We start from the raw sequence: 55,106 nt of genomic DNA on the forward strand, positions 1-55,106 counted from the left end.
CGAGCACGCGCGGCTGCTTCCACACCTCGATCGGGAAACTCACCATGACGATCGACTGGCCAAGGTGCACCAGTGCTTTGGCGTCGTCCGGCATGCCCTCGAGCGGGAACCGGGCGTCGACGTAGACCATGATGTCTTCGAGGCGGGCGATGCCCGCGTCGTACAGTTCCTGCATCTCGGCCATCGTCGAGTTCAGCCGCTTCGCGTACCGCTCCTCCTCGGTGGGCAGGCACCAGTCGGCGAACCGCTCGAGATCGGCGAACTCCTCGGGCAACTTAGACATTCACTGAATCCTTCGCTGAGTCTTCCGACGTGGTGGCGGCGTGTTTCCCGTTGGGGGAACCGTTCCCCTTCGCCAGCGACTCCTTGTACCTGTCAACGTACTGGTGAGCCGTCATGTGCAGGTGGCGAAGCAGGATCTCCTGGTCGCACAGGGGGAAGTCCGTCACCACCCGGGTGCCGATCTGCGTCTGGGTGGCCTCGAGGGTGTTGGCGTCCTGGAATGCGTACTCCTTGAACGTCACCGCCGCCAGTTCCTGGGAGAGCCGTTCGCGGAGGTTCTTCGGCGGCACGAAGTAGAGGTCGGCCTCGAAGATGTGCTTGTCCACCGCGGTGGGCCAGTAGTTGTAGGTGAGGTACCACCCCGGGGCCCAGAACAGCAGGGTGAAGTTCGGGAAGAACTCGAACGAGTCGGTGCCCCAGGACTTGTGCCGCCCGGGGTTGATCGCCGGCGGCAGTTCCTCGGGCAGGATGCCCTTGATGTCGGGACGGTCCCACGGCCCGAACAGGCCGCTGTGCAGGATCCGCTCGATCGGCTTGACCATGCTGAGGTCCTTCGGCGGCGACATGCCGCCCCACGACGACACCATCGAGTGGTCACCCTTGATGTCGTATGCCAGCGCCTCGAAGCCGAACTTGGCCAGCTTCTCGGCCTCCTCCTTCTCCGCCTGCTTCATGTGCAGGATCGGCGCGTGGTAGAACTCGGTGAACGCGTCGATGAAGAGCTTCCAGTTCGCGTTGATCTCCGAGCGGTAGCTGTAGTGCTCGGTCATCTCGTGGAACGGATATCCCTCGAGCCCTTCGGCGAATTCACCGAGGTACTCCCGCAGCGGCGCGGCGTCGTCGTCGTAGTTGACGAAGATGAAGCCCTCCCACACCTCGCAGCGGACCGGCACCAGGCCGTAGTCGGACTTGTCGAGGTCGAAGAACTCACCCTCCTGCTGCACGAAGGTGAGGTCGCCGTTGAGCGCGTAGCGCCAGGCGTGGTACTTGCAGGTGAACTGCCTGCAGACGCCGGACACCTCTTCGCCGGGGAAGTCGCTCCACACCAGCTTGTTTCCGCGGTGCCTGCACAGGTTGTGGAAGGCGCGGACGACCTCCTCTTTGTCCTTGACGATGATCACCGAGGTACCGGGACCCACCGACGGCAGCTCACGGGTGAAGTAGCTGCCCTTCTTGGGCAACTGCTCGACGCGGCCGATCTTGAGCCAGGTCTTCTTGAAGATGGCCTGCTGTTCGAGCAGCCAGTGCTCCGGATCGATCGAGTCCTCGTAATTGACCGGCGCGGTGCCGAGTTCGGGCCAGTTCTCGGTCCAGCTGCCTGCTGCCGGTTTCTGGAAGAACGCCATCAGTGTGTTACCTCTCCTGCTTGGTCGAGCTGGACGCCGAACGTGTTGAAGGCCATGGCCAGCATGTTGTAGGTGCCGACGGTGAAGATGAGATCCATCCGCTGACGCTCGTCGAGACGCTCGCCGAGCGCGGTCCAGGTCTCGTCGGTCAGTCCGTTGTTGTCGTCGAGTTCGTCGACCGCGGCGAGCACGAGCCGGTCGAAGTCGTCGGCGGCCTCGCCGCGACGCACCGACTCGATCTCGTCGTCGGTGACGCCGAGCATCTTGGCCATCGACGTGTGGTGCGCCCACTCATAGGGGGATTCGCGTCGGTGTGCCACTCGCAGGATGGCGAGTTCGCGCAGCCGCGGGTCCAGCGTGGAGCTGAACAGCAGGTGCAGGTTCAGCGGCATGAACGCCTTGGTCAGCGCGGGGTGGTGGACCATGGTCGACATCGCGTTGCCTGCCCCATCGGGGTTCTGGCGGGCGCGCGGGAGGAAGCCGCGCAGCGATCCGACGACCTCGTCGTCCCATTCTTCTGCCGGCAACGGGGCCAGGCGCACGGTCTCTCCCTTCGTATGCGACCAGCGAGCGACTCTCACTTAGGAGAATCCGGTTCTCATTTCTGACTAAGAGGTTTCCATCTTTCGCCCCGATGGTCAATAGCAGACGTGTGACCAGCGGCGCAGCGGCCGGTGAAACCTGTGGTCGATCATGGTCTACGTTGATTCTCGCCGGGCGAGAAGCTAGTTTTCTCAGTAGGAGAACACAGTCGGGCAACACGTCACCGGCCCGCGCGGCCGGTATCGGAAGGAACCGCGATGAACTACGACGACATGATCCTGATCAGCGTGGACGATCACATCATCGAGCCGCCGGACATGTTCAAGAACCATCTGCCCGCGAAGTACCGGGACGAGGCGCCCCGACTGGTGCACAACCCGGACGGCTCGGACACCTGGCAGTTCCGCGACACGGTGATCCCGAACGTCGCGCTCAACGCGGTCGCGGGCCGGCCCAAAGAGGAGTACGGCCTGGAACCCCAGGGCCTCGACGAGATCCGCAAGGGCTGCTGGGATCCGAACGAGCGCGTCAAGGACATGAACGCCGGCGGCGTGCTGGCCACCATGAACTTCCCGTCGTTCCCGGGCTTCGCGGCACGGCTGTTCGCCACCGAGGATGCGGAGTTCTCGCTGGCGCTGGTGCAGGCCTACAACGACTGGCACATCGACGAGTGGTGCGGGTCCAACCCCGGGCGGTTCATCCCGATGGCGATCCCGGCGATCTGGGATCCGCAGCTGTGCGCCGACGAGGTGCGCCGGGTGTCGAAGAAGGGCGTGCACTCGCTGACGTTCACCGAGAACCCCTCGACCCTGGGCTACCCCTCGTTCCACGATCTCGAGCACTGGAAGCCGTTGTGGGAGGCGCTGGTCGAGACCGAGACCATCATGAACGTCCACATCGGCTCGTCGGGGAAGCTGGCGATCACCGCACCGGATGCGCCGATGGACGTGATGATCACACTGCAGCCGATGAACATCGTGCAGGCCGCGGCGGATCTGTTGTGGTCCAAGCCGATCAAGGAGTATCCCGACCTGAGGATCGCGCTGAGCGAGGGCGGCACCGGGTGGATCCCGTACTTCCTCGACCGGGTGGACCGCACTTACGACATGCACTCGACGTGGACCCATCAGGACTTCGGCGGCAAGCTGCCCTCGGAGGTGTTCCGCGAGCACTTCCTGACGTGCTTCATCTCCGACCCGGTCGGGGTGAAGAACCGCCACGAGATCGGCATCGACAACATCTGCTGGGAGATGGACTACCCGCACAGCGACTCGATGTGGCCCGGCGCGCCCGAAGAACTCGGCAAGGTGTTCGACACCTACGACGTGCCCGACGACGAGATCAACAAGATCACCCACGAGAACGCGATGCGCTGGTACCACTTCGAACCCTTCAAGCACATCCCGAAGGAGCAGGCGACCGTCGGGGCGCTGCGCAAGGCGGCCGAGGGCCACGACGTGTCGATCCAGGCGCTGTCGAAGAAGGAGAAGACGGGCGCCAACTTCGCCGACTTCCAAGCCAATGCGAAAGCCGTCAGCGGCGCCAGGGACTGAGGCCGGCGGCGCACCACCGGCGCGGCGACACGATCCGGTCGCGCCGGTGCACAGAGTTCGATGACGAGGACGGAGATTGCAGTGTCGGGCGGAATGAGCTTCGAGCTCACCGAGGACCAGGAACTGATCCGCAAGTCGGTACGGGAACTGGCCTCGAAGTTCGATGACAACTACTGGATGGAGAAGGACCTCGCGCACGAGTTCCCGCGCGAGTTCTACGACGCCATCGCCAGTGGCGGCTGGCTGGGGATGACCATCCCCGAGGAGTACGGCGGGCACGGCCTCGGCATCACCGAGGCGACCATCCTGGCCGAGGAGGTGGCCCGCTCCGGTGGTGCGATGAACGCCGCCAGCGCCATTCACCTGTCGATCTTCGGCATGCAGCCGGTGGTGGTGTTCGGCTCCGACGAGATGAAGGCGGCCACGCTGCCCCGGATCGTCGACGGGTCGCTACACGTGTGCTTCGGCGTCACCGAACCCGGTGCGGGACTCGACACCTCGCGCATCACCACCTTCGCCAAGCGGGACGGCGGCGATTACGTCATCAACGGCCGCAAGGTGTGGATCTCCAAGGCGCTCGAGTCGGAGAAGATCCTGCTGCTGGCCCGCACCACGCCCTACGACGACGTCACGAAGAAGACCGACGGCCTGTCGCTGTTCCTCACCGACCTCGACCGCGACCACGTCGACATCCGGCCGATCAAGAAGATGGGCCGCAACGCCGTCAGCTCCAACGAGTTGTTCATCGACGATCTGCGCGTGCCGGTCGAGGACCGGATCGGCGACGAGGGCAAGGGTTTCCAGTACATCCTGCACGGGCTCAACCCCGAGCGGATGCTGATCGCCGCCGAGGCGCTCGGCATCGGACGCGTGGCGCTGGACCGTGCGGTGAAATACGCCAACGAGCGGGTGGTGTTCGGCCGGCAGATCGGCATGAACCAGGGCATCCAGTTCCCGCTGGCCGATTCGCTGGCCCGCCTCGACGCCGCGGAACTGATCCTGCGCAAGTCGACCTGGCTCTACGACAACGGCAAGCCCTGCGGCCGCGAGGCCAACATGGCCAAGTACCTCTGCGCCGACGCGGGATTCGGCGCCGCCGACCGTGCCCTGCAGACGCACGGCGGCATGGGGTACTCGGAGGAGTACAACATCTCCCGCTACTTCCGCGAGTCGCGGCTGATGAAGATCGCCCCGGTGAGCCAGGAGATGATCCTGAACTTCCTGGCGGCGAATGTGCTCGGCCTGCCCAAGAGTTACTGATGAGCGGCTATTTCGATCTGACCGGCCGCGCGGCGCTGGTCACCGGAGCCGCGGGCGGCATCGGCTCGGCGGTCGCCACCGCGCTGGCCGAGGCCGGCGCGGCGGTGCTGGTCACCGACCTCGACAAGGACGCGGCGGCCGCGGTCGCCGAGCGCATCGCGAACGCGGGCGGCACGGCGCAGGCCGCGGCGCTCGACGTGTCGGATCCCGACTCGGCTGCGGCCGCCACCCAGCAGGCGGCCGGCCTGGCCGACGGCGCGCTGCACATCGTGGTCAACAACGCCGGGGTGACCCGGCCGTCGATGTTCGGCAAGACGACCCAGGACTCGATGCGGCTGCTGTTCGACGTGCACGTGCTCGGGGCGTTCACCGTCACCCAGGCGGCGCTGCCGTACGTGCCGACCGACGGCACCGGGCGGATCATCAACGTGACGTCCGCGGCAGGCCTGACCGGCACGCTGGGCCAGGTGAACTACTCGGCCGCCAAGGCGGCGATCATCGGTTTCACCAAGTCACTGGCCCGCGAACTGGCCATCAAGAACATCATGGTCAACGCGCTGGCTCCGCTGGCGGCCACGCCGATGACCGAGACCATCCGCACCAACGAGAAGTTCGCGGCCAACATGATGAACCGCATCCCGCTGAAGCGGTGGGCCGAACCCTCCGAGGTGGCAGGCGCGTTCGTCTTCATGGCCTCCGACGCCGCGTCGTACGTCACCGGCCAGGTGCTGCCGGTCGACGGCGGCATGGTCATGTGATGATCGGACACGATGACTGATCAGGCGCCGCTCGCCGGCATCACCGTGGTGACGCTGGAGCAGGCGGTGTCGGCGCCGATGTGCACCCGGGTCCTCGCCGACTTCGGCGCCCGGGTGATCAAGGTGGAGAACCCCAACGGTGGCGACTTCGCCCGCCACTACGACGACGTCGTCAAGGGCCAGGCCGCCCACTTCGTGTGGTGCAACCGCGGCAAGGAGTCGGTCACGCTCGACCTCAAGGCCGCAGGCGGCATGGAGGTGCTTCACCGGCTGCTCGACGGCGCCGACGTGCTGGTGTCCAATCTGGCGCCGGGTGCGATGGCGCGGATGGGCCTGGCCGCCGCGGACCTGGAAGTTCGTCACCCGCAAGTGATCCCGGTGGAGATCGATGGTTACGGACCCGGGGGACCGATCTCGGAGAAGCGGGCGTACGACCTGCTCATCCAGGCCGAATCAGGCGCGTGCGCGGTCACCGGGTATCCCGGCATGCCGGCCAAACCCGGTCCGCCGGTGGCCGACATCTCGACCGGGCTCTACGCGGCGCTGTCGATCGTGACGCTGCTCTACGCCCGCGGGCACCGCAGCGGCGGCACGGCCCCGTCGGTGGCCGTCAGTCTCTTCGACACCATGACCGACATCATGGGCTATCAGCTCACCTACACCCAGCACTCCGGCATCGACCAGGAGCCGCTCGGCATGAGTTCGCCCGCGGTGGCGCCCTACGGTTCGTTTCCCACCGGTGACGGCCAGACCGTCGTGCTCGGCACCACGAACGACCGTGAGTGGCAACGGCTCGCCCGCGAGATCATCGACCGGCCCGATCTGGCCGACGACGCGGCGTACGCCACCAACTCCGACCGCGTCCGACGCCGCGACGCGCTCAACGACGCGATCGGAACGTGGTGTGCCCAGCACGATCTGGCGCACATCCAGAAGAAGGCCGACGCCGCCGGGATCGGCAACTCCCGCTACAACCTGCCCAGCGAGGTCGTCGCACACCCGCACCTGGCCGCCCGCGACCGGTGGCGGCCGGTGGACACCCCGGGGGGCGAGATCATGGCGCTGCGCCCGCCGCCGGTCATCTCGGACTTCGAGCAGCCGATGGGCGCCGTGCCGGGGCTGGGGCAGCACACCGACGACGTGCTCAGCGGGATCGGCCTGACCGCCGAGGAGATCGCCGCGCTGCGCGAGCAGCGGGCGATCGGCCCTGCCTACCAGTAGTTCTCGAGTGGATCGGAGCAGTCTCATGCGCGAAACGGTGATCGTCGAGGCGGTGCGCACGCCGGTCGGCAAGCGCAACGGCGGCCTGTCGGGGATGCACGCGGCGGACCTGTCCGCGATCGTGCTCAACGAACTCGTCGAACGCGCCGGTGTCGACCCCGACGTGATCGACGACGTGGTGTGGGGCTGCGTCTCGCAGGTCGGCGACCAGTCGAGCAACATCGGCCGGTATTCGGTGCTGGCCGCGGGCTGGCCCGAACACATCCCCGGCACGACGGTGAACCGCGCGTGCGGGTCCAGCCAGCAGGCGCTGGACTTCGCCGTGCAGGCGGTGATGTCGGGTCAGCAGGACATCGTGGTGGCCGGCGGTGTCGAGGTGATGAGCCGGGTGCCGCTCGGCGCCGCGCGGTCGACCGGGATGCCCTACGGCCCGAAAGTGCTTGCGCGCTACCCGGACTTCGGATTCAACCAGGGCATCTCGGCGGAGCTGATCGCCGAGAAGTGGGGCTTCTCCCGCACCCGGCTCGACGAGTACTCGGTGCGCTCGCACGAACTGGCCGCCGCCGCGCAGGACGACAAGGCGTTCGACGCGCAGATCGTGCCGGTGTTCCCGGACGGCGCCGAGCCGGTGGTCGCCGACGAAGGCGTCCGGCGGGGCAGCACGGTCGAGAAACTCGCCGGGCTCAAGCCGGCGTTCGCCGAGGACGGCGTCATCCACGCCGGCAACTCGTCACAGATCTCCGACGGCGCCGCGGCGCTGCTGGTGATGTCCGAGGACAACGCGATCGCACTCGGCCTGACCCCGCTCGTGCGCTACCGCGCAGGCGCGGTCACCGGTGCCGATCCGGTGCTGATGCTCACCGGGCCGATCCCGGCCACCGAGAAGGTGCTGCACAAGGCGGGCGTCGGGATCGACGAGATCGGCGTGTACGAGGTCAACGAGGCGTTCGCACCGGTTCCGCTGGCGTGGCTCGCCGACACCGGCGCCGACGAGGCCAGGCTCAACCCGCTCGGCGGGGCGATCGCGCTGGGCCACCCGCTCGGCGCATCCGGCGCGGTGCTGATGACCCGGATGATCCATCACATGCAGCACAACGGAATTCGCTACGGGTTGCAGACCATGTGCGAGGGCGGCGGCACCGCCAACGCCACGCTGGTCGAACTCGTCGCCTGACGCTAGGAGACCCATGCAGCGGAACCTGTTCACCGAGGACCACGAGGCGTTCCGGCAGCTCGCCCGCGACTTCGTCGAGAAGGAGGTGGTGCCGAGCTACCCGGAGTGGGAGAAGGCCGGCCGGATGCCGCGCGACGTCTTCAAACAGATGGGCGCGCTCGGCATGCTCGGCATGGCGATCCCGGAGGAGTACGGCGGTTCGGGCATCCCCGACTACCGCTACAACGTGGTGTTGCAGGAGGAGGCGGCGCGGGCACTGGTGACGCTGTCGACGGTGCGCACCCAACTCGAGGTGATCCTGCCGTACTTCCTGCACTACGCGAACGACGAACAGCGCAGCCGCTGGTTCCCCGGTCTGGCCGACGGCACCCTGCTGTCCGCCGTCGCGATGACAGAGCCCGGAACGGGTTCGGACCTCGCCGGGGTGCGGACCACCGCGGTGCGCGACGGTGGCGACTGGATCGTCAACGGCGCCAAGACGTTCATCACCGGTGGGATCCAGGCCGATCTGGTGGTGGTCGTCGCGCGCACGTCCACCGACCCGGACAACCGTCGTAAGGGGTTGTCCCTGCTGGTGGTCGAGGACGGTATGGCCGGCTTCACCCGCGGTCGCGAGCTCGAGAAGATGGGCTGCAAGGTGCAGGACACCGCCGAGCTGTCCTTCGCCGACGTCCGGGTACCCGCGGCGAACCTGCTGGGGGAGGAGGGCGAGGCGTTCTCCTACCTCGGCCACAACCTGCCGCAGGAGCGGCTGACGGTGGCGGTCGGTTCGGTCGCCCAGGCCCGTTCGGCCATCACCGCGGCCATCGGGTACACCCGCGACCGCAAGGCGTTCGGCACCCCGGTGGCGTCTTTCCAGAACACGAAGTTCGAGTTGGCCTCCTGCTCGACGGAGGTGGAGGCGGCCCAGGCGATGCTCGACCGCGCGGTGGCGCTGCACGTCGACGGCGAACTGTCGCCCGCCGACGCGGCACGGGTCAAGCTGTTCTGCACCGAGATGCAGGCCCGCGTGGTGGACCGCTGCCTGCAGTTGTTCGGCGGCTACGGGTACATGATGGAGTACCCGATCGCCCGGCTGTACACGGACGCGCGGGTGGCCCGCATCTACGCGGGCACCAGCGAGGTGATGAAGGTGATCATCGCCAAGTCGCTCGGCCTGTAGAGCCGCGTCCGTCAGGCCTTGACCGCGGTCAGCAGCAGGTACTCCCAGTCCATGCTCTTCGACGCGCCCAGCACGCTGTCACCCACCTCGGCGATCTCCGCGTCGAGCGCCGCCACCCGGTCCGGGTCGCCTTCGATGTTGCGGTAGACGGCGATAGTCGGCCCGTAGGTGGCTTTGAAGTAGTCGCGGAACTCCGCGCCGTCGGCGAAGTGGTCGACCGTCAGCATCCTGCGCTCGGTGACGACGTCGGTGACGCGGTCGCCCAACAGAGCGCGGACGTGATCCTCCCGGCCCCACAGCGGCGGGGGCTGCGCACCCTCGGGGGGTGGCGGAGCGTACGGCTTCATCGCCGCCCACAGCTTGCCGATGTGACCCTCGGGTGTCCAGGAGATCAGCCCGATCCTGCCGCCCGGCTTGCAGACCCGCACCATCTCGTCGGCAGCCTGCTGGTGGAACGGGGCGAACATCACGCCGATGGACGACATCACCACGTCGAATTCGTCGTCGCCGAACGGCAGTTCGTGCGCGTTCGCCTCGCGCCACTCGAGTTCGACGCCGCGCTCGGCGGCCGACCGGGCGCCGGCCTCCAACAGATCAGGGCACAGATCGCTGGCGACGACGCTCGCCCCGGTCTGCGCGGCGGGGATCGATGCGTTGCCGGTGCCGGCCGCCACGTCCAGCACGCGGTCGCCCTCGGCGATCCCGGTCGCGGCCACCAGCACGGGGCCGAGCGGTGACACCAGCTCCGCCGCGAGCCTCGGATAGTCACCCGTGGCCCACATGGCGCGGTGCTTGGTCGCCACCGCCTGATGGTCGACGGTCGATGACGGGTTGGTCATTGTGGCCTCCTCGGTGTGTGTGCGCCCCTTCACATCGTGCGCTCACCCGCGTGGGGCCGGGGCGGTTCTGCCACCTTGGTCGCGACAGCCGCAGCGGCTGACCAGCGTGTGATCTGCCGCTGAAACCTTTGTCTGCTGAGACTCTTGTCACACCGACCAAACCAACCTACTGTGTGTTCAGTCGGTTGGTTGAACGAAGGAGTTCGGTGTCCGCGCTGCAGTCGCCACGGCCCTACGCCACATTGCTCGCCAAGGGTGAGGACCGTCGCCAGCGCATCCTCGGAGTCGCCGAACGGCTGCTGGCCCGCAACGGCTGGCGCAACACCTCGCTGGCTCAGATCGCCCGCGAGGCGGGGGTGACGCCCGCCGGGCTGCTGCATCACTTCGAATCGAAGGAACAGCTGCTCAACGCGGTTCTCGACGCCCGCGACTTCGACGATGACACCCACGCCGACCGCTCCGGCGACCTGTTCCAGGAGATCGCGCGGGTGGCCGAACGCTTCCAGCGGGCGCCCGAACTGGTGGGCACGTTCACGGTGCTGCTGGTGGAGAACATCGCGCCCGACGCGCCGCTGCACGACCGGCTCGTCACACGGCACCGGGCCGCGGTGGACATCGTGGCCGAGATCATCCGACGCGGTCAGCTCGCCGGTCGGTATCGCCAGGGGATCGACGCGGCCACCAAGGCCGTCGAGATCCTCGCCTTCGTCAACGGAATGGAGACCTCATGGTTACTCGATCCTTCGATACCCCTGACCGAGGCGTTCAAGGGGTACGCCGAGATGCTGGCCCGCGAGTTCACCCCCGTGGCGGACCACAGCGTGGTGATGGCGAAGTGAGCGTGGAATTCGACATGAGGTACCGGCTCGACGTCGTCGCCCCCTCGGTGTGCGACGCCGTGAAGTTCGCCGGCGGCTGGCTCTACGACCGCGCGATGGCGGGCTGGGACGTCACCGTGCTGCTCGATTGCGACGGCGAGGACGTGCGGCCGCTGGAGATCCTCGGCGCGGTCGTGATGGATCTCGAGTCGGTGCTGCAGTCATGGGCCCAGCGGCCTCATCCGCAGACCGTCGCGGTGTCGGCCGATATGTTCGCCGCCGACCCCCGGGTGCGCATGCATGTGCTCACCGCGCTGAACCAGGGCATGACGGAGGTCACCCTGTGGGGTGAGCAGTGGCCGGCCGAGCTGGAGAGCAACGTCGACTCGGTACGGCACGAACTCAGCGCGGCGGCCCGGGCGTTCAAGGCCCAGGCGCTGACCGCCGTGGGCGACCCGAACAGCGTGGGCTACATCGAGACCTTCCGCTGCGGTGAGATGGCGTGTCCCTCGGTGGCCGCGGATCTGATCCCGGCCGGCTGACGCGGATCACCGGAGGTCGATGACCACCTTGCCGACGGCCTGACCGTCGGCCACCCGACGCAGCGCAGACGCCGCGTCGGCGAGCGGATAGACCGCGCCGATGTGCGGGGCCACGCGTCCCGACTCGAACAGCGCCCGCAATTCGCGCTCGTTGCGGGTGTATTCGCCGGGGTCGACGTCACCGAACTGGAATCCGACGATCTGCACGCCCTTCACGAGCACCAGGTTGAGCGGGATACGCGGGATCTCACCGGAGGCGAAGCCGACCGTGACGAACCGGCCACCGCGGCGCAGCGACCGCAGGGCGGGCTCGGACAGGGATCCGCCGACCGGGTCGAGGACCGCGGCCGCGCCGTCGGGAACCGCGTCGCGCAGTGCTTGGCGCAGCTCGCCGGCACGGTGGTCGACGACGTGGCGGGCCCCGTGTTCGGCGGCGGCGGCCAGCTTCTCGGCGGAGGAGGCGACCGCGACGACCTCGGCGCCCAGTGCCGCGCCGAGCGTCACCGCGGCCAGCCCGACACCGCCACCGGCGCCCAGCACGATCAGCGGGTCGCCTGCGCCGATCCGCGCCGTCGAACGCAACGCGTGGTAGGCCGTGCGATAGGCCACCCCGAACGCCGCCGCGGCCGGCATGTCCACACCGTCGGGGATGGGCTGCACGCCGTCGGCGGCCACCGCGACCTCCTCGGCGAACGCCCCGTACATCGCGGTGCCGCTCACCCGGTCGCCGACCGCGACATCCGTTGTGTGCGGACCGCATTCGACGACCGTGCCGGCGAACTCGCTGCCCGGCACGAACGGCGGCGCGACGCTGAGCTGGTAGTCGTCGGCGATCAGCAGCACATCGGGGAAGTTCACCGCGGCGGCCTCCACCCGCACCCGCACCTGTCCGGCCGCAGGAACCGGTGCAGGCATCCGTTCGATGCGCACCACCTCCGGCGGCCCGTACCGCGGGCAGACGGCGGCCCTGATCGTCGTCACCGGTAGTCGGTGGATTCGGCGAGATCGGCGGCCGAGGCCATCAGGGCGGGCACGATCGGACCGAACGCCTGCAGCTTCTCGTCGTCACCCGCACGCTGGTAGCCCTGTTCGAGCACGATCGCGAGCTTCCACCGGGCCAGCACCAGGTAGTAGTCAAGGTCGTCGACCTGTCGTCCGGAGACCTCGGCCCAGTGCGCGACGACCTGGTCGCGCGACGGCATCCCACGCATGTCGACGTAGTCCATCTCCGACGGCTGCGGATCGTCGGTGTCGGCCGGCCAGCTCATCACCATCCACGCCAGGTCGAGCTTCGGGTCGCCGACGGTGCCCATCTCCCAGTCGACGATCGCCGCCATCCGGGCCGGCGCGCCGTGCCGGTACATGACGTTGGCGAACTGGTAGTCGCCGTGCATCAGGCCGGGGACGAAGTCGAGCGGCCGATGGGCACGCAGCCACGCGGTGGCGGTGTCGAGGCCGTCGATGTCGCGGCCTTTGATGCGGTCGAAGAATCCGGTCCAGCGGTCCACCTGTCGCTCGTGGAATCCGTCGGGCCTACCCAGATCGGCGAGCCCGCGACCACGCCAGTCGACCTTCGACAGCAGCGCGATGCCCTCGGCGAGCTGGTAGGCCAGGCCGGGCCGGGCGGCGGGGTCGGAACCGAACGGCTCCGGCCACTGCCGTTGATCCATCGGCGACCAGCCGTCCACGAATCCCATCAGGTAGAACGGCCGGCCCAGCACCGCCGGGTCGGCGCACACCCCGATCGCGGCGGTGTGCGGCACCTCGGTGCCGTCGAGCGCCTCGATGATGCGCCACTCCCTCAGGATGCCCCTGTCCCTGTCGGGCGGGGCGCCGGGCGGGGGCATGCGCAGCACGCAATTCGTTGCGCCGCGGCGGATCTCATAGATCACGTTCTGCGTTCCGCCGGACAGGAAGCGGGTCTGGAGCGGCTCTCCGGCACCGGGCAGCGAAGCCTCGTCCATCCATGCGGCGAGTCGCGCGGTGTCCAGTCCGCTGTCCGAGTCGCTCACAGGTTGCCGACCTCGTTCTCCAGGAAGTCGGCGTACTTCGCCCGGGCCGCCTCGCGCTTGCGCGGAATCCACTCGGTGGGCCAGACGTCGTCGGTGGGCCGGTAGTCGCGCAGCACCTGCTTGGCCACCGTGGTCTTGTGCACCTCTGTCGGCCCGTCGGCCAGGCCCATCACCGCGGCGCCGGTCACCATGCCGAGGAACGGCATCTCGTTGGTCACGCCGAGCGCGCCGTGAACCTGCATGGCACGCCAGGCGATGTCGTGCAGCACGGTCGGCATCGCCACCTTGACCGCGGCGATGTCCTTGCGGACCTTCTTGTAGTCGTTGTACTTGTCGATCTCCCACGCCGTGTAGAGCACCATCAGCCGGAACTGCAGCAGCTGTGCATACGAGTCGGCGATGTAGCCCTGCACGAACTGCTTGTCGGAGAGCCGGCTGCCCTGGGTCTCCCGGCTGAGCGCCCGTTCGCACATCATGTCGATCGCTCTGCGGGCCAGGCCGATCGTGCGCATGGCGTGGTGGATCCGACCGCCGCCGAGCCGGGTCTGCGCGATGACGAACGCCTGACCCTCACCGCCGAGGAGCGCCTCGGCGGGCACCCGGACGTTGTCGTAGTGGATCAGGGCATGGCTGCCCTCGTTCTCCCGCTCGCCGTAGAGCCCGATGTTGCGCACGATGTCGACGCCGGGGGTGTCGGTGGGCACCAGGAACATCGACATTCCCTGGTAGGCGCTGACATCCGGGTTGGTCACCACCATCACGATGAGGAAGGACGCGGTCGCGGCATTCGACGAGAAGAACTTCTGGCCGTTGATCACCCAGTCGTCGCCGTCACGTACCGCGCTCGTGCGGAACAGCGTCGGGTCGGCACCGGCATGCGGCTCGGTCATCGAGTAGCAGGAGAACATCTCACCGTCCAGCAGCGGGCGCAGATAGCGCTCCTTCTGGGCGTCGGTGCCGTAGTGCGCGATGATCTCGGCGTTGCCGGTGTCGGGCGCCTGGCAGCCGAAGACGATGGGAGCCCACTGCGAACGGCCGAGGATCTCGTTGAGCAGCGCCAGCTTCAACTGCCCATAGCCCTGACCGCCGAGGTCGGCGCCCAGGTGCGTGGCCCACAGCCCGCGGCGGCGCACCTCCTCCTTGAGCGGGCCCACGACCTTGCGCCGGTTCGCGTCCAGCGGCATGAACTGCTGGTGCGGGAAGGCGAGGTCGAGTGGTTCGACCTCCTCGCGGACGAACTCGTCGGCCCAGTCGAGCACCTTCTGGTATTCGGGGTCGGTCTCGAAATCCCACGCCATCGTGGTCTCCTTCGTTATCGGGATTCGGCCCGGTTGTAACCGGTGATCAGTGCCGTGATGTCCGCGCCGACGACGGCGGCGAACGAGCGGTCGCCGAAGGCGCCTGCGGCCCAGTGCCGGGCGCCCTCACTGACAAGGGTGTGGGCCAGGTACGCCAGGTGGGTGACGTCGACGTGGTCCGCCAATGCGCCGTTCTGCTGGGCCTTCTCGAACAGTTCGGTGAACATCCCCGCCTCGTCGGCGACCGGTTCCTCGCCCGCGAGTATCCGGTGCTCGTGGCGATAGCCCTCGAGGATGGCGGCGATGACGAGTTCGGGGGGATTGCGCGCCATCGACTTCTCCAGATCCGCGAGCGCGGCGGCGATCGCCTGGCTCAGCTCGAACGGCTTGTCGATCATCGCGAGCACCGTCCGCCGAGCCGACTGCGTCGACATCACGCCGACTTCGAACAGCACGTCCTCCTTGCGCGGGAAGTAGAAGTAGAACAGCGCCTTGGAGACGCCTGCGGCCCTGCAGATGTCGGCGACCGTGGTCCCGGCGTAGCCGTTGGTGCGCCACAACGCCATTGCCGCCTGCACGAGCATGCGCTTGGTCTCCCGCGACCGGGCCTGTTGCAGCGACGCTCGGCGCTGACCACGGTCAACCGTCGCCCGACCGCTCGCCACCGCCATGAACGCGAATCTAGCAGCATTCTCGCATTACACAAGAGTTGACCGATGACTAACTTCGGACGTACCGTCGACCTGTGCCCGAGTCGCCGTTCGCCGGTCCGGTCCGCCAGTTCGGCTACGTGGTGGACGACTTCGATCGGGCCATGGACGGCTGGCTGGCCGCCGGGGTGGGTCCGTGGTTCGTGCTGCGCGGACTGCCGCAGGCGGGGTTGTACCGCGGTGAGCCGTGTGAGGTGACGCTGTCGATCGGGATGACCAACATCGGCGACATGCAGATCGAGGTGATCCAGCAGGAGGACGATGCGCCGTCGGTCTACTCGGAGTTCCTGGCCTCGGGCCGCCACGGGTTCCATCAATTGGCATGGTGGGTCGACGATGTCGACGCGGCGCTGCACAGCGCCGAGGACCGGGGATGGCCGGTGGTGTGGTCCGGCGGCCAGGACGTCGGTGTCCGGTTCGCCTACGTGGAGCCGCAGGCGGGTCCGGCGGCGATCTACGAGATCACCGAACGCAGCGACGCGATCGTCGGTCTGGACGCGATGATCCGCGCCGCTGTCACCGGCTGGGACGGCACCGATCCGGTACGCAGGCTGAACTGAACGTCGCGCAATACTGGCGGCGGAGGGATGCTCAGGTGAGGTCGGCCGCGAGCGAGGCCACGAATTCCTCGGTGCGACGGCGCGATTCCCGCCGTGCCGCGGCGTCGGCGCCGAGGGGAACCACCCGGGCGGCGAGATCGGTGACACCGGCGTCGCGGTAGCGGCGCAACCGGGCAACCACCGCCGACTCGTCACCGGCCGCCATGGTGTCGCCGACATCCTGTGCGTCGCCGTGCTCGAGCAGGCGGACGTAGTTGGGGGAGAAGTCGGCGTGGCCGAGGACCTCGCTGGCGTACGCGCGGGCGTCGTCCACCTCGCCCGCGGCGCACAGCGCGACCGGGACGCCTGCGACGATCCGGGGCGCGGGGCGGCCCGCGCCGTCGGCCGCGGCGGTGATCCGGGGGGCGATGTGGCTGTCGATCGTGCGCTCGTCGGCCATCCACAGGATCGTGCCGCCGGCCCGCTCGCCGGCCAGGCGCAGCATCACCGGACCCAGCGCGGCGATCAGCATCGGGGTGGCGAAAGTGTCGGTGACGTCGATGGTCCCGTGGACGCGATGGCCGCCGTTCTCCACGTCGACCGCACCGGGACCGGACAACGCGGCACCGAGCACGTCGAGGTACTCGGCCACCTGCCGCGCCGGCCGATCGTAGGACAAGCCGAGCTGTCCGTCGATGATCCAGTGGTGCGACGGCCCGATGCCGAGTGCGAACCGTCCGCCGCACGCCACCTGGGTGGTCAGGGCCTGCTGCGCCATGATCAGTGGGTGCCGGGTCTGGATGGGCACGACCGCCGTGCCGAGTTCGATGCGCTCGGTGACCCGGCCGAGCAGCGCGACCGCTGTCATCGCATCGAGATAGCCGGGCACCTGGGGGAACCAGAACGACGCGAAACCGGCGCTCTCCGCAGCTGTTCCGTCGGCGAGTAGGCCGTCGAGCCGTTCCGCGCGCGGGCGCTCCCGGTCCGAACCGACCATCAGACCGATTCTCATCGCGACTCGCTACGGCACATGGCGATCCCATTCGTGCGGCACGACGGTGTGGAAGGGTGCGACCAGCAGGGGCTCCGCATCACCGTCGGCCCAGCGCTGTTTCAGCGCGGGAGCCAACCGCCCGGCGACCGTCACCGGGTCGTCGTCGGTGAAGCAGTACGTCAGCAGCTGTCCGTCGTCCGCGCTGGCGAGACTCGCGTCCACCCGGTGTGAGGTGGCGGACCAGGTTCCTGCCACCCCGTCGACAATGGTGAGTCCGGTCGGCGTCCGGTCCCCGGTCTCCAGGATGAGAACCACTCCACGAAAGGGCCACCAGGGCAGCACATCGGCGCCCACCTTGATCCGTGCGGCCGCCTGCTTGTCGGTCACGGTGTAGACGCCGCGCTGAACCGGTGGCAGCAGCGCCAGCTTGCGCCCCCCGTCGCCGAGCGCTGTGGAGAGTTCGTTGAACGCCGTGAGGCCGGTCCGGTCGGTGAAGAAATAGGTCATCACGTGATCGATCGCCTCGAAGCGCTCGTCGCCTGCCGGACGCGCCGCGCGGCACTGCGGGGTGGAGACCAACCGCACCGACGCCCGCACACCCGGCAACCGGTGCTGCTCGGGCCGGTGGTCGAGGGTGTGCCAGCGCAGGTACTCGGCGTCGCGGCCGTCCGGGTGGCGGCGCGCCATCGAGACGAACAGGGTGCCGATGTCGCCCCGTCCGGCGGCGAGTACGCCGTCCAGTTGATCCGACGGTGTTCCCGGCAGTGTCACTGCGCGCCTCCAGCGGTGGGGGGATGAGACTCGGCGAGTGCGAGCTCGGGGTGTCGCGCCGCGACCATGCGCCGGAAGCCCTCGCGCCATGGCACTTTCGTCCGGCCGAGAATCTGGTGCATGCGCGTCACATCGGGCCACAGCGGCGTGTGCGCGTCGGCACGGTAGTCGAACACCGGCTCGACACCGACCAGCGACCCGAGGTAGGCGCAGTAGTCCTCGACGCTGACGGTCTCACTGCCCGCCCAGTTCACCACCACCGGCGGCGTGCCTGCGACCTCCATCGCGCGGATGCCGAACTCGACGTAATCGTCCTCGTAGATGGGGTTGTAGTTGTTCGGACGGTCCGGATGCAAGCGAATCGTCTTGCCGGCCAGCATCATCTCCAGCCGATCGGCGGGTGCCCCACCTTCGGGCCCGTACGTCGAGCAGATTCGGATGATCGTGAGTGGGATGTCGAACCGCTTCGCGATCCAGGTGCAGACCGATTCGGCGGCGACCTTGGAGAAGCTGTAGTTCGCACGCAGCGGAACCCCCGGCGGGTCGTCCTCCCGCAGCGGCCGCCGTCCCTGGTAGCCGTAGATGGAACCGGTCGAGCAGAACACGAAGCCCTTGACGCCGCGGCAGTGGTGCAGCAGATCGCCGGAGTGCTGGGCGTTCGTGGTGAGGCAGCCGGCCCAGTCGTCGGTGCCGGTGTCGACGGCGGCGTGGAACACGTAGGTGAAATCGTCGGGCAGCGCGGAGAAGTCGCCGGTGCTCATGTCGAGCGCCAGGGGAGTGATCCCGGCGACGGACAGCTTCTCCCGGTCCGCGGGGTCCCGCAGGCGGGCGGCGCCCCACACCTCGTTGCGTCCGGCCAGGGCACGGGCGATCGGGAAGGCGATCTTGCCGGTGGCGCCGGTGACGAGGATCTTCTCCGAGTCGAGCATTCCTTCAGTCTTAGCGCACCTCGACCAAAATGTTAAGTACTTGATACGTTGCGGTGGTGCAGCTGTGTGGGGCGCGCTTCGGCCATGGGAGGATCGTGACGTGACGGTGGTTCTGGTGCACGGCAATCCGGAGACCGACGCCGTCTGGGGTCCGCTCGTCGCCGCGCTCGGGCGTACGGATGTGGTGCGGTTGTCGCCGCCGGGATTCGGCGCTCCCCTCCCGGACGGGTTCTCGGCGACCTACCTCGCCTACCGTGACTGGCTCGTCGAGGAGCTGGAGCGGATGGACCAACCCGTCGACCTGGTCGGACACGACTGGGGTGGAGGCCACGTCGTCAACGCCGTGATGCATCGGCCCGAGCTCGTGCGCAGCTGGGCGAGTGACGTCGTCGGCTTGTTCGATCCCGACTACGTGTGGCACGACATGGCGCAGGGGTTCCAGACGCCGGGGGATGGCGAGCAGTTGGTCGCGATGATGCAGGACGGATCGGTGGAGGACCGGGCGCAGCAGCTGGCCGCGTTCGGCGTTCCGCACGACGTGGCGACGTCGTTCGCCCGAGCGCAGGGCCCGGAGATGGGCCGGGCCATCCTGGCGGTCTACCGGTCCGCGCGCCAGCCGGTGCTGGCCGACGCCGGGAAGGCACTGGAGAACGCCGCGGCCCGGCCGGGACTGTCGCTGCTGGCCACCGAGGACCCCTTCGTCGGCACCGAGGAGATGCGGCGCCGGGCGGCCGACCGGGCCGGCGCCCGCACCGAGGTGCTCGACGGCTTGGGCCACTGGTGGATGGTGCAGGATCCCGCCGCGGGCGCCGCGGCCCTCACCCGGTTCTGGGACTCGCTCGACGGGTGACCGTCCGGGCGCCGGTCCTCACACCCTCGCTGGTTTCGGAGCGGCGAGCTCTGCGAGTGCGGACATGAACAGTTCGTCCATCTGCGGGCTGAGTTCGGCCAGGACCGGCGCGCTGGCGTAGCTGGCGGAGCCGAAGACGCGTTCGAGCACATCGGTTCCCGTGGACGCGCCGATGGAAAGGCACAGACACGCAATGCCTTCGGTGCGCAGCTCCTCGAGGGCCTTGCTCGCGTCGGCTTCCGCGTAACGACCTTCGTAACCGTCGTCGTAGGGAAAGCCGTCCGAGAGCACCAGCAGCAGCCGGTTCGGCGTGCCCGCGTTGTTCTTGAGTACCTCTCCCGCGCCGCGGATCCCGGCGCCGAGACGGGTGTAGCTCGCCGGCTCCAGCTGGTTGAGCCGGGCCCGTCCGACGGCGCCGAAATTCTGGTCGAACGTCTTGATGGCCGGCAGGTGCACGGCGTGGCGGCCCTGGGATCGGAACGCGTAGACGGCCACGCGGTCACCGAGTTCCTCCAGTGTCACGGCCAGCGTGGCGGCCGCCCGTCGCTGGTGGTCGTGCACGGCGAGGCCGTCCGCGTCGGCGTCGACGGCGGACCCCGACGCGTCGATCAGGATGAGCACACCGAGATTGCGGGCGAGTTTGCGGCGCTCCAGGTAGACGTGTTCGGCTCCGGAGAAGCCCGACTGCAGGTCGACGAACAGGTCGATGAGAGCCTCGATGTCGAGGTCGTCACCGTCGGCGCGGCCGCGCAGGACCTTGGGGCCGAGCCCGACCCGGGCCAGGCGGCGCCGCAGTACGTCGTCGTGCGCGACCCCGGCATCGGAGACGTCGGCGGTGACGGTCAGTGGGAAGTCGATCACCCGGCACCAGTCGGGCTTGTACCGGTCGTTGAAGACGTCCCACTCCGGATACAGGGCGCCGCCGACGCCCACCGCGGCGCCAGGTTTGCCGTCGTCGGTGAACTGGATCCGGGTGGGCAGGGGTCGGGCGTTCGCCCCGATCTCGTGCACCCGACGGGTGGAGCGGACCGTCATCTCCGCTCCCGCGGCGCCCTCGCCGGGGGAGCGTGATCCGCCGAACATCTTGCGCATGTAGTCCGACATGGACTGGTTGTTGAAGATCGGGCTCTCGAAGAGCTTGAGGATCTTGCTGTCCCCGGCCTTGCCCCCGTCCTCGTCCTCGTCTTCGTCGCCCTCCTCCGATTCGGGCATGTCGATGGGATCGAACGTCAGCTGGATGTCTTTGTTGGTGGCCTGACCACCGGGTCCGGCGGGCACGGCGAGCAACCGGGAGGGTTTGATGGCGCCGAACCACTCCGGTGGGTCGGCGACCTCGGCACGGCTCCTGGCCACCTGGAGTGACTCATCGGAGGTCGCGGTGCTCGGTTGCCCCGAACTCAGGAGCGCGGGATCGAGTGGGATCCGTTGCGCCAGTTCGGCAATGGCGCGTCGACCTTCGAGCGCCAGGTAGCGACGAGCGAGGGTGGCGCGGGCACGCAGCCCCTTCACCAATCGTGGATCGAGGCTGCCCGCGCTGAGAAGCGCTGCCTGAAGCAGCATCTCGCGGCGCTGCTCCTCGACCGAACCCCCGGCCGAGACGAAGATGAACTGGCCGTTGGTGTGCGCGGGCTGGCCGGCGGGCGCCTCTGTGACGTCGACGGACCGCCCCGCGATGTAGGTCGCGAGGAAGCGGAACCGGTCCGGGCTCTCCGGACCCGGGGCATCGGTCACGTCGGGGGCAGGACCGTGTTGACGAGTTCGTCGAGGGCCCGGATGACATCGGCATCGTCGGAGAGCACCTGCACGACAGCCGCGTGGACGGCACTGCGCAGGTTCAGCCCTTCGGCGGCAAGGCCGCCGGCGAGGATCAACATGCGGGTGGACGACACTTCGCGCAACGGTGATCCGTCCAGATTCCGGATGGCGTACGCGAGTTTGACCAAAGCACGCGCGGTTTCGACGTCGATGCCGGCTTCGTAGGCGACCACCTCGGTCTCGACCTCGGGGGAGGGGTAGCCCAGCTCGATGGCGATGAAGCGCTGACGCGTCGACTCCTTGAGGTTCTTCAGCACGCTCTGGTAGCCGGGGTTGTAGGAGATCACCAACTGGAATCCGGGCGCCGCCTGCAGGGTGGTGCCGAGGCGGTCGACGGGAAGCTCACGGCGGTGATCGGCGAGCGGATGAATCACCACCGTGGTGTCCTGGCGGGCCTCCACCACCTCGTCCAGGTAGAAGATGGCGCCCTCGCGCACGGCGCGGGTCAACGGGCCGTCCACCCAGACCGTCTCCCCGCCCTTCAGCAGGAACCGGCCCACCAGGTCCGCCGAGGTCATGTCCTCGTGACCGGCGACGGTGATCAATTCCCGACCCAGCTGGTGGGCCATCGCTTCCACGAATCGCGTCTTCCCGCAGCCGGTGGGGCCTTTCAGCAGCACCGGCAACCCACGGCGGGCGGCCGCGCGGAAGACCTCCACCTCGTCGCCGACCGCGCGATAGAACGGCGCGTTCGGCACCGGGGCGATCACCGCAGAAGTACTGTTGCGCATCTACTCTCCTCGCTCGATCGGAACGTTCGTGGGCAGCTTGACGCCGTCGGGCAGGACGAGCTCACCGTCGTGGTTGATGTAGCCGGAATTCGTCAGCGGCATGGGTAGCGCCGGGTCGGGGCACGGCCGGTCGGTGTCCTCACCGCAGATGCCCATCAGGAAGTACGAACGCTTCAGGATGTCGGCCGGCCACGGGTCCTGGTGCATGGCGAAGAACTGCGCCGGGATGTTGTAGAAGACGAAGAAGAATGCGCTGCAGGCGGCGAAGATCGCCAGGAACCGGGTGAGCTGCTGCCTGACGAAACCGCCTCGCACCTGGTCGAGTCCACGCTCGACGAAGGTCCGGCCACGGTCGTCGGTGAAGTAGCGCATGCAGCACAGGCCGGCCTGCACGCCGCCCCACATGAGCCCCTCGTAGAGCGGCCACTGGTAGTAGGTGCCGGCGTTGACCGACAGCGCCTGGATGGCGCCCGGGTAGGTGAACAGGCCCATCGGCATCAGGAACAGGCCCTCGATGACGAAGTCGAAGAAGAACGTCCAGGCGATCACCACACCGATCAGGCCGAAGGTGTTGATGTTGGGGAATCGCCTCTTGGCCAGCCGCATCACCGCGCAGCCCAGCATCGTGCACAGCAGGACGAAGAAGTAACCCGGGGCGTTCATCAGGACCGGCTCTGCCATCATGGCGCCCGGCTCGCCGTACGACACCCATCCCGGAATGTCCTGGACCCAGGAGCCCATGTTCCACATCCAGGTGTTGTACGTGCTCCAGGTGCTGAAGTAATTGAGCAGCGGATCCTGGAACCACAGCAGGCCGCAGGAGACGAACAGCATGCCGTCGAGGGTGATTCGCCGCTCCCTGCGCCACGGCCGGATGAGGAACCACCAGATGGCGACCGGTAGGCCGACGACGATCACGGCTGTCCAGGTGAACAGGATCGCCTTCATGAACGTCGGCGGATCGGTCGGGCCCGCGGGCACCCGCTCGAAGTTGGGCCCGCTGATCCAGCGGATCCACACATAGAGCTGGAAGGCGAGGATCACCCCGCCGACTGCGGCCCACACCCGTACCGGCGTGATCTTCTTCTGTGGCTGCGCACCGAGTGCCGCTTCGCTGAGCGATTCGGTGAGAACGGGTTTCCTCTTGCTGGACAGATCGCTCACGACACCGTCTCCTCCGCACTTGTCGATCCCATGGACCCCACAGCTCCCCTCCGAAGTGGCCGATGCGTCGAAAATATACCAGCGAGTATCTCAATGACCAAGGGTTCGAAAAAATTCTGTGGAAGAATTGCCGGATGGTCGAGCCGATGACGCGCGAGCGACGCCTCGAGCGCACGCGCTCGCTGCTGCTGGATGCCGCGGAGCAGGTGTTCGCCGAAAGAGGTTTCATTCCGGCGACTCTCGATGACATCGCCAAGGCGGCCGGCTACTCCAAGGGTGCGATCTACAAGTACTTCGCCACCAAGGAGGAGCTGTTCCTGGCCGCGAGCGACCGGTACTGGCGGCGGTACTTCGACAACTTCGCCGAGATCATGTCGTCCTCGGACCACATCGGGGCACGTGAGCTCGAAGACATCGGCGAGCGGTGGCGCCAGTTGAGCCGTGATCGCGGCGCCGAGCATGCGGCATTGGGCGTCGAGTTCAACCTGTACCTGCTGCGCAATCCCGAGGCGCGGGAACGCGTGGCCGCCAAGCGATCAGAGGTCGTCGACCAGCTCGCCCGCTACATCGTGGAGGGTATCGAGAGTCTCGGTGCGACGCTGTTGATCCCGGCGACGACGTTCGCCCACATCATCATCGCCACCACCGACGCGGTCGAGCTGGGCAGCCACCTCGACGACATCGACCTCTATCAGCCGATCGTCGAGATGTACGTCTCCGCCGTCAAGATGCCCTGAGGCGTCATCTGCCCGACTGGACGGGAACGACGGGTGGCACCTCGACGCCCTCGGGGAGTACCAGCTGTCCGTCATGGTTGATGTAGCCGGAGTGCTTGGTGGTCACCGGTAGGTCAGGATTCGGGCACGGGCGGTCGGTCCCGTCGCCGCAGATGCCGGGGTTGAAGTACGAGCGCTTCTGCACGTCTTCCGGCCACGCGTCGCCGTGCATGCCCAGCCATGTCGCCGGAACGTTGTAGAACAGGAAGAAGCAGGCGCTGACACCGCCGAAGATCGCCAGGAAGCGAACGAACTGTTGCTTGACGGCTCCGCCGCGGATGCTGTCCAGACCGCGCTCCACCAGCGTGCGTCCCCGGTCATCGGTGAAGAAGCGCAGGCAGCACAGTGCCGCCTGGACGCCACCCCACATCAAGCCCTCGTAGATCGGCCATTGGTAATAGGTACCGGCGTTGAACGAAAGGGATTGGATGGCACCGGGGTAGGAGTAGAAGCCGATCGGCAGCATGACCAAGGCCTCCATGACGAAGTCGAAGACGAAGGCGATCGCATAGGTGACCAGCACCAGCCTCAGATTGCTGATCTCCGGCCAACGGTTCTTGATCTTGCGCATCAGCCAACATCCGACGATGGTGATCAGCAGCACGCCGTACATGTAGCCCGGGATGTTGGTCAGCAGGGGCTCTGGCACGGTATGGCCCGGTTCCTCGTGCGCCACCCAGCCCGGAATGTGCGGCGCCCAGGATCCCCGGTTCCACAGCCAGGCGTTGTACGTGCACCATGGGCTGTAGTAGTTGAGCATCGGATCCTGGAACATCATCAGGCCCATCGACACCAGCAGCATTCCGTCGAGCGTGACCCGCCTCTCCCGCACCCAGGGCCTGATGAGGAAGAACCAGAGTGCGGCAGGCAGTCCGATCCACAGCACGACGGCGTTGGCGATCAGCGGGATCTGCATGTACATCGGCGGCTCGCTCGGACCTCCCGCCACCGGCTCGAAGAAGGGTCCGGTGACCCACCGGACGAACACATAGAGCGTGTACGCCAGGAACACGGTGCCGACCGTCGCCCAGATCTTGATGGCGTTCGACGAGCGCGGAGTCTCCGCGGCAGAGCCGAGGGCGCCGCTCAACGACTGAGTGACAACGGATTTCCTGTTCGACGAATCGCTCACGAGCGCCTCCTGAAACGTGCGTCCGATGCGCACACGCCCGGAAATATACCAACTGGTATCTCATTGTCCAATGGGTTTCTCAGATCCTGTGGCAGAATTCCCCCATGGTGGAGCGGTGGACGCGCGAGAGGCGCCTCGAGCACACGCGTTCCCTGCTGCTGGACGCAGCCGAAGATGTCTTCGCCGAAAAAGGTTTCACGCCAGCGACTCTCGATGACATCGCGCACGCGGCCGGCTACACCAAGGGGGCGATCTACAAGCACTTCGCCACCAAGGAGGAGCTGTTCCTGGCGGTGAGTGACCGGTACTGGCGTCGCTACTTCGACAACTTCGCCGAGGTGATGTCGACGGCGGGACAGATCGGCGAGCGGGAGATCGACGAGATCGCACGGCGGTGGCGCCAGCTCAGCCTCGATCGCGGTGCCGAGCACGCCGCGCTCGGACACGAGTTCACGCTCTATCTGACGCGCAATCCGGACGCGCGGGACCGCGTCGCGGACAAGCGGTCAGAAGTCGTCGACGCGCTCGCGAGGTTCATCGTCGAGGGCATCGACCGGCTCGGTGGGACGCTGCTGATCTCGCCGTCGACCTTTGCGCAGGTGCTCGTCGCGACCAGCGACTCGGTGGTGCTGGGGAGTCAGCTCGACGACGTCGACCTCTATCGGCCGATCGTCGAGATGTACATGTCGGCGATCAAGCTGCCCTGACGATCCGACCCCTCAGGCGCGGGCGGTGTTCTCGACGATGATCTCGCGGGCGGTGTCGTAGAAGGCGCTGATCAACGTCGAGAAGGACAGCTCGAAAGGGTAGATCATGTGCACCGCCAGCGGGTCGGGCCGCCACTCGGGCAGGACGGGCACGATGGTGCCCTCACGCAGTTCGGTCGTGCAGATGATCTGGGTGGGCATGGCGCCCACGCCGAGCCCCTCGAGGATGTACTGCTTGCACACCTGGAAGTTGTTGGCCCGCGCCCGCACCTGCGGGGCCACCTCGCATCGCGTGTCGTCCCTGCTGACCGTCAGCTTGCGTGCGCCGCAGAAACCGAAGTCGATGAACGGCAAGCCGTCCAGGTGTGCCGGCGTGGTGAGCGGTGCGGTCAGCTGCGCCACGAAGCCCGCCGAGGCGCAGAGGAACAGGTCGAGGTCGAACACTTTTCGTGCGATCAACGTCGAGTCCTGAAGCGGCCCGGTGCCGAACACGACGTCGAATCCGTCCTTGACGGGGTCGACCATGTTGTCCACGAGCCGGATGTCCAGCCGGGTGTGCGGATAACGCCGCAGGAATGTGGCGCCGACGCGGGACGCGTAATCGGTGCCGACGAACACCGGAATGGCGACCCGCAGCTCGCCCTGTGGCTCGTGCCTGCTGCCCTCGACCAGTGCGCGGACGCCGTTGGCCTCGGTCAGGATGCTGACCGCGTGACCGTAGATCTGTTCGCCGAGGTCGGTGACCGTGAGTTGATGCGTGTTCTTGCGCAACAGCTTGATCCCGAGATCGGCCTCCAGCTTCGCCAGCTTGCGGCTCACCGTGGACTTGGGCATCCCCAGCAGCGCCGCGGCTTTCGACAGACTGCGGGCCTCCACGACTTTCCCGAACACCAGCAGGGCGCCGAGGTCGAAGGACAGGTGCTGTTCCATCCGGGCTCCTGACGAAGGCGTGTCGTCCCAAATATGCAACAGCATGTTGCGGTTTCGCACCTGTTTCACCGATGTGCACGGCGGTAGCTTCGGCACATCGTCACGCGCCCGGCGATCCCTTTCGTGGCAGGAGGATCACGTGAGCTCCGAAGCCCTGGTGAGCAAACCCGAGAGCGGTCACTGGACGGACGCATACCCGAGTCTGGGTCGCGGTCCGGTATCCCTCGAGGACTGCGTGTCCGAGGAGTTCTACGAGAAGGAACGCGAACACGTCTTCCGGAAGACGTGGCTGTACATGGGACGTGTCGAGCAGGTGCCGCGCCCGGGGTGCTACTTCACCCGCGAGCTCACGTTCCTCAACACCTCGATCATCGTCGTGCGGGGCAAGGACGGCGTGATCCGCGCCATGCACAACATCTGCCCGCACCGCGGCAACAAGATGCTGTGGGAGGACGACCCGTTCCAGGAGGTGAGCGGACGGGCGCCACTGCTGTACTGCCGCTTCCACGGTTGGCGCTACCACCTCGACGGGTCACTGCATTCGGCCACCCGCCAGGATCTGCTGCTGGACTTCGATGCCGACAGCTGCCGCGTACCCGCCATCCAGTGCGAGGTGTGGGAGGGCTTCGTCTTCGTCAACCTCGACCGGCACAACACCGAGCCGCTGCGTTCGTTCCTCGGCGAGCTCGCACACGGCATCGAGGGGTATCCGTTCGACGGGCCGCACCAGGTCTACCGGTTCAAGGCCGAACTGCAGTGCAACTGGAAGATATTCGTGGACGGCTTCGCCGAGAGCTACCACGGCCCGTACCTGCACGCCTCGTCCTTCGGCAGCGTCACCGCAGAGGCCAGGGAAGCGCTCAATAAGCCGAATCCGTTCACCGACGCCCTGGCCTACCGCCTGGCCGATCCGCACCGGATGTACTCGTTCTCCGGGGAGCCGTCCCGGCGGACGCCGTACTCGAAGCCGATCGAATGTGTGATGGAGGCCAGCGCGGCCGGCCCCTGGACCAAGCGCGCCGAGCGCGGACCCCTTCCGCCTGGGATGAATCCGACCCGCTCGGAGAAATACGGCTTCGACTCGTTCCAGTTCTTCCCGAACTTCGTGCTGATCTTCGGGGCGTCCGGCTTCACCGTGCACACCCACTGGCCGACCGGGCCGCACTCGCACATCTTCGAGACCGAGATGTTCTACCAGCCACCGAGAACACACAAGGAACGGCTGGGTCAGGAACTCACGGTGACCTACCTCAACGACATCATCCTGGAGGACGCCAGCCCGTCGGAAGGACTGCAGGCGATGCTGAACAGCGGTGCGCTGACGCACTTCACCATGAACGACGAGGAGATCCTGCTGCGACACCTGCACAAGATGGTCGGCGACCACGTCGAGGCGGGCGAACGCGCGAAGGCGGGCCGATGACCACCGCACTGCCCGAGGGCTTCTCGCATCTCGAGCACCTGGTCGCGGACTGGGCGATCGAGGACGGCCACCAGCGTTACGTCAAGCGGGTGAACACGTCGATGGACGAGATACGCGCCTTCTACGATCAGGTCTTCCCGGTTGCCGAGGACGCGGTGGCCTACGTCGACAAGTTCGACTACGCCGAGCCGCTCCCGGACGACGTCGCGAACCTGCGGAACCTGTTGTACTCGTTGATCACCGTCTCCCTGGCGGTGGAGCTGTGGAACCAGCCGCGGGTGAAGCACTCGGCCACCACGATCCTGACGAGGTCGAGTTGAGTGACATGAGCACCGCCGCCGATCAATTGCAGATCCGCGACCTCACCCCGCGGATCGGCAGTGAGATCACCACCGATGTCGAGACACTGCTCAGCGGGCGGGCGGCAGCGCAGATTCGCGCCACGCTCGAGCAGCGCGGAGTGATCTTCTTCCGGGGCCTGGAGATCACCGACCAGCAGCAGGTGGCGATCGCCGCAACGCTGGGCACCGTGGTGGCAGGAGAGGGCCAGGACGGCATCTACAAGATCTCGCTGGACGACACGGTGAACCAGCGCGCGAAATATCTGAAGGGCTCGTTGTTCTGGCACTTCGACGGCTCGCTGCAGCCCTACCCGAACCTGGCGACACTGCTGCGGGGGGTGACGCTTTCGGATACCGGCGGACAGACCGAGTTCTGCAACACCTACGCCGCCTACGACGACCTTCCGCAGCCGGAGAAGGACCGGATCGCCGACCTGCGGGTGGTGCACAGCGCGGAACGGTCGCAGTACTACGTGACACCCGAGATGAGCTACGACGAGATCGCGTTCTGGCAGGAATCGGCGACGAAGGAATGTCCCGTCGTCTGGACACACCGGTCCGGACGCAGGTCGCTGCTGTTGGGCGCCACGGCCGATTACATTCAGGGCATGCCGGTGGAGCAGAGTCGCGCACTGCTTGCCCGACTCCGTGATTGGGCGACGCAGCCGCAGTACGTCTACCGGCACGACTGGCAGGTGGGGGACCTGCTGATCTGGGACAACACCGGCACCATGCACCGGGCCCTGCCGTACGCCGCGGACAGCGGCCGCCTCATGCACCGCACGATCCTGGCGGGGGAGGAGCCGCTGCGGTGAAGCTCGGCATCGCCACGCCGGTGGTCACCAATGTCGCGGGCGCCCCGCTGGGGTGGGAGCGAGACGCCGGGATCGAGGCTATCGGGCGGGTCGCCGAGGCCGCGGATCAGCTGGGCTACCACCACATGACGTGCAGCGAGCACATCGGCCTTCCTGCCGCCGAGACCGGTCGCCGTGGCGCCCGCTACTGGGATCCGCTCGCCACCTTCGGTTACGCGGCGGCCCGCACGCATCGGATCCGGTTCGCCACCATGACCCTGGTGCTGGGCTACCACCATCCGCTGGCCGTCGTGAAGCGCTACGGCACACTGGATCACGTCAGTGGCGGCAGGTTGATACTCGGCGTCGGCGTGGGCTCTCTGAAGGAGGAGTTCGATCTGCTCGGCGCGCCATTCGCCGATCGCGGTGCCCGTGCCGACGATGCCCTGCGGGCGTTGCGGGCGGCGCTGCCGAGTAACGAACCGGCCTATGACGGTGAGTTCTACTCGTTCGGTGGGCTGACCGTCGATCCGTGCGCGCTTCAGCCGCAGGTGCCGATCTGGGTGGGAGGCCGCACCAAGCGGTCCCTGCGGCGGGCGGTCACGCTCGCCGACGGATGGTGTCCCTACTACGTCTCCGCCGCGCAGGCCGCCGAATGGCTGGACGACGTGGAGTCACCGCCGGATTTCGAGGTCGTCATGCCCGCCGAACGCGCGCTCGACCCGGTGGGGGAGCCTGATGCGACGCGGCAGGCGCTGGCTGCGCTGGCCGCCTGCGGCACGACGACCCTCTCCGCGCGCTTCGTCCATCGCTCACTCGAGCACTACCTCGAGCAGCTGCACGCACTCACCGAACTGAACAGCCGCGAAACGACCTGAGCCGCAAGCTCAGCCAGCGCGGGTTCGGGTGCCGGCCCGGCGCGTCAGGTAGTCGATCTGCAGGTGGATCGAGTAGAGCACCAGCGGCGGAAGCACGATGAACGGCACGTTCTCGGCGATGAACTTGAACCAGAGGCCGTAGGCGCCCTGACCGATGTTCTCGAAGCCGGCGCCCACCTCCGCCAGGAAGTACACGGCGGTGCTGCTCATCAGGATCGCGCATCCCACGAAGGCGAACCAGAGGCAGCGGATCCGCGCTTCGTCGGACAGGGTGGTCCGGACGAGTCGGGTCCACATCACGAACACCATGGTGCCGGTGAGCACCCCGACCACCTCGAGGGCGAAGATCCACGTGTTGCCGCTGACATACCGGGTGTCGGCCAGCGCGTACTGCCACCACAACCACTTCCACCCGGGGTCGTCGGTGGGTGTCCAGAGGCCGAGCGGATGGCCGATGAGGAACATCAGCTCGTAGCCGATCTGGCTGCATGCGGTGTAGGGCAGGTAGAACAACGTCAATTCGGCGGCCTTGTCGAGGCGGGTCCGCCGTTCGCCCGGTGCATCCCAGAGCAGGACGAAGGGCAGCAGGATCACCGGGATGCCGAACAACATGTTGGCGATGACGTCCACCGCGAAACTCGGCGGGATCAGGCCGACGCCGACGCCGATCGTCATCCCGACGAACATCACCGTGGTGAAGATGGCTGTGGCCGAATATATCCGGAGCCGGTGCGGCGCCCATGGCTTTGCGAAATTCGTTTCGTGGCCGGTGATCGCGTCGGTGGACAACTCAGGCTCCCTTGCTCGCCGCTGCCACGGCGATGGATTTCGTGTCGGTGTAGCCGTCGATCCCCTCGCGGCCGAGTTCGCGGCCGTAACCACTGGCCTTCACGCCACCGAACGGGGCGAACGGGTCCATCGGGTACCCCTGGTTGACGCCGAACGTGCCGGTGCGGATGCGTGCGGCGATGTCGACGCCGGCGTCTGTGTCGTCGGTCCACACCGAGCCGGCCAGGCCGTAGTCCGAGTCGTTGGCGATCGCCACGGCCTGCTCGACACCCGAATAGGGCAGCACCGTCAGCACCGGGCCGAAGATCTCCTCGCGGGCGATGCGCATCGAGTTGTCGGCGTCGGCGAACAGCGTCGGCCGGACGTACCAGCCGCGGTCCAGGCCGTCGGGCATCTCGGCGCCGCCGACCACGAGACGGGCGCCGTCACGGGTTCCGGCCTCGATGTATCCGCGCACCCGTTCCTGCTGGCGCTGCGCCACGAGGGGGCCCACCTGCGTCGCGCTGTCGGAGGGGTCGCCGACCATCAGTGCGCTCATCTCGGCGGCGAGTGCGTCGGTGTATTCCGCGGCGCGCGCGGCGGGCACCAGGACGCGGGTGAGCGCGTTGCAGATCTGTCCGCTGTTGGACAGGCTGGCCGAGCGCACACCCGCCGCGACCGCACCCGGGTCGGCGTCGTCGAGCACGATCGCCGCCGACTTGCCGCCCAGTTCGAGGCTGACCCGACGCAGATCTCCGGCGCACGCGGCGGCGACGGCCCGGCCCGCCGGGGTCGACCCGGTGAACGACACCTTGTCCACCCCGCGGTGGCGCACCAGGTGCTCGCCCACGGTTCCGTCGCCCGGCAGGATGCCGACCACCCCGGGCGGCAGGTCGGACTCGGCGATGATCTCGGCGAGCAGCAGGGCGTTGAGCGGCGACTCCGGTGCGGGTTTGACCACGACGGTGCACCCCGCGAGCAGCGCCGGGATCAGCTTGGTGACGATGAGGAACTGGGGCATGTTCCACGGCACGATCGCGGCGACCACGCCCACCGGCTCACGCCGGATGTGGATGTCGGAGCCGTAGCGGCCCGGCCTGTCCTCCCGCCACGGGTACGTCTCGGCGAGGTCGGCGAACGCGCCGATCATCGACCACGGCAGCGCGACCTGCGCGCGCTGGGAGAAGCTGATCGGGGCGCCGATCTCGGTGGTGATGAGCTCGGCCATCTCGGTGCGGCGCTGCTCGTAGGTCTTGGCGAGCCGGCGCACCGCCTCGATGCGCTCGGCGGGCTCGGTGGTCGGCCACGGGCCGCTGTCGAACGCCACGCGCGCCGCGGTGACCGCGAGGTCCACGTCGGCGGGCGCCGCGGCGGCGACGCTCGCGACGACCTGCTCGGTGTGCGGTGAGACGACCTCGATCCGCCCGTCGGTGCTGGGCGTGCGCCAGGTCCCGCCGATGAACAGTTCGTCATACCGCACGCCGCGCGCTCCATTCCGTGGTCGGCAATATCAACTACTTGCGATTGCCCGGTCGAGCATATACCGTCGGCACTGTCGGTTCCTAGAAATCGCCCAAAAAGCCGCTGTGCGTGGCGGTTTGCCTACACAATCAAGTCGGCGCCTCGAAGGCGGGCGGCCTGGGGCGGATCGACAACCGAGGAGGAGACGATATGGCCCGGTTTCCGAAGCCGCCGGAAGGCAGCTGGACACAGCACTATCCGCAGCTGGGCACCGGGCCGGTGTCCTATGAGGACTCGATCGATCCGCAGTTCTACGAGATCGAGCGCAAGGCGGTGTTCAAGCGCGCCTGGCTGAACGTCGGCCGGGTGGAGCAGGTGCCGCGCAAGGGCAGCTACTTCACCAAGGAGCTCAAGGTCGTCAACACGTCGATCATCGTCGTGCGGACCGGCAAGGGCGAGGTGAAGGCGTATCACAACATCTGCAGGCACCGGGGCAACAAGCTGGTGTGGAACGACATGCCGCTCGAGGAGACCAGCGGGGTCTGCCGCCAGTTCACCTGCAAGTACCACGCCTGGCGCTACGACCTCGAGGGCAACCTGACCTTCGTGCAGCAGGAGGGGGAGTTCTTCGACCTCGACAAGAGTCAGTACGGATTGGTGCCGGTGCACTGCGACGTCTGGGAAGGCTTCATCTTCGTCAACTTCGCGAAGGAACCCGAGCAGCCGCTACGGGACTTCCTCGGACCCATGATCACCAACCTCGGAGGCTATCCGTTCGACAAGATGACCTCCCGCTTCCAGTACCGCTCAGAGGTCAAGGCGAACTGGAAGCTCTACATGGATGCGTTCCAGGAGTTCTATCACGCACCCGTACTGCATGCGAACCAGTCGCCCACCGCCTACTCGAAGGCGGCGGCCGAGGCGGGATTCGAAGCGCCGCACTATCGGATCGAAGGTCCGCACCGGCTCGTGAGCACGTCCGGTGTCCGGGCCTGGGAGATGGCCGACGAGATGCGCAAGCCGATCGAGGACATCTGCCAGAGCGGGCTTTTCGGGCCATGGGACGCGCAGGATCTGGGGCAGATGCCGCCGGGGCTCAACCCGGCGAAGTGCGATCCGTGGGGACTGGACTCGTTCCAGCTCTTCCCCAATTTCGTCATCCTGTTCTGGGGGCAGGGCTGGTACCTGACCTACCACTACTGGCCGACGTCGCACAACACCCACATCTTCGAGGGCACCGTGTACTTCCCGCAGCCGCGCACCCCCCGCGAGCGCATCGCCCAGGAGCTGGCCGCGGTGTCCTTCAAGGAATACGGCCTGCAGGACGCCAACACCCTGGAGGCCACCCAGACCATGGTCGAGTCCCGCGTGCTCGACGACTTCCTGCTCTGTGACCAGGAGGTGCTGATCCGCCACCTGCACACCGAGACGGCCGCCTGGGTCGAGGACTACCAGCGCAAGACAGCGGAGGTGTGAGGTGACGACAGCCGAAGCGGGCGTGACGAGCAAACTGCCGCCCGAATTCGCCGACCTCGAGCCGTATTCCGATTGGTGCCTGGGCACCGAGGCGGAGCGCTACGACAAGCGGTTGAGCAGTTCGATGCGTGACATGCAGGCGTTCTACGACGCGGTCACCGCGCGTGCGGAGGAGGCGATCGCCTACTGCGACAAGTTCAGCCTCGACGATCTGCCCGAGGACGTGCTCAACCTGATGCATCTGCTGTACTCGATGATCCAGGTGTCGTTCCCGGTCGAGTGCTGGAAGCAGCCGAAGGTGCCCGACACCGGGGCCACCAGCCTCGACTGCGTCGTCGAACCGGTGCCGTGACCGACGGGTCATCCGGTGCCGGCCCGACCGTCCTGAGGGCGGCGCGGTGGGCCGACGTCGCGGCCGGCGAGGTGCGCTCACCGGGCGTCGTCGTCGTCGACGGGAACCGGATCCAGGCGGTGAATCCCGAGCGGGTCCCGGAGGACCCGGCCCAGGACATCGACCTCGGGGACGTCACCCTGCTCCCCGGTCTGATGGACATGGAGCTCAACCTGCTGATCGGCGGCCCAGGCGGTCCGGAAGGCCTGCCCAGCCCGATGCACGGGGTGCAGGACGACCCCGCCTACCGCACGCTGCGGGGCGCGGTGAACGCCCGCACCACGCTGGACGCCGGCTTCACCACCGTCCGCAATCTCGGGCTGATGGTGAAGACCGGCGGCTACCTGCTCGACGTGGCACTGCAGCGCGCCATCGAGCAGGGGTGGCATCCGGGCCCCCGCATCTATCCGGCCGGGCATGCCGTGACGCCCTACGGCGGGCACCTCGACCCGACCGTGTTCCAGCGCCTCGCGCCCGGGATCATGCCGCTCTCGGTGGCCGAGGGCATCGCGAACGGCGTGGACGAGGTGCGCGCCTGCGTGCGGTATCAGATCCGCCACGGCGCCAAGCTGATCAAGGTGTCGGCGTCCGGCGGCGTGATGTCACACAGCACCGCGCCCGGCGCACAGCAGTACTCCGACGACGAGTTCGCCGCGATCGCCGACGAGGCACATCGCGCAGGGGTCCGGGTGGCCGCACATGCGGTGGGGGACACAGCCGTTCGCGCGTGCATCCGGGCCGGCATCGACTGCATCGAACACGGCTTCCTGGCCAGTGACGACACCATCCAGATGATGGTGGACCACGGGACCTTCCTGGTGTCCACGACCTACCTGACCGAGGCGATGGCCGTCGACCGCATCGCGCCGGAACTGCGTCGCAAGGCCGAGGAGGTGTTCCCGCGGGCGCAGGCCATGCTCCCGAAGGCGATCGCGGCCGGGGTGCGCATCGCCTGCGGCACCGACGCGCCCGCGGTCCCGCACGGCCAGAACGCCAAGGAACTGCGCGCGTTGGTGGCGCGCGGGATGACGCCCATGCAGGCCCTGCGCGCGGCGACGATCACCAGTGCCGAGCTCATCGACGCCGACGACGAACTCGGCCGCATCGCCCCGGGCTACCTCGCCGATCTCATCGCCGTACCCGGTGACCCGTCCTCGGACATCTCCACCACGCTCGATGTGCGCTTCGTGATGAAGGACGGCCGCGTCCACAAGCGCGTCGGATCGCCTGAGAGCTAACGTCGAGCGCACCGAAGAGCGATCGGAGAGGCTGGCATGGAGCAGACCGACAACATCCTGTGGCTGCTCAAACAAGCCTGGTACTTCTCGCTGACGTCGGTGAACGACGCGGTGAGCGAGCACGGGGTGAGCACCGCCCAGATCGGCGTGCTGCGCCAGCTCTCCGACGAACCCGGCCTGTCCGGCGCGGAGCTGGCCCGGCGGCTGCTCATCAGCCCCCAGGGTGTGCAGCTGGCGCTGACCGCGCTCGAGAAGCGGGGGCTGGTGCAACGCAAACAGGATCCGCAGCACGGCCGGATCCTGCAGGCGTTCCTCACCGACCAGGGCCGCAAGGTCGCCGCGGCCGTGGTGAACGACGCCATCGCCGCGCACGACCGGGTGTTCGGCGTGCTGACCAAGGCCGAACAGGACACGTTGCGCCAGCTGCTGAGCCGCGTCGTCGAACAGGGCACAGGCCACGAGATGCGCATCGATCACGTCGACGAGTAGCGGCCATGTATCAGGTACTTGAGATTAATGACAAGTACTTGATATCATTGGCGACGATGAGCGAGCACACCGATTCGGACGGCTTTGCCGCACTACGCATCAAGCGGATAGTGCGCGAGACCTCCGACGCCGTGTCACTGGTGCTGGACGTGCCGGAGCACTGCTCCTCACGCTTCCGGTACCAGGCCGGTCAGTTCCTGACGCTGCGGGTCACCGTCGACGGCCGTGAACTACGTCGCTGCTACTCCATGTCGTCGGCGCCGGTCGAGGACGATCTGCAGATCACCGTCAAACGCGACCCCGGCGGGCTGGTGTCGAACTGGCTCAACGACACCGCGGCCGAGGGCGCAGAGATCCACGCCGCCCCGCCCGAGGGACGATTCCTGTTGCGCGAGAACGGCGACGCCATCGTCGCCTTCGCGGGCGGCAGCGGGATCACCCCGATCATGTCGCTGATCCGCACGGCACTGGCGACGACGTCGCGACCGATCCGGCTGCTCTACGCCAACCGCAGCCGCGACGGCGTCATCTTCGCGGACGCTCTGAACCGCCTGGCCGAGAAGCATGCCGATCGGCTGTCGGTGACCCACCACTTCGACGACGACCGCGGTGTCGTCACGAAATCCGCCATCGAGTCCTTCCTCGACAACCTCACCGACGGTGCCGACCACTACATCTGCGGGCCGGGTCCGTTCATGGACGCCGTTGAGGCGACCGTCCTCGGGACCGGTGCGCCACGTGACCGGGTGCACCTCGAGCGCTTCACCGTAGCGGTGGACGAAGCCGAGGCGGCCGGTGCGGCGGAATCGTCCCAGGCCACCGAACAGGTGGTCATCGAACTCGACCGGCAGACCACCACGGCGGAGTACCGGGCGGGAAACACCCTGCTGCAGACGGCGCGGACGGCGGGGCTGCGCGCGCCGGCGTCGTGCGAGACGGGCTCCTGCGGAACCTGCATGGCACGGATCGTCGACGGAAGCGCGCGGATGCTCAACAACGACGCGCTCGACGACGACGAGGTCGCCGAGGGCTGGGTGCTGACCTGCCAGTCGCTGCCCACCAGCCGCACGGTCCACGTGGTCTACGAGTAGGAACGAGGTAACACATGGCACGGGTGGCGGTGGTGACCGGCGGTGCGTCGGGCATGGGAGAGTCGACGTGTCACGAACTCGGGAGGCGCGGCCACCGGGTGGCCGTACTCGACCTCGACGGCGATGCGGCGCAGCGGGTCGCCGAAGAACTACGCGCCGAGGGGGTGACCGCGCTCGGCTTGGCCGCGGACGTCTCGGACCGAGCCGCGGTCGAGGAGGCGTTCGCCAAGGTCCGCAGCGAACTGGGGCCGGTGCACATCCTGGTCACCAGCGCGGGCCTGGTGGACTGGGCGCCGTTCGTCGAGATGACGGTCGAAGCGTGGCAGCGGCTCATCGACGTCAACCTCACCGGTACGTTCCACTGCTGTCAGGTGGCCATACCGGACATGCTCGAGGCGGGGTGGGGCCGCATCGTGATGATCTCCTCGTCGAGTGCGCAGCGCGGATCGCCAGGGATGGCGCACTACGCCTCGTCCAAGGGCGCCCTGCTTTCCCTGACCCGCTCGCTGGCCCGCGAATTCGGTGCGCTGGGCATCACCGTCAACAACGTCCCGCCATCGGGCATCGAGACACCGATGCAGCACAAGTCCCAGGCCGCCGGCCTCTTGCCGCCGAACGAGCAGATGGCCGCGAGCATCCCGGTCGGTCATCTCGGCACAGGTGACGACATCGCCGCCGCGGTCGGCTTCCTGTGCTCGGAGGAGGCCGGCTTCATCACCGGCCAGACCCTGGGTGTCAACGGCGGATCGGTGATGTGATGCCGCGGGGGATCGGCCATCAGGCGAAGAGCACGGAAACGCAACCACGACAGGGAGGTTCGCATGGCTAAGTGGCCCAAGCCCGCGGAAGGCAGCTGGACCGAGCACTATCCGGAACTGGGCACTGGGCCGGTGTCGTTCCGCGATTCCACCTCGCCGGAGTTCTACGAACTCGAGCGGGAGGCGATCTTCAAGCGCGCCTGGCTCAACGTCGCGCGCGTCGAGGAACTGCCGCGGGTGGGCAGCTACCTCACCAAGGAGATCCACGCGGCGAACACGTCGGTGATCGTGGTCAAGGGCCGCGACGAGCAGATCCGGGCCTTCTACAACATCTGCCGCCATCGCGGAAACAAGCTGGTGTGGAACGACTTCCCCAGCGAGGAGGTCAAGGGCGCCTGCCGGCAGTTCACCTGCAAGTACCACGGCTGGCGCTACGGTCTGGACGGCGAGCTGAAGTTCGTGCAGCAGCCCGGCGAGTTCTTCGACCTCGACACCACGAAGTACGGCCTGGCACCGGTGCACTGCGATGTGTGGAACGGCTTCGTGTTCATCAACCTCGACCCCGAACCGCGCCAGAGCCTGCGTGAGTTCCTCGGGCCGATGATCACCGCGCTGGACGACTACCCGTTCGAATTGATGACCGAGCGTTACGACTTCGTCGCGCACAACAACAGCAACTGGAAGATCTTCGCCGACGCCTTCCAGGAGTACTACCACGTGCCGTCGCTGCACAGCCAGCAGGTGCCCACGGAGGTGCGCCAACCCAACCAGACCTTCGAGTGCGGTCACTTCCAGATCGACGGGCCGCACCGGCTGGTGTCCACGGCGGGCACCCGTCGCTGGCTGCTCGCCCCGGAATACATGTATCCGGTGGAGCGCGCCACCCGCAGCGGTCTGGTGGGCCCCTGGCGCACACCGGAGACGCACTTCTCTGCGGGGCTCAACCCGGGCGGCATCGAACCGTGGGGCATCACCAACTTCCAGATCTTCCCCAACCTGGAGATCCTGATCTACCACGGCTGGTACCTGCTGTACCGCTACTGGCCGACGTCGCACAACACGCACAAGTTCGAGGCCTACAACGCCTTTCACCCGGCCCGCACCGTGCGCGAACGCGTCGAGCACGAGGTCGCCTCGGTGGTGCTCAAGGAGTTCGCGCTGCAGGACGCAGGCATGCTCGGCGGTACACAGGCGGCCCTGGAGTACGACGTGGTCGAGGACTATCCGCTCAACGACCAGGAGATCCTCGTCCGCCACCTGCACAAGGTGGCCGTCGACTGGGTCGAGGAGTACAAGAGCGAGCGCTCACCGGTGGGGGTCTGATCATGGCCGGGTCGCGACTGCCCAGTGCGTTCGCCGAATTCGAACCGTTCGCCGAGAAATGGTGCCTGGCCACCGAACCCGAGCGCTGGGAGGCCCGGCTGAGCACCCCGATGCCGGAGATCCGCAGGTTCTACGACGCGTTCTCCCCGCGGTTCGAGGAGGCGATCGACTTCTGCGACAAGTTTCCGCTCGACGACGTCCCCGACGACGTGCTCAACCTGCTGCACCTCATCTATTCGATGGTCATGGTCTCGATGGCCGTCGAGGTCTTCGGTACCCAGAAACCCGCCGACTCCGCCGACGCTGTGATCGACCGCGTCAGCGCGCCGGTGCCCTGACAGACAGGACACGCATGACCCTTCTGACGATCAACAAGCTGACCGAATCGGTGGGCGCCGAGGTGACCGGTGTCGATCCGGACCGGTTGGCCGGTGACGACTCGCTGGGCGAGGCGGTGCTCGAGGCGCTGGAGGACAACGGCGTACTGGTGTTCCCCGGTCTGGGGTTGCAGCCCGAGGTGCAGGTCGAATTCTGCCGGCGGCTCGGCGGGATCGACCACTCCTCGGACGGGCACCATCCGGTGCCCGGCATCTACCCGGTGACGCTGGACAAGTCGAAGAACTCGTCGGCCGCCTATCTTCGCGCGACCTTCGACTGGCACATCGACGGCTGCACGCCGCTGAACGACGAGTGCCCGCAGAAGGCGACCGTGCTGTCGGCCAAGCAGGTGGCCGCGCGCGGCGGTGAGACGGAGTTCGCGAATTCCTACGCCGCATACGAGGCTTTCACCGACGAGGAGAAGGACCGCTTCGGGGCACTGCGGGTGGTGCACTCGCTGGAGGCCTCGCAGCGCCGGATCACTCCCGATCCCTCACCGGAGCAGGTCGCGAAGTGGCGGAGCCGTCCCACCCACGAGCACCCCCTGGTGTGGACGCACCGCAGCGGCCGGCGGTCGCTGGTGCTCGGCGCCTCGGCGGACCACGTCGTCGGCATGGATCTCGACGAGGGCCGCGCCCTGCTGGCCGAACTGCTCGACCGGGCGACGCAGCCCGGCCTGGTGTACAGCCACCGCTGGTCGGTCGGCGACACCGTGATCTGGGACAACAACGGTGTGCTGCACCGCGCGGCGCCGTACGACCCCGATTCTCCCCGGGAGATGTTGCGCACCACGGTGCTCGGCGACGAACCGATCCAGTGACCCGCCTTCCTCCGCTGCCGGACGGCGACTGGACCGAGGAGAGCCGTGCGGCGTTGCGGTCACTGTTGCCTGCCGAGCGTCGCAACGCCCGCGACGCGGGCAACGTGCTGTCCACGATGCTGCACCACCCCGGGCTCACCCACGCCTATCTCACGTTCAACGCCCATGTGCTGCGCGAGTCCACCCTCTCGGACCGGGTGCGCGAGATCGCGGTGCTGCGGGCGGTGCAGCGCCGTGGGTGCGACTACCTGTGGCACCACCACGTCCCGATCGCCCACCGCGCCGGCCTGACCGACGCCGAGATCGACGGTGTCCACGCCGGCACGCCTGCGGACGACACCGATCGGCTGGTGGTGACCGCGGTCGACGAACTGCACGACCGCGACGCCGTCACCGACGCCACGTGGCATGCGCTGGGACGGGTGTTCGACGACCGTCAACGGATGGACCTCGTTTTCACCGTCGGCTGCTACGACCTGCTGGCGACCGCGGTCAACACCTTCGAGATCCAGGACGAGGACGAGCCGGCGAACCGGGACGGGGCTACGCACTCCGCTCGTTGACGACGCGCAACCGGTGTGAAAACCTGATACGCAAAGATGAGAATCACATTCTCGCTAGATTTGAACGGAGTCACACATGGCGGAAGACCTCACGGCGGTCGACTTCTTCCGGGACGCGCGTGTGCTGGACGATCCGTACCCGTTCTACGACGCGCTGCGCAACAAGTGTCCGGTCAGCCGCGAGGACAAGTACGGCGTCACGATGGTGACGGGGTGGCAGGAAGCCGTCGACGTCTACAACGACGCGGACAGCTTCTCGTCCTGCATCTCGGTCACCGGACCGTTCCCCGGGTTTCCGGTGCCCCTCGACGGGCTGGAGAACTCCGATCTGACCGACCTCATCGTCGAGCACCGCGACGAGATCCCGTTCAGCGACCAGTTGCCGACGCTGGACCCGCCGACGCACACGAACCACCGCGCGCTCCTGATGCGGCTCATCACGCCCAAGCGTCTCAAGGAGAACGAAGACGCGATGTGGCAGCTCGCCGACGACATCCTCGACGACTTCCTCGCGCCGGGTGAAGGTGAGTTCATCAAGGGCTTCGCCGCGCCCTTCACGCTGCGGGTGATCGCCGATCTACTCGGTGTGCCCGAAGAGGACCGCGGCGAGTTGATCGAGCGGCTCGCCAGGGGCACCCACGGCAGCGGGCTGGGCAACGCGGACAAGACGCTGACCAAGACGCCGCTGGAGTACCTCTACGAGGTGTTCGCGACCTACGTCGAGGACCGTCGCCGCGAACCGCGCGACGATGTGCTGACGGGGCTGGCGACGGCGGCGTTCCCGGACGGGACGATGCCGGAGGTCGGCGACGTCGTGCGGGTGGCGACGAACGTCTTCTCGGCCGGCCAGGAGACCACGGTGCGGCTGCTGAGCACCGCGCTCAAGGTGATCGGCGATCAACCCGACGTCCAGCGCAAGCTGCGCGAGGATCGCAGCCTGCTGGGCAATTTCATCGAGGAGTGCCTGCGCATCGAGAGTCCGGTCAAGGGCGACTTCCGGATGTCGCGGGTGCCGACCACGGTGGGCGAGGAGGCCCTCGGCGCCGGGCGCACCGTGATGGTGATCAACGGTGCGGCCAACCGCGATCCGCGCCGCTTCGAGGATCCCGACAGCTTCGACCCCGAGCGCAAGAACGCCCGCCAGCACCTGGCATTCGGCCGGGGCATCCACAGCTGCCCGGGCGCCCCGCTCGCGCGTGCGGAGACCAGGGTGGGGCTCGAACGGCTGCTCGACCGCACCACCGACATCCGGATCTCGGAGGAGAAACACGGTCCGGTGGGGCAGCGGCGGTACTCCTACATCCCGACCTACATCCTTCGCGGCCTGACCGAATTGCACCTGGAGTTCGACCTCTGATGCGGGTCGCCGTCGACGAGGACCGCTGTGCCGGGCACGGGATGTGCCTGACGCTGTGCCCCGAGGTGTTCGACCTGACCGACGACGGGTGGGCGGCCGCGGATCCTCCCGATGTGCCTGCCGGGCTGGAGAAGGCGGCGCAGGAAGCGATCGACAACTGCCCGGAACGCGCCATCCACCTGATCGACTGACCGAAAACCCCCAAAGAGACAAGGACTCCGGCATGCCCAAGGGCTATGTGATCATCACCGAAGACGTCAAGGACGCGGCAGGCATGGCCGAGTACGGCAAGCTGGCCAGCCAGACGATGGCCAATGCGAAGGTGTTGGCCTTCGGACCTGCCACGGATGTCATCGAGGGGCAGTGGCACGGCACGCAGACGGTGCTCCTGGAGTTCGAATCGGTGGACGCCGCGAAGGAGTGGTACTACTCCGACCAGTACCAGGAGGCGCTCAAGCTGCGCCAGGCGGCGGCCGACTGCAACGGGGCCGTCTTCTCCGGCTTCTGAGTCGTCGCTACGCCTTCTCGGCGGCGACCACAGCCCGGTAACCCTGGCGGGCCAACGTGTTCCACAGCGCAGTGCCTATGCTGCTGTCGGAGACACCGACCTCCAGCGACGCGCCGACCAGTGCGCCCGTGCGCACCATCATCATCGCGCGCGCGGTGGGGTCGGCGTCGCCGTGTCCCATGTCGCGCAGCACGCCGGCCAGGAAATCGGTCACCCATTGGCGGTGACTGACCGCGAGCTGATGGGCCGGATGGCTGGGGTCGGCGAATTCCGCAGCGGCGTTGATGAACTCGCAGCCCCGGAAGCCGGGTATGTCGCGGTAGTCGTCGACCACATCGGCGATCGCGGTCAGTACCCGGGACGGCTCGTCGCAGAACTCGTCGCGCAGGGCCGACAGCGTCGCGCGGGACCGTTCCGCGCGGCGCTCCAGGTATGCCGCGATGAGGTGGTCCTTGGTCGGGAAGTGCTTGAAGAACGTCGCGCGGGCAACGCCCGCCTCCGACACCATTCTGTCGACTCCCACCGCCCGCACGCCGACGGAGAAGAACAGCGAGTCGGCGACGTCCAGTATCCGGTCGCGAGGGCTTCGCGCATCGGTGACCGTGCTGTGAGGCGGTGTCGTCACCCTTCCGAGACTAGTTGTCGGGGCAGCGCCTGCCATTGACGCGCGTTCACCCGGGGGAGTCGAGGAATTCGAGCAGCACCTGCCTCATCTCCTCGGGCTGTTCTTCGTAGATCCAGTGCCCCGACCCTGCGATGACCTTGGCAGTGACGTCGGACGCGTATTGCCGCACCTGGGTGGCGACGAAATCGCCGAGACTGCCGTCTGCGCCGATGGCCAGAACAGGCATGTCCAGCTTGGTCTTCCGGTAATCGGCGGTATCGGCCATGTCCTGCGGCAGTGTGCGGAACCACGCGAGATTGGCATTCAGATGCGCCGGATCGCTGAGGTATCGGGCATAGATCCCGATGTCCTCGGGTGTCACGGCGCCCTTCTTCGTCGCGATCGCGTCGACGAACTTCGAGATCCAGAGCTCCTCCCTGCCGGCGATGAGTTCCTCGGGGAACCCGTTCGGCAGTGTGAAGAATCCGAAGTGCCACGCGCCGGGGCCCTGCGGTGTCAGTGAGGGGAACGAGTAGATGCTGGGATCGGGAATCGGTGCTTCGCTGAGCACCAGCTTCGTCACCTCGTCGCGGTGGGTGGCCGCGTATGCGTAAGCGACCATGGTCCCGATGTCGTGACCGACGACTCTCACGTCCTTCTCGAGTCCCAGTTCGACGAGGAGGCCGTGGATGTCGGCTGCGAGCGTCTTCTTGTCATATCCACCAGGCGGCGCGTCACTGCCTCCCGCACCGCGAAGGCTGGGCGCCACCACGGTGTAGCGCTGTGCGAGGGCGGGCAGGACGTGGCGCCACTCGTACCACGTCTGTGGATAGCCGTGCAGCAGAACCACAGTCGGGCCACTTCCGCCGATCACGTAGTCGATCCCCACCTCGCCGACAGAGGTCTTGTCTCGGGTGAACCCGTCGGGGACGTGCTCGTGCGACGGCGCCGATTCGAGCGCGGACGATGACGACATGCTGACTCCCGTCGTGGGTAGACAGACCGATCTGTCTACCCGGGACGGTAGTGTCACCTCACCGCGTACACAAGTGCAGGCGCGCGCTCGCATGCCGCGCTGCCCGACCATGAAAAAAATCGACACCGTCTCGGTTGGCGGCGCGATGGGTTATGCCTTGTGATGCAGTGTGATTCGCTTGGGCAAACTCATCTATGGCTTCACCGTGTCGCTGGACGGGTGCATCGCCGACTCACAGGGTGACATCGACTGATCGGATCCGAGCGACGAACTGCACCAGTTCTGGAGCGACTTCGAGCGGGAAACCGCCCTGTCGATCTGCAGGCGGCGGCTCTACGACCTGGTATCCGCGTACTGGTCGACCGCCGACGAGGCCCCGGACGTCACCCCGGCCATCGTCGACTTCGCCCAGATCTGGCGATCATGCCCAAGGTCGTGTTCTCGCGCACGCTGTAATCCGTCGACTGGAACTTCCGCCTGGAACGCGGCGATCCGGTCGATGTGATGACGAAGCTGAAGGCCGAGACCGACGGCCAGCGGGAGGTGGCCGGCGCGAAGCTGGCCGCACCGATCGTGCAGGCGGGACTCGTGGACGAGTACCGGATCGTGGTCGCGCCCACCGCCGTGGGCGGCGGCACACCGTTCTTCCCGACACTGCCGTCATGGGGTCTCGCTGCGGCTGGTGGAGAACCGCACCTTCCCGTGCGGCACGGTCCTGCTGCGCTACGAGGCGAAACACGACTGATCGGACATGCACGGACGGGTGGCGTGGGGACGCGCCACGGGTTGATCAGCGCAGGACGCGCATCGGGACGTAAGGCCAGCCGGCGACGTTCTGCATCGCCACCGCCTGCAGTCGCCCCAGATCATTTCGTAGCGGGGGATGATCAACGCGGCGTTCGGATGCTCGACATGACGAGTTGGAGGTAGGGGCGGTAGAGGTCCTCGCCGCCGATGTGGCTGTCGAGGGTGATGCCGTCGTTGGCCGCCAGGACTACCCGGGCCAAGGTCTCGGCCTCGATGGTGAGGATGCCGCCGATACGAGCGACGTTCTTGCTGATGAACTCGCCCAGTGCGCGAACGGTTTCCAGACGTTGAGCCGCAACGCGTTCCCGCGCGTCGGGGTTGCGCAACAGGAACAAGGTCAGTTCGTAACCCAACGCCGCTCGGTCGGTGCCGCTGCTCAACTGGCGCCACCGCGCGGCCAACTCGTCGATGTCGACGTCGTCGAGGCGATGGAAGGACATCATCACTTCGGCGAAACCGTCGAGGAACCGCTGACGCTGACGGTCGACGACCGCGAGGAACAGCTTCTCCTTGGCGCCGAACTGTGAGTAGATCGCACCTCGGGTGAACCCCGCGGCGTCGGCGATCTCCTCGAGGGCAGCGCCGGTCAGGCCCTTCCTGGCGAAGACCTCCTCCGCGGCGTCCAACAAGATCTGGCGGATGTGCTCGGCACGGCGCTCTTTGGTCCATCGTTCGGCCACGGATCTATCTTCCCACCACCATCGGTGCCCGTGACCCGGCCCGAGTCTCGCTGTCGGCCCAGAAGTGCTCGCGATCTTCCACGCTCGAGGTCAGTCCGGCGGAGTAGAGCGCCTGGGCCTTGAACATCCGGGCCGCCGGGCTGAGGGCATGCGGCGCCGGGTGCCGGAAGCTGGTCCATCCGCTGTCGACCGGCTGTCCCCACACCAGGCGCTGATTGCGCAGTCCGAGCAGCGAACCGCGTTTCTGGGCCGCGGTAGCTGCACTGATCGCCGACAGCACGGTGCGGTTCTCCCGCTCCAGCTCGGGAATCCGGTTCTCCGCGCCGCCGGGAGACTCGACGTCGACTCCCAGGATGTCCAGTGCTCGTGAGTCGGCGGCGTCGTCGGTGATCACGACGACCTTCCACCCGGCGCGGCGGCAGTCGAACATCAGCCCGCCGGCATGGCGAACGGCCTCGGAGACGCTGTCGGTGACGACGTCGATTCGATAGCTCACGGTCAGCACCTTTCGAAATTCTATGTGATGTCCACCACGTTTATACATGCTTGTATCGCAGATACACGAGTGTATAGAGTGAGCGTCATCACATGGAGAGGCTGGAGCCCGCCTCGTCACAGCAGGCGCGCATCGGGCAGGCCCTCGTCCGCGACGCCTCCGCATGTGATCGCCGTCGACAGAGGAGGACTCCCTTGATGCCAGCAACACGCCCAGGAGAATGGCTCGATCCCGACTCCAGCCTCGGACAAGGGTTGGAGGACGTCCAGCCGGGAACGTTCAACATGACGCTGTCGGCGGACCGGTACACCTGTCCGGAATACGCTGCGCGCGAGCGGGATGCGATCTGGATGCGAACATGGCAGATCGCCGGCCGGGTCGAGGATCTACCCAAGCCCGGTGACTGGAAGAAGTACGACGTCCTCGACCAGTCCTTCCTCATCGTCCGCGGAAAGGATGAGCAACTCCGCGGTTTCGTCAACGCCTGCAGGCACCGCGGCAACGCGCTGTGCATCACCGAGACCGGCAACGCCAAGCGCGGATTCCTGTGCCAGTACCATCTGTGGTCCTACGACCTGGACGGCCGGTTGAAGGGCATGCTGCGGGAGAACCTTGCCGGCCCGATCGACAAGGCTGAGAACTCGCTGCTGCAGGTGTCGGTCGACACCTTCGCCGGCTTCATCTTCCTCAACCCGGACCCCGACGCAGTGCCGTTGCGCGATTACCTGGGCGAAGACGTGGTGAGCCTGCTCGAGCCCTACCACATCGAGCAGTTCACTCCGGTCATGGATGTCACCGAGGCGATCGAGTGCAACTGGAAAGTCGTCATGGACGCCTTCGAAGAGGGCTACCACATCAACGGCATCCATCCGCAGTTGCTCCAGGTGCTGCACATCAACCCGGCGACCGCACGCTACCGATTCTTCGAAAACCACAGCGCAGCAATGGCTCCCTTCGAGGTGGTGGGCGCCGGGGAGCAGGACCAGGTCGCCGGGATCCTGGCACTGCCCGAGACGTTCCCCGGCACCGTCGCGGTCATCCCGAGGTTTCAGGAACTCCTCGCGCCCTACCAGGCGGAGGACGGAAGCGTGTCGTTCCCGGACGGTGTCACCGCTCGAATCCTGCTGCAGCAGGCCACCCGTGAGGTACTTACCGGAATGGGCCTCGACGTGAGCGGTCTGACGGACAGTCAGATGGTCGACAACCAAGGGTGGGTTCTGTTCCCCAACTACTTCATGACGGTGCGCGCCGGCGAATGCCACATCGTGATGTCGACGCCGCACCCCGAAGGTGATCCCAACCGGTGCATCTGGCATGTGGCCAGCTACATGTACCTGCCCGACGAGTTCCGCGACGCTGTCCGGGCCGAGGCGATCGTGGTGGATACGCCCGGCGGCCACAAGTACTTCGAGGCGCTGCAACAGGACTACGAGCAGATGCCGCGCCAGCAGAAGGGCTTGCGCAACGACCGGCTCGAGCACATATCGCTGGTCAAGGAGGAAGTCGTGATCGCCCACTACCACTCCGTGGTGGACCGCTACCTCGCTGACACCGTGAAGCGCTGACGGGGAACAACACTGATCTGGCGAAGCAGGAAGGGGGACACGGTATGACGACCATCGACGACGTGATCGGCGATGCCACCGGACGCTCGCGGACGGTACTGGAGTACAGCCAGACGATGAGCCGACTGGTGAAAAGCGCGAAGGATCCGGAGTTCACGGTCGAGAGCTGGGCGCCGCTGGCAGAGTTGATTGCCGTCGACGATTTCGTCCGCATCGGACCCTTCAAAGAGGTGATGAATTGGGCCGAGTACGCCGAGTTCCTCACCAACTGGGCGAAGTCCTCCGACTGGGACTGCTCGTTCAAGCGGCTCACCGAGACTGAGGATGTAGCGTTCCTCGAACTCGAGGAACGCAGCCAGATCGGTGACTTCAGCAGCGTTGTCAACACCGCCTCGGTGTATGAGTTCACCGCCGACGGCAAGATCACTTACATCGCCGTGTACCTGCAGATGCAGCTCCCTGACCCGGCCTCGCTGCCCGACTTCCAGGGTGCCGGGGGCGCTGCGTGACCGACCAACAACTGGGCAACGATGTCGACGCCGTCGACTTCTTCACCGACAACGAGGTGCTGCACGACCCGTACGACTATCTGGCGGCGGTGCGCAACGAGTGCCCGGTGCGACGGGAACCTCACCACGACGTCGTGATGATCACCGGCTACGAGGAAGTGGTCGCCGTCTACAACGACAACGTGCGCTTCTCGTCGTGCACCGCAGTCACCGGACCGTTCCCGGGTTTCCCGGTTCCCCTCGAGGGCGACGACATCTCCGAATTGATCGCCGCCCACCGCGACGAACTGCCTTTCAACGATCAGCTGCCGACCCTGGATCCACCGCTGCACACCGACCACCGGGCCCTGCTGTCACGGATGATCACGCCGAAACGCCTCAAGGAGAACGAGGAGTTCATGTGGCGGCTGGCCGACCGTCAGTACGACGAGGCGCTGGCCGGCGGACGTTGTGAGTTCGTCGGGGACTTCGGCAATCCTTTCGCGATGCTCGTCATCGCCGATCTGCTCGGGGTGCCGGAGTCCGACCACGATGATTTCAAGGACGAACTCCTCACTGCCACCGGCACGATCGGCAGCAGCAGCGGAGGCTGCGGGTCGCGCACACCCGCCGGTCGGCGTTCTTCTGGGGCGAACACACCAAGGTCGCGACCGAAGGCGGTGTGCTCGCCGAGGACATCGCCCGCCTCGCGAAGGGCAACGACGGCTTCAGCGGCGTCGACCGGTTGGTCCTCGAGGCCGCCGACGAACTGCTGACACACGGCCGTGCCGAGGCCGACACATGGCAACGGCTGACCGAGAAACTCGGCACCCATCAGGCGATGGAAGTCATCTTCGTCGTCGGCACCTACGCCATGTTGGCGATGGCCTTCGACACGTGGCGCCTTCCCCGGCCCGCCGGCAGCGCAGCGCTACCTGAACCGTTCACGAGGAGGCAATCGCAGTGACCACCACCGAGAGCGAGACCGGCGTGCTGGCCGGCGAAGAGCGGATGTTGATCGACGGCGAGTTGCAGCACACAGGTGCTCGCCGTGAAGGCGGATTTTAGATCTCGTAGGTGTGCGTGTCAGCGCAGGACGCGCACCGGGACGTGGGACCAGCCCGCGACGTTCTGCATCGCCACCCGTCGGCAGTCGTCCCAGATCACCTCGTAGCGGGGCATGAAGTCGAGCAGCCGCTCGAGGGCGATCGCGCTCTCCATCCGGGCCAACGCCGCCCCCAGGCAGCTGTGCACCCCGTACCCGAAGCCGAGGTTCTGCGCCTCGGTCCGGTCGCGGTCGATGTCGAAGCTGTCGGCGTCGGTGAAGGCCTCGGGGTCGCGGTTGGCCGACCCGCCGAGCAGGAAGACCGGCTTGCCCTCGGGGATCGTGACCCCGTGCAGCGTCACCTCTTTCATCGAGCGGCGCACGTTGTACTGGGCGGGTGCCTCGTAGCGCAGCAGTTCCTCGACCGCGGCGGAGATCTTGCTGCGGTCGTCGAGCAACTTCTGCCACTGGTCGGGATTCTGGGCGAACGTCACCGCGGCATTGCCGATCAGCTTGGTGACGGTCTCCGCGCCCGCGCCGCCCAGAAGTGTGGCGAATCCGGCGATCTCGAAGTCGTCGAGGCTCTCCATCTGACCGTCTTCGCGCTGGATCTCAGCCTGCACCAGCCGGGTGAACATGTCGTCCTGCGGTTCGGCCCGCCGCTGCTGGATCAGCTCGTAGTACAGGCCCATCGCCTCGGCGATGGCCTGCATGCCCTCCTGGGACATCTCGACCTGGCCGGGCTCCCGGTGCAGCGACGTGTCCACCCATTGGCGCACCTGCTGGCGGCGGTCCTCGGGAACGCCGAGCATCCGGGTGATGACCTCCACCGGGAAGAACGCGGAGAACTCCTGTACGACGTCGAAGTGCCCGGGATCGGCGGCGCGGAAGCACTGATCGATCGTTTCGATCACCATCGGCTTGAGGTTCGCGATCGCGCGTGGCGTGAACACCTTGTTGACCAGGCTGCGCATCTGACGGTGCTCGGGCGGGTCCATCAGGATGATCATCTTCATCGGCAGCGGTTCACCGGACTTCACCATCGCCAGGTCGAGGCCGTACGCCGAGGAGAACGTCTCCCAATCCTTGAACGCCGCCGCCACATCCGCGTGCCGGGACAACGCGTAGAAGTCCTGTTCCTCGTTGTAGTAGACCGGCGCCTCCTCACGCATGCGCCGGTAGATCTCCCAGGGACTGTTGAAGTACTCCTCGGAGAAGGGGTCGAACACGAGCTTCGATGTGGTCATTCACTCTCTCATTTCGCCGCGGTGGGTGCCGGTGAGTCGGTCACTCGTCGCGGATGGCGATGGCCTGTCGCGGGCACTGCCGCACGGCCTCCTTGATCTGCTCTTCGTTCTCGGGCGTGACGTCCTCCTGCAGGACATGCAGGTAGTCATCGTCGTCGAGGTCGAAGACCTCCGGGATGATGCCCATGCACACCCCGTTGCTCTCGCAGAGGCCGAAGTCGACCTCGACTTTCTGGGTCATGCGCGATCCCGTTCCGCTTCTCGCTCGGTCACCGCACCACCCGCACAGGCACGTGGTGATAGCCGGCGACGTTCTGCATCGTGACGCGCTGCAGGCCGTCGAAATCGACCTCGAAGCGCGGCATGAAGTCGAGCAGATGCTCCAGCGCGATGACGGTCTCCAGCCGGGCCAGCGCGGCGCCCAGGCAGCTGTGGATGCCGTAGCCGAGGCCGAGATTCTGCGCCTGCGCGCGGTCGCGGGTGATGTCGAACGTCTCGCCGTCGTCGAATGCCCGCGGGTCGCGGTTGGCGGCGGCCTTCATCAGGAACACCGGCTTGTGCGCGGGGATCGTGCCGCTGGGCACTTCGGTCTCCCTGAGCGTGTAGCGCACGTTGTACTGCACCGGGCCCACGTAGCGCAGCAACTCCTCGACGGCGGCCGGCACCAGGCTGCGGTCGTCGAGCAGCATCTGCCACTGCTCGGGATGGCGCGCGAACTCGACCACGGCGCTGCCGACCAGCTTGGTGACGGTCTCGGCGCCTGCGCCGCCCAGCAGCGCGACGAAGCCGGTGATCTCGACGTCGTCGAGCCTGCGCATCTCGCCGTTCTCGCCGGGGATCTCGGCGGCGATCAGGCGGCTGATCATGTCGCTCTGCGGGTTCTGCCGCCGCTCCTGCACCAGGCCGTAGTAGTAGACCCCGGCGTCGATGTTGGCCTGCATGTTCTCGTCCGACAGATAGAGCTGTCCCGGCTTGACTTCCAGACCCTTGTCGATCCAGTGCCGCACCTGCTGTCGGAAGTCCTCGGGAACGCCGGCCATCCGGGTGATCACCTCGACCGGGAAGGGGCCAGAGAAGTCCTGCACCACGTCGAAGCCGTCGGGATCCACCTGGGACAGGTAGTGCGCCACGAGGTCGACGACGGTCTCGCGCTGAGACTGGATGGCCCGGGGGGTGAACGCCTTGTTGAGCAGGCTGCGCATGAAGCGGTGCTCCGGCGGGTCCATGAAGATGATCGACTTCTGGAACCCCTGGCCGGACTTGATCATGGACAGGTGACACCCGCGGGTGGACGAGAACGACTCGTGGTCCTTGAGTGCCGCCGCCACGTCCGCGTGCCGGGTCAGCGCGTAGAAATCGTCGTCCTCGTCGTAGTAGATCGGGGTCTCGTCGCGCATCCGGCGGTAGATCTCGTACGGGTCGTCGAAGTACTCCTGCGAGTACGGGCTGAACACCAATTTGGGCTTTGTCATGGAATCCTCCTCGGCGGCGAGATCAAGGCCGAAACGTTACGGAAATCTGAGAGACTGTAAGTCTCAAAATTATCATCGAAGTATGCGCCCAATACCGGCGAATCGCCCGAACCGGCGGCCTCACGCACGAGTTCCCGCGTCCACCAGTGCGTCCAGCAACCCCAGGTCGCCGCCGAGCTCGGCGACCGTGTCGCGCACGACGGCGATGTCCTTGCCGACGAACTCCCCGACCGCGGACGCGAACGCCCCGGTTGAGCCGGCGGCGGCGATCATGCTCAGCACCCGGCTCTGGGAACTACCGTGGGTCAGCGCGGCCAGCAGCGGACCCTCGCCGACGCCCAGCCGGGCGCCCAGCCTGGTGCCTTCCCTGACCAGCCCGATCTGCGCGGCGAACAAGGTGTTGTTGACCAGCTTGACCAGCTGCCCGGCGCCCGTGCCTCCCGCGTGCAGGATCGGGTCGCCGTAGGCGGACAGCAGCGGAGTCAGGCGGGCCACCGCGTCGTCGGGCCCACCGACGAAGAGTGTCACCGAGCCCGCGGCGATGTCGTGCGGGCCGCCGCTGACCGGTGCGTCGACGACCTCGACGTGGGGGAAACGCTCCGCGATGGCCTGTGCGGTGCGGGGGCTGCCGGTGGTGTGGAGGACCAGCGTTGCGCCCGGCCGCATCCCCTTGACCAGATCGCCGTCCAGGCACAGCTGCCTGACCTGTTCGTCGGTGAACACGCAGACGGCGACGACGTCGGCGCCGTCGGCCGCACCCGCCGGATCGTCGACCGGCGTGGCGCCCAATGCCTGTACCGCAGAACGCTTCTCGGCCGTCCGGCCGACCGCGCGCACGGTGTGCCCCGCGGCGACCAGGCGCGCCACCATCGGCGCGCCCATCCTGCCTGCGCCGACGAAACCGACGTCGGTCACCGCGGATGATCCATGTGTTCCAGGGCGGTGTCGGCCGCGGTGAACACCGATCCCTCGGCCGCCTTCGCGGCGGCCGCCAGGCTGGCCGCGTGGCGGACGTCCTTCTGCAGCAACGCTCCGGCGATGGGCGCCAGTCCCTCCACCGTGCCGCCGAACATCGAGATGCTGTTGACCGCCTTGCTGGTCGCCGAGCCGCGGACCAGCACCTCGCACAGCTTGTCGCGGGCCACGCCCAGTGCGTCGCCGAGTTCCAGTGCGCTCATCGCGCTGCCCAGGTTGGCGCTGAACAGCAGGTTGTTGAGGATCTTGGCGACCTGACCGCTGCCCAGTGGGCCGAGGTGCACGACGGGATCGGCGTACGTCGCGAACACCGGCCGGACCTTCTCGACGTCGGCCTCGGCACCGCCCACCATCACCAGCAGCGTGCCGTCGGCGGCGGCGGGGCCGCCCCCGCTGACCGGTGCGTCCAGCACCGAGACGTCCTGGCGCGCGGCGAGTTCGGCGATCTCGGAGCAGGTGTCGGGGTGCACGGTGCTGTGAATGGCGATGACGGCGCCCGGCGCCAGTCCGGCCAGCACCCCGGTCTCGCCGGTGAGCACCTGACGTACGTCGTCGTCGCCGACCACGCAGAGACAGACCAGATCGCTGGCCGCGGCCAATTCGGCCGGGGTCTCCGCGACCTTGGCGGCGGTGTCAGCGAACGGCTCCACCGACGCGGGCCTGCGGGCCCACAGCGTGAGTTCGTATCCCCCCTCGACGATCCGCCGTGCCATCGGCGCGCCCTGGCTTCCCAGCCCGATGAATCCAACCCGCATCAGCCGGCCTCCACTTCGATTCCTGCCGACCGGCTTTCGCGGGCGACCTCGACATTGACGACGCACTGTTCGACGAACGACAGCGCCCTGAGGTGATATGCCGCGGCGCCAAGGCCGAGGCTCAGATTGTGGCCCGCGTCGACGACTTCGCTAGTGGCGAATCGGGGAGCCGCAGTGAACGCCGCACCGATCTCGGCCAGCGCACCGGGATCGGACCGCCAGACCCGTTCGTGATCCGCATGGCTGAACTGCACCGGCACCCGCACCTGCGCGGCCAGTGCGGGGAAGTCCCGGTGCGGCCAGTCCCGCACCATGTCCGCCTCGTAGGGCGCGCCGGTCGACGAGTTCGTGATGCCGCTGAGCACGTCCGCGGGATACAGCTCGGCGGGTTCCCACAGCAGTGCCCGCAGCCCGGGCGGACGGTGGGTCGCCGACGCGTTCCGCAGGATGTCGAGAGCCGCGTCGTGATAACGCAATCCGGTGCCCGCGAGCTCCAGCCCGAGCAGTGCGGCGGCGCGCGGGTCGTCACTCGCGGCCATCCGCAGGGCGAGTTCGCAGCCGTTGGAGTGGGCGAGGACGAACAGCCCCGCTCCCCGCGGGCGGGCGCCGAGCACCTTGTCGACCGCGCCGTAGGCCAGCGCCACCCGCTGCTCCGGCCTGGCGATCGCGTCGGGGTAAGCCGCCGAACTGCCATAGCCCGGGCGGTCGAGGGCCACCATGGTGAAGCCCAGTGCGGCGCCGAGGCGCAACAGTGACAACCGGGGATGGCCGGGGCAGTCGAAGTACGCCGCGGTGCTCGCACCTCCGTGCAGTGCGACGACGACGGCCCGCGGATCCTGTTCCGGTTCGGCGACCAGCGCCGACATCGGGACCAGGTCGCCGAGGCTGTCGACCATCACCACCCGCGGCCGCGGCGTCGTCATCACGCCTCGGTCCGCAGCAGCAGCACCCCGCTGGGCGTGAGGCCACCGCTGCTGGTCACCGCCACCCGGGCGCCGGACACCTGCCGCTCGCCGGCCTCACCGCGCAGCTGGGTGACCGCCTCGTGGAGCAGGCCCATGCCGTGGGTGCGTCCGTGAGAGA

At 67.3% G+C, this 55,106-nt stretch carries 60 protein-coding genes and 3 pseudogenes (2 of these 63 only partly in view); 34 read left to right on the forward strand and 29 right to left on the reverse strand.

From position 1 onward, the window contains the following. The 3 genes in view from AB0K11_RS26690 to AB0K11_RS26700 are tightly spaced (each overlapping or abutting the next) and all read right to left on the reverse strand, a layout consistent with a single transcriptional unit that may run on beyond the window. Positions 1 to 283: the 5' portion of a hypothetical protein gene (locus AB0K11_RS26690; protein ID WP_364984437.1), read on the reverse strand. It extends 47 nt beyond the left edge of the window; only the first 283 of its 330 coding nucleotides appear in the window; it begins with the start codon at positions 281 to 283; its stop codon lies off the left edge, out of view. After that, on the reverse strand, positions 276 to 1,628 hold the full coding sequence (locus AB0K11_RS26695; RefSeq protein ID WP_264013263.1) for an aromatic ring-hydroxylating dioxygenase subunit alpha: 1,353 nt from the start codon (positions 1,626 to 1,628) through the stop codon (positions 276 to 278). Before AB0K11_RS26695 ends, AB0K11_RS26690 begins: the two co-directional genes overlap by 8 nt. Next, positions 1,628 to 2,170 carry a carboxymuconolactone decarboxylase family protein gene (locus AB0K11_RS26700; RefSeq protein WP_364984440.1) on the reverse strand — a complete coding sequence of 181 codons (543 nt, stop codon included), beginning with the start codon at positions 2,168 to 2,170 and terminating at the stop codon, positions 1,628 to 1,630. The genes AB0K11_RS26695 and AB0K11_RS26700 overlap by 1 nt, the downstream gene beginning before the upstream one ends. A gap of 258 nt (positions 2,171 to 2,428) precedes the next feature. Here AB0K11_RS26700 and AB0K11_RS26705 point away from each other — a divergent pair, with 258 nt between their 5' ends. The 6 genes from AB0K11_RS26705 (at position 2,429) to AB0K11_RS26730 (ending at position 9,299) form a co-directional block, all read left to right on the forward strand. Then, a complete protein-coding gene (locus AB0K11_RS26705; protein ID WP_364984442.1) occupies positions 2,429 to 3,724 on the forward strand; it encodes an amidohydrolase family protein in 1,296 nt (431 codons plus the stop codon). Positions 3,725 to 3,817: 93 nt separating this feature from the next. After that, complete coding sequence (locus tag AB0K11_RS26710) at positions 3,818 to 4,984, forward strand: acyl-CoA dehydrogenase family protein (protein WP_364984444.1); 1,167 nt, start codon at positions 3,818 to 3,820, stop codon at positions 4,982 to 4,984. Beyond that, on the forward strand, positions 4,984 to 5,742 hold the full coding sequence (locus tag AB0K11_RS26715; protein ID WP_364984446.1) for an SDR family NAD(P)-dependent oxidoreductase: 759 nt from the start codon (positions 4,984 to 4,986) through the stop codon (positions 5,740 to 5,742). The genes AB0K11_RS26710 and AB0K11_RS26715 overlap by 1 nt, the downstream gene beginning before the upstream one ends. Positions 5,743 to 5,754: 12 nt before the next feature. Next, positions 5,755 to 6,963, forward strand: a complete 1,209-nt coding sequence (locus tag AB0K11_RS26720; RefSeq protein ID WP_364984448.1) for a CaiB/BaiF CoA-transferase family protein — start codon at positions 5,755 to 5,757, stop codon at positions 6,961 to 6,963. Positions 6,964 to 6,988: 25 nt separating this feature from the next. Beyond that, complete coding sequence (locus AB0K11_RS26725) at positions 6,989 to 8,137, forward strand: thiolase family protein (protein WP_364984450.1); 1,149 nt, start codon at positions 6,989 to 6,991, stop codon at positions 8,135 to 8,137. A 13-nt stretch (positions 8,138 to 8,150) separates the two neighbouring features. Next, positions 8,151 to 9,299, forward strand: coding sequence for an acyl-CoA dehydrogenase family protein (locus AB0K11_RS26730; protein WP_364984452.1), 1,149 nt, complete (start codon positions 8,151 to 8,153; stop codon positions 9,297 to 9,299). An 11-nt stretch (positions 9,300 to 9,310) separates the two neighbouring features. Here the strand turns inward: AB0K11_RS26730 and AB0K11_RS26735 are convergent, their stop codons facing one another. Continuing rightward, the gene (locus AB0K11_RS26735; protein WP_364984454.1) at positions 9,311 to 10,138 is read right to left on the reverse strand and encodes a class I SAM-dependent methyltransferase; all 828 of its coding nucleotides are present in this window, start codon (positions 10,136 to 10,138) and stop codon (positions 9,311 to 9,313) included. Positions 10,139 to 10,344: 206 nt separating this feature from the next. Between AB0K11_RS26735 and AB0K11_RS26740 the strand changes: the two genes are divergently transcribed. After that, complete coding sequence (locus AB0K11_RS26740) at positions 10,345 to 10,977, forward strand: TetR family transcriptional regulator (RefSeq protein WP_364984456.1); 633 nt, start codon at positions 10,345 to 10,347, stop codon at positions 10,975 to 10,977. Between the two features lie 14 nt (positions 10,978 to 10,991). Continuing rightward, positions 10,992 to 11,498 (forward strand): hypothetical protein, encoded by a 507-nt coding sequence (locus tag AB0K11_RS26745; protein WP_364984818.1) that lies wholly within the window; start codon positions 10,992 to 10,994, stop codon positions 11,496 to 11,498. A gap of 6 nt (positions 11,499 to 11,504) precedes the next feature. On the opposite strand, the gene AB0K11_RS26750 is transcribed toward AB0K11_RS26745, so the two are convergent. Genes AB0K11_RS26750 through AB0K11_RS26765 form a run of 4 tightly spaced genes read right to left on the reverse strand, consistent with a single transcriptional unit; the run spans position 11,505 to position 15,479 of the window. After that, the gene (locus AB0K11_RS26750; protein WP_364984820.1) at positions 11,505 to 12,470 is read right to left on the reverse strand and encodes an NADPH:quinone oxidoreductase family protein; all 966 of its coding nucleotides are present in this window, start codon (positions 12,468 to 12,470) and stop codon (positions 11,505 to 11,507) included. A 5-nt stretch (positions 12,471 to 12,475) separates the two neighbouring features. Further along, entirely contained in the window at positions 12,476 to 13,462 is a 987-nt protein-coding gene (locus AB0K11_RS26755) for a phosphotransferase family protein (protein WP_364984822.1), read from the reverse strand. Between the two features lie 44 nt (positions 13,463 to 13,506). Continuing rightward, positions 13,507 to 14,808 (reverse strand): acyl-CoA dehydrogenase family protein, encoded by a 1,302-nt coding sequence (locus AB0K11_RS26760; RefSeq protein WP_364984458.1) that lies wholly within the window; start codon positions 14,806 to 14,808, stop codon positions 13,507 to 13,509. A 14-nt stretch (positions 14,809 to 14,822) separates the two neighbouring features. Beyond that, positions 14,823 to 15,479, reverse strand: a complete 657-nt coding sequence (locus AB0K11_RS26765; protein WP_364984460.1) for a TetR/AcrR family transcriptional regulator — start codon at positions 15,477 to 15,479, stop codon at positions 14,823 to 14,825. A 74-nt stretch (positions 15,480 to 15,553) separates the two neighbouring features. Here AB0K11_RS26765 and AB0K11_RS26770 point away from each other — a divergent pair, with 74 nt between their 5' ends. Further along, positions 15,554 to 16,078 carry a VOC family protein gene (locus AB0K11_RS26770; protein WP_364984462.1) on the forward strand — a complete coding sequence of 175 codons (525 nt, stop codon included), beginning with the start codon at positions 15,554 to 15,556 and terminating at the stop codon, positions 16,076 to 16,078. 31 nt (positions 16,079 to 16,109) lie between these two features. Here the strand turns inward: AB0K11_RS26770 and AB0K11_RS26775 are convergent, their stop codons facing one another. Genes AB0K11_RS26775 through AB0K11_RS26785 form a run of 3 tightly spaced genes read right to left on the reverse strand, consistent with a single transcriptional unit; the run spans position 16,110 to position 18,751 of the window. Further along, the gene (locus tag AB0K11_RS26775) at positions 16,110 to 17,069 is read right to left on the reverse strand and encodes a TIGR03564 family F420-dependent LLM class oxidoreductase (RefSeq protein ID WP_364984464.1); all 960 of its coding nucleotides are present in this window, start codon (positions 17,067 to 17,069) and stop codon (positions 16,110 to 16,112) included. Between the two features lie 9 nt (positions 17,070 to 17,078). Next, positions 17,079 to 17,822, reverse strand: a complete 744-nt coding sequence (locus AB0K11_RS26780) for a hypothetical protein (RefSeq protein WP_364984466.1) — start codon at positions 17,820 to 17,822, stop codon at positions 17,079 to 17,081. Next, positions 17,819 to 18,751 (reverse strand): NAD(P)-dependent oxidoreductase, encoded by a 933-nt coding sequence (locus AB0K11_RS26785; protein ID WP_364984468.1) that lies wholly within the window; start codon positions 18,749 to 18,751, stop codon positions 17,819 to 17,821. Before AB0K11_RS26785 ends, AB0K11_RS26780 begins: the two co-directional genes overlap by 4 nt. Positions 18,752 to 18,851: 100 nt before the next feature. Here AB0K11_RS26785 and AB0K11_RS26790 point away from each other — a divergent pair, with 100 nt between their 5' ends. After that, positions 18,852 to 19,601, forward strand: a complete 750-nt coding sequence (locus AB0K11_RS26790; RefSeq protein WP_364984470.1) for an alpha/beta hydrolase — start codon at positions 18,852 to 18,854, stop codon at positions 19,599 to 19,601. An 18-nt stretch (positions 19,602 to 19,619) separates the two neighbouring features. Here AB0K11_RS26790 and AB0K11_RS26795 read toward each other — a convergent pair whose 3' ends face one another. The 3 genes from AB0K11_RS26795 to AB0K11_RS26805 are packed head-to-tail and all read right to left on the reverse strand — an operon-like array spanning position 19,620 to position 23,311. Next, the gene (locus AB0K11_RS26795; protein ID WP_364984472.1) at positions 19,620 to 21,332 is read right to left on the reverse strand and encodes a VWA domain-containing protein; all 1,713 of its coding nucleotides are present in this window, start codon (positions 21,330 to 21,332) and stop codon (positions 19,620 to 19,622) included. Next, entirely contained in the window at positions 21,329 to 22,147 is an 819-nt protein-coding gene (locus AB0K11_RS26800; RefSeq protein ID WP_364984474.1) for a CbbQ/NirQ/NorQ/GpvN family protein, read from the reverse strand. The genes AB0K11_RS26795 and AB0K11_RS26800 overlap by 4 nt, the downstream gene beginning before the upstream one ends. Further along, positions 22,148 to 23,311: a spirocyclase AveC family protein gene (locus AB0K11_RS26805; RefSeq protein ID WP_364984476.1), complete on the reverse strand. Its 1,164-nt coding sequence runs from the start codon at positions 23,309 to 23,311 to the stop codon at positions 22,148 to 22,150. 134 nt (positions 23,312 to 23,445) lie between these two features. Between AB0K11_RS26805 and AB0K11_RS26810 the strand changes: the two genes are divergently transcribed. Beyond that, positions 23,446 to 24,048, forward strand: a complete 603-nt coding sequence (locus AB0K11_RS26810) for a helix-turn-helix domain-containing protein (protein WP_364984478.1) — start codon at positions 23,446 to 23,448, stop codon at positions 24,046 to 24,048. A gap of 4 nt (positions 24,049 to 24,052) precedes the next feature. Here AB0K11_RS26810 and AB0K11_RS26815 read toward each other — a convergent pair whose 3' ends face one another. Continuing rightward, complete coding sequence (locus AB0K11_RS26815) at positions 24,053 to 25,219, reverse strand: spirocyclase AveC family protein (protein WP_364984480.1); 1,167 nt, start codon at positions 25,217 to 25,219, stop codon at positions 24,053 to 24,055. Between the two features lie 104 nt (positions 25,220 to 25,323). Between AB0K11_RS26815 and AB0K11_RS26820 the strand changes: the two genes are divergently transcribed. Further along, positions 25,324 to 25,926, forward strand: a complete 603-nt coding sequence (locus AB0K11_RS26820; protein ID WP_364984482.1) for a helix-turn-helix domain-containing protein — start codon at positions 25,324 to 25,326, stop codon at positions 25,924 to 25,926. A 12-nt stretch (positions 25,927 to 25,938) separates the two neighbouring features. On the opposite strand, the gene AB0K11_RS26825 is transcribed toward AB0K11_RS26820, so the two are convergent. Next, on the reverse strand, positions 25,939 to 26,856 hold the full coding sequence (locus tag AB0K11_RS26825; RefSeq protein ID WP_364984484.1) for a LysR family transcriptional regulator: 918 nt from the start codon (positions 26,854 to 26,856) through the stop codon (positions 25,939 to 25,941). A gap of 139 nt (positions 26,857 to 26,995) precedes the next feature. Here AB0K11_RS26825 and AB0K11_RS26830 point away from each other — a divergent pair, with 139 nt between their 5' ends. Genes AB0K11_RS26830 through AB0K11_RS26845 form a run of 4 tightly spaced genes read left to right on the forward strand, consistent with a single transcriptional unit; the run spans position 26,996 to position 30,292 of the window. Next, positions 26,996 to 28,279, forward strand: a complete 1,284-nt coding sequence (locus AB0K11_RS26830; protein ID WP_364984486.1) for an aromatic ring-hydroxylating dioxygenase subunit alpha — start codon at positions 26,996 to 26,998, stop codon at positions 28,277 to 28,279. Continuing rightward, entirely contained in the window at positions 28,276 to 28,599 is a 324-nt protein-coding gene (locus AB0K11_RS26835; protein ID WP_364984488.1) for a hypothetical protein, read from the forward strand. Before AB0K11_RS26830 ends, AB0K11_RS26835 begins: the two co-directional genes overlap by 4 nt. A gap of 5 nt (positions 28,600 to 28,604) precedes the next feature. Next, complete coding sequence (locus AB0K11_RS26840) at positions 28,605 to 29,435, forward strand: TauD/TfdA family dioxygenase (protein ID WP_364984490.1); 831 nt, start codon at positions 28,605 to 28,607, stop codon at positions 29,433 to 29,435. Then, positions 29,432 to 30,292: a TIGR03619 family F420-dependent LLM class oxidoreductase gene (locus tag AB0K11_RS26845; protein WP_364984492.1), complete on the forward strand. Its 861-nt coding sequence runs from the start codon at positions 29,432 to 29,434 to the stop codon at positions 30,290 to 30,292. The genes AB0K11_RS26840 and AB0K11_RS26845 overlap by 4 nt, the downstream gene beginning before the upstream one ends. A gap of 9 nt (positions 30,293 to 30,301) precedes the next feature. On the opposite strand, the gene AB0K11_RS26850 is transcribed toward AB0K11_RS26845, so the two are convergent. Continuing rightward, on the reverse strand, positions 30,302 to 31,081 hold the full coding sequence (locus AB0K11_RS26850; RefSeq protein WP_364984494.1) for an emopamil-binding protein: 780 nt from the start codon (positions 31,079 to 31,081) through the stop codon (positions 30,302 to 30,304). A 1-nt stretch (position 31,082) separates the two neighbouring features. Further along, entirely contained in the window at positions 31,083 to 32,540 is a 1,458-nt protein-coding gene (locus AB0K11_RS26855; protein WP_364984496.1) for an aldehyde dehydrogenase, read from the reverse strand. Positions 32,541 to 32,731: 191 nt separating this feature from the next. Between AB0K11_RS26855 and AB0K11_RS26860 the strand changes: the two genes are divergently transcribed. The 13 genes from AB0K11_RS26860 to AB0K11_RS26920 all read left to right on the forward strand — a co-directional run bounded on the left by AB0K11_RS26860 (position 32,732) and on the right by AB0K11_RS26920 (position 42,913). Next, positions 32,732 to 33,997, forward strand: coding sequence for an aromatic ring-hydroxylating dioxygenase subunit alpha (locus AB0K11_RS26860; protein ID WP_364984498.1), 1,266 nt, complete (start codon positions 32,732 to 32,734; stop codon positions 33,995 to 33,997). 22 nt (positions 33,998 to 34,019) lie between these two features. Beyond that, positions 34,020 to 34,349, forward strand: coding sequence for a hypothetical protein (locus tag AB0K11_RS26865; protein WP_364984824.1), 330 nt, complete (start codon positions 34,020 to 34,022; stop codon positions 34,347 to 34,349). Further along, a complete protein-coding gene (locus AB0K11_RS26870) occupies positions 34,346 to 35,626 on the forward strand; it encodes an amidohydrolase family protein (protein ID WP_364984500.1) in 1,281 nt (426 codons plus the stop codon). The genes AB0K11_RS26865 and AB0K11_RS26870 overlap by 4 nt, the downstream gene beginning before the upstream one ends. Before the next feature lie 36 nt (positions 35,627 to 35,662). Further along, the gene (locus tag AB0K11_RS26875) at positions 35,663 to 36,115 is read left to right on the forward strand and encodes a MarR family transcriptional regulator (protein ID WP_269893509.1); all 453 of its coding nucleotides are present in this window, start codon (positions 35,663 to 35,665) and stop codon (positions 36,113 to 36,115) included. 56 nt (positions 36,116 to 36,171) lie between these two features. After that, on the forward strand, positions 36,172 to 37,206 hold the full coding sequence (locus tag AB0K11_RS26880) for a ferredoxin--NADP reductase (RefSeq protein ID WP_364984503.1): 1,035 nt from the start codon (positions 36,172 to 36,174) through the stop codon (positions 37,204 to 37,206). Between the two features lie 14 nt (positions 37,207 to 37,220). Further along, positions 37,221 to 37,964 carry an SDR family NAD(P)-dependent oxidoreductase gene (locus tag AB0K11_RS26885; protein WP_364984505.1) on the forward strand — a complete coding sequence of 248 codons (744 nt, stop codon included), beginning with the start codon at positions 37,221 to 37,223 and terminating at the stop codon, positions 37,962 to 37,964. A 63-nt stretch (positions 37,965 to 38,027) separates the two neighbouring features. Then, positions 38,028 to 39,287, forward strand: a complete 1,260-nt coding sequence (locus AB0K11_RS26890; protein WP_364984507.1) for an aromatic ring-hydroxylating dioxygenase subunit alpha — start codon at positions 38,028 to 38,030, stop codon at positions 39,285 to 39,287. Positions 39,288 to 39,289: 2 nt separating this feature from the next. Beyond that, complete coding sequence (locus AB0K11_RS26895; RefSeq protein WP_364984509.1) at positions 39,290 to 39,625, forward strand: hypothetical protein; 336 nt, start codon at positions 39,290 to 39,292, stop codon at positions 39,623 to 39,625. Between the two features lie 14 nt (positions 39,626 to 39,639). Further along, on the forward strand, positions 39,640 to 40,485 hold the full coding sequence (locus AB0K11_RS26900) for a TauD/TfdA family dioxygenase (RefSeq protein ID WP_364984511.1): 846 nt from the start codon (positions 39,640 to 39,642) through the stop codon (positions 40,483 to 40,485). Continuing rightward, a complete protein-coding gene (locus AB0K11_RS26905) occupies positions 40,482 to 41,048 on the forward strand; it encodes a carboxymuconolactone decarboxylase family protein (RefSeq protein WP_364984513.1) in 567 nt (188 codons plus the stop codon). The genes AB0K11_RS26900 and AB0K11_RS26905 overlap by 4 nt, the downstream gene beginning before the upstream one ends. 76 nt (positions 41,049 to 41,124) lie before the next feature. Continuing rightward, positions 41,125 to 42,405, forward strand: a complete 1,281-nt coding sequence (locus tag AB0K11_RS26910; protein ID WP_364984515.1) for a cytochrome P450 — start codon at positions 41,125 to 41,127, stop codon at positions 42,403 to 42,405. Beyond that, a complete protein-coding gene (locus AB0K11_RS26915) occupies positions 42,405 to 42,596 on the forward strand; it encodes a ferredoxin (RefSeq protein WP_364984518.1) in 192 nt (63 codons plus the stop codon). The genes AB0K11_RS26910 and AB0K11_RS26915 overlap by 1 nt, the downstream gene beginning before the upstream one ends. 32 nt (positions 42,597 to 42,628) lie before the next feature. After that, positions 42,629 to 42,913, forward strand: a complete 285-nt coding sequence (locus tag AB0K11_RS26920; RefSeq protein WP_364984520.1) for a DUF1330 domain-containing protein — start codon at positions 42,629 to 42,631, stop codon at positions 42,911 to 42,913. Positions 42,914 to 42,920: 7 nt separating this feature from the next. Here AB0K11_RS26920 and AB0K11_RS26925 read toward each other — a convergent pair whose 3' ends face one another. Continuing rightward, positions 42,921 to 43,538 (reverse strand): TetR/AcrR family transcriptional regulator, encoded by a 618-nt coding sequence (locus tag AB0K11_RS26925; RefSeq protein WP_364984522.1) that lies wholly within the window; start codon positions 43,536 to 43,538, stop codon positions 42,921 to 42,923. A gap of 46 nt (positions 43,539 to 43,584) precedes the next feature. After that, entirely contained in the window at positions 43,585 to 44,493 is a 909-nt protein-coding gene (locus AB0K11_RS26930) for an alpha/beta hydrolase (protein WP_364984524.1), read from the reverse strand. Positions 44,494 to 44,671: 178 nt separating this feature from the next. Here AB0K11_RS26930 and AB0K11_RS26935 point away from each other — a divergent pair. Then, positions 44,672 to 45,238: pseudogene (locus AB0K11_RS26935) on the forward strand (dihydrofolate reductase family protein). A 142-nt stretch (positions 45,239 to 45,380) separates the two neighbouring features. Here AB0K11_RS26935 and AB0K11_RS26940 read toward each other — a convergent pair. Both AB0K11_RS26940 and AB0K11_RS26945 read right to left on the reverse strand, forming a co-directional pair. Beyond that, positions 45,381 to 45,980 (reverse strand): TetR family transcriptional regulator, encoded by a 600-nt coding sequence (locus tag AB0K11_RS26940; protein ID WP_364984526.1) that lies wholly within the window; start codon positions 45,978 to 45,980, stop codon positions 45,381 to 45,383. Positions 45,981 to 45,984: 4 nt separating this feature from the next. After that, on the reverse strand, positions 45,985 to 46,476 hold the full coding sequence (locus tag AB0K11_RS26945) for a hypothetical protein (RefSeq protein ID WP_364984528.1): 492 nt from the start codon (positions 46,474 to 46,476) through the stop codon (positions 45,985 to 45,987). 197 nt (positions 46,477 to 46,673) lie between these two features. Between AB0K11_RS26945 and AB0K11_RS26950 the strand changes: the two genes are divergently transcribed. From AB0K11_RS26950 to AB0K11_RS26965, 4 genes and pseudogenes are all read left to right on the forward strand, one after another. Next, positions 46,674 to 48,041, forward strand: coding sequence for an aromatic ring-hydroxylating dioxygenase subunit alpha (locus AB0K11_RS26950; RefSeq protein ID WP_364984530.1), 1,368 nt, complete (start codon positions 46,674 to 46,676; stop codon positions 48,039 to 48,041). A gap of 44 nt (positions 48,042 to 48,085) precedes the next feature. Beyond that, positions 48,086 to 48,550: a hypothetical protein gene (locus tag AB0K11_RS26955; protein WP_364984532.1), complete on the forward strand. Its 465-nt coding sequence runs from the start codon at positions 48,086 to 48,088 to the stop codon at positions 48,548 to 48,550. Continuing rightward, a pseudogene (locus AB0K11_RS26960) lies at positions 48,547 to 49,131 on the forward strand (cytochrome P450); the annotation flags it as partial. The gene AB0K11_RS26955 and the pseudogene AB0K11_RS26960, both read left to right, overlap by 4 nt. A gap of 8 nt (positions 49,132 to 49,139) precedes the next feature. Continuing rightward, positions 49,140 to 49,496, forward strand: a pseudogene (locus AB0K11_RS26965) (carboxymuconolactone decarboxylase family protein); the annotation flags it as partial. A gap of 119 nt (positions 49,497 to 49,615) precedes the next feature. Here the strand turns inward: AB0K11_RS26965 and AB0K11_RS26970 are convergent. From AB0K11_RS26970 to AB0K11_RS27000, 7 genes are all read right to left on the reverse strand, one after another. Beyond that, on the reverse strand, positions 49,616 to 50,821 hold the full coding sequence (locus AB0K11_RS26970) for a cytochrome P450 (RefSeq protein ID WP_364984534.1): 1,206 nt from the start codon (positions 50,819 to 50,821) through the stop codon (positions 49,616 to 49,618). Between the two features lie 40 nt (positions 50,822 to 50,861). Then, entirely contained in the window at positions 50,862 to 51,062 is a 201-nt protein-coding gene (locus AB0K11_RS26975) for a ferredoxin (protein WP_364984536.1), read from the reverse strand. Positions 51,063 to 51,090: 28 nt separating this feature from the next. Beyond that, a complete protein-coding gene (locus AB0K11_RS26980; protein WP_364984538.1) occupies positions 51,091 to 52,293 on the reverse strand; it encodes a cytochrome P450 in 1,203 nt (400 codons plus the stop codon). 120 nt (positions 52,294 to 52,413) lie between these two features. Beyond that, positions 52,414 to 53,208 carry an NAD(P)-dependent oxidoreductase gene (locus tag AB0K11_RS26985; RefSeq protein WP_364984540.1) on the reverse strand — a complete coding sequence of 265 codons (795 nt, stop codon included), beginning with the start codon at positions 53,206 to 53,208 and terminating at the stop codon, positions 52,414 to 52,416. Further along, entirely contained in the window at positions 53,205 to 54,023 is an 819-nt protein-coding gene (locus tag AB0K11_RS26990) for an NAD(P)-dependent oxidoreductase (protein WP_364984542.1), read from the reverse strand. Before AB0K11_RS26990 ends, AB0K11_RS26985 begins: the two co-directional genes overlap by 4 nt. After that, on the reverse strand, positions 54,023 to 54,946 hold the full coding sequence (locus AB0K11_RS26995; protein ID WP_364984544.1) for an alpha/beta hydrolase: 924 nt from the start codon (positions 54,944 to 54,946) through the stop codon (positions 54,023 to 54,025). Before AB0K11_RS26995 ends, AB0K11_RS26990 begins: the two co-directional genes overlap by 1 nt. Continuing rightward, a protein-coding gene (locus AB0K11_RS27000) for an OB-fold domain-containing protein (protein ID WP_364984546.1) crosses the window boundary here: on the reverse strand, positions 54,946 to 55,106 show its 3' portion. It continues 1,498 nt past the right edge of the window; the window shows 161 of its 1,659 coding nt (coding positions 1,499-1,659); its start codon lies off the right edge, out of view; it ends in the stop codon at positions 54,946 to 54,948. The genes AB0K11_RS26995 and AB0K11_RS27000 overlap by 1 nt, the downstream gene beginning before the upstream one ends.

It is taken from the genome of Mycobacterium sp. NPDC050551, assembly GCF_040674075.1.
Lineage (GTDB): Bacteria > Actinomycetota > Actinomycetes > Mycobacteriales > Mycobacteriaceae > Mycobacterium.

Excerpts from the sequence above, each read along its gene's own strand:
- AB0K11_RS26695 (WP_264013263.1), bottom strand. The coding sequence starts at position 1,628 with ATGGCGTTCTTCCAGAAACCGGCAGCAGGCAGCTGGACCGAGAACTGG.
- AB0K11_RS26705 (WP_364984442.1), top strand. The coding sequence starts at position 2,429 with ATGAACTACGACGACATGATCCTGATCAGCGTGGACGATCACATCATC.
- AB0K11_RS26710 (WP_364984444.1), top strand. The coding sequence starts at position 3,818 with ATGAGCTTCGAGCTCACCGAGGACCAGGAACTGATCCGCAAGTCGGTA.
- AB0K11_RS26715 (WP_364984446.1), top strand. The coding sequence starts at position 4,984 with ATGAGCGGCTATTTCGATCTGACCGGCCGCGCGGCGCTGGTCACCGGA.
- AB0K11_RS26720 (WP_364984448.1), top strand. The coding sequence starts at position 5,755 with ATGACTGATCAGGCGCCGCTCGCCGGCATCACCGTGGTGACGCTGGAG.
- AB0K11_RS26725 (WP_364984450.1), top strand. The coding sequence starts at position 6,989 with ATGCGCGAAACGGTGATCGTCGAGGCGGTGCGCACGCCGGTCGGCAAG.
- AB0K11_RS26730 (WP_364984452.1), top strand. The coding sequence starts at position 8,151 with ATGCAGCGGAACCTGTTCACCGAGGACCACGAGGCGTTCCGGCAGCTC.
- AB0K11_RS26735 (WP_364984454.1), bottom strand. The coding sequence starts at position 10,138 with ATGACCAACCCGTCATCGACCGTCGACCATCAGGCGGTGGCGACCAAG.
- AB0K11_RS26745 (WP_364984818.1), top strand. The coding sequence starts at position 10,992 with ATGAGGTACCGGCTCGACGTCGTCGCCCCCTCGGTGTGCGACGCCGTG.
- AB0K11_RS26755 (WP_364984822.1), bottom strand. The coding sequence starts at position 13,462 with ATGGACGAGGCTTCGCTGCCCGGTGCCGGAGAGCCGCTCCAGACCCGC.
- AB0K11_RS26760 (WP_364984458.1), bottom strand. The coding sequence starts at position 14,808 with ATGGCGTGGGATTTCGAGACCGACCCCGAATACCAGAAGGTGCTCGAC.
- AB0K11_RS26765 (WP_364984460.1), bottom strand. The coding sequence starts at position 15,479 with ATGGCGGTGGCGAGCGGTCGGGCGACGGTTGACCGTGGTCAGCGCCGA.
- AB0K11_RS26775 (WP_364984464.1), bottom strand. The coding sequence starts at position 17,069 with ATGAGAATCGGTCTGATGGTCGGTTCGGACCGGGAGCGCCCGCGCGCG.
- AB0K11_RS26785 (WP_364984468.1), bottom strand. The coding sequence starts at position 18,751 with ATGCTCGACTCGGAGAAGATCCTCGTCACCGGCGCCACCGGCAAGATC.
- AB0K11_RS26800 (WP_364984474.1), bottom strand. The coding sequence starts at position 22,147 with ATGCGCAACAGTACTTCTGCGGTGATCGCCCCGGTGCCGAACGCGCCG.
- AB0K11_RS26810 (WP_364984478.1), top strand. The coding sequence starts at position 23,446 with ATGGTCGAGCCGATGACGCGCGAGCGACGCCTCGAGCGCACGCGCTCG.
- AB0K11_RS26820 (WP_364984482.1), top strand. The coding sequence starts at position 25,324 with ATGGTGGAGCGGTGGACGCGCGAGAGGCGCCTCGAGCACACGCGTTCC.
- AB0K11_RS26825 (WP_364984484.1), bottom strand. The coding sequence starts at position 26,856 with ATGGAACAGCACCTGTCCTTCGACCTCGGCGCCCTGCTGGTGTTCGGG.
- AB0K11_RS26835 (WP_364984488.1), top strand. The coding sequence starts at position 28,276 with ATGACCACCGCACTGCCCGAGGGCTTCTCGCATCTCGAGCACCTGGTC.
- AB0K11_RS26840 (WP_364984490.1), top strand. The coding sequence starts at position 28,605 with ATGAGCACCGCCGCCGATCAATTGCAGATCCGCGACCTCACCCCGCGG.
- AB0K11_RS26860 (WP_364984498.1), top strand. The coding sequence starts at position 32,732 with ATGGCCCGGTTTCCGAAGCCGCCGGAAGGCAGCTGGACACAGCACTAT.
- AB0K11_RS26875 (WP_269893509.1), top strand. The coding sequence starts at position 35,663 with ATGGAGCAGACCGACAACATCCTGTGGCTGCTCAAACAAGCCTGGTAC.
- AB0K11_RS26880 (WP_364984503.1), top strand. The coding sequence starts at position 36,172 with ATGAGCGAGCACACCGATTCGGACGGCTTTGCCGCACTACGCATCAAG.
- AB0K11_RS26885 (WP_364984505.1), top strand. The coding sequence starts at position 37,221 with ATGGCACGGGTGGCGGTGGTGACCGGCGGTGCGTCGGGCATGGGAGAG.
- AB0K11_RS26890 (WP_364984507.1), top strand. The coding sequence starts at position 38,028 with ATGGCTAAGTGGCCCAAGCCCGCGGAAGGCAGCTGGACCGAGCACTAT.
- AB0K11_RS26895 (WP_364984509.1), top strand. The coding sequence starts at position 39,290 with ATGGCCGGGTCGCGACTGCCCAGTGCGTTCGCCGAATTCGAACCGTTC.
- AB0K11_RS26900 (WP_364984511.1), top strand. The coding sequence starts at position 39,640 with ATGACCCTTCTGACGATCAACAAGCTGACCGAATCGGTGGGCGCCGAG.
- AB0K11_RS26910 (WP_364984515.1), top strand. The coding sequence starts at position 41,125 with ATGGCGGAAGACCTCACGGCGGTCGACTTCTTCCGGGACGCGCGTGTG.
- AB0K11_RS26915 (WP_364984518.1), top strand. The coding sequence starts at position 42,405 with ATGCGGGTCGCCGTCGACGAGGACCGCTGTGCCGGGCACGGGATGTGC.
- AB0K11_RS26920 (WP_364984520.1), top strand. The coding sequence starts at position 42,629 with ATGCCCAAGGGCTATGTGATCATCACCGAAGACGTCAAGGACGCGGCA.
- AB0K11_RS26930 (WP_364984524.1), bottom strand. The coding sequence starts at position 44,493 with ATGTCGTCATCGTCCGCGCTCGAATCGGCGCCGTCGCACGAGCACGTC.
- AB0K11_RS26950 (WP_364984530.1), top strand. The coding sequence starts at position 46,674 with ATGCCAGCAACACGCCCAGGAGAATGGCTCGATCCCGACTCCAGCCTC.
- AB0K11_RS26955 (WP_364984532.1), top strand. The coding sequence starts at position 48,086 with ATGACGACCATCGACGACGTGATCGGCGATGCCACCGGACGCTCGCGG.
- AB0K11_RS26970 (WP_364984534.1), bottom strand. The coding sequence starts at position 50,821 with ATGACCACATCGAAGCTCGTGTTCGACCCCTTCTCCGAGGAGTACTTC.
- AB0K11_RS26975 (WP_364984536.1), bottom strand. The coding sequence starts at position 51,062 with ATGACCCAGAAAGTCGAGGTCGACTTCGGCCTCTGCGAGAGCAACGGG.
- AB0K11_RS26980 (WP_364984538.1), bottom strand. The coding sequence starts at position 52,293 with ATGACAAAGCCCAAATTGGTGTTCAGCCCGTACTCGCAGGAGTACTTC.
- AB0K11_RS26990 (WP_364984542.1), bottom strand. The coding sequence starts at position 54,023 with ATGCGGGTTGGATTCATCGGGCTGGGAAGCCAGGGCGCGCCGATGGCA.
- AB0K11_RS26995 (WP_364984544.1), bottom strand. The coding sequence starts at position 54,946 with ATGACGACGCCGCGGCCGCGGGTGGTGATGGTCGACAGCCTCGGCGAC.